Below are 57,671 nucleotides of genomic sequence, written 5' to 3'. Positions count from 1 at the left end.
GAAGCCGCGCTAGTGAACGTGCCGCCGTTGCCTTTTCTGATGATTGATGGTGAGGGCGACCCCAACACTTCAGCACAGTTCAACGCAGCGGTTGAGGCGCTCTATTCGCTGTCCTACACCCTGAAATTTGCCCTGAAAAAAGAGCCTGAACCGGTTGAATATAGCGTTGCACCGCTGCAAGGGCTGTGGTGGATGGATGATATGTCCCAATTCAACATGGAGAGTAAAGCGGGTTGGAAGTGGACATTAATGATTATGCAACCGCCGCAAGTTACACCTGCTGCATTGGAAAGAGCCAGTACCGAGGCTTTCAAGAAGAAGGGGCTGGATACAATCCGACAAGTACGGCTGGAAACTTATCATGAAGGCTTGGCGGCGCAAATCATGCACCTTGGTCCTTACGAAGCAGAGCCGCCCACCATCCAGAAATTGCACCAATATATCCACGCGCAGGGCTACCAATTGCGCGGCAAGCACCACGAAATCTACCTGAGCGACCCGCGCCGCACCGCCGCCGAAAAGATGAAAACCATTATTCGGCAGCCTGTAGGTAAGTAACGCCCCGAACACCAAAACAATGGGGGATAAAGAGGAGGCACACCCTTTTCCGACTTTGTAACCGCCCCTGCGCTCAAAGTACAAAGTTAGGCACCCTCAAATTAGCTAGATAAAAGCATTGCCGCTAACAAAGTACATACCTAAAACCCATGCGCTTAAAAACACGCTTGCCAATAAGCAATAAACTTGCAACCGCCTAAAAAACGTAGTGGGCAGCAGGTATATCACCAGCAGCAAACCTGTAGCGTTGCGAGCATGATCCACCAGATATATATAGCTGGCGGTTGGCAAGAACAGCAAAAACGCACCCTGACACAACAACAGCGGCATTAGCAAGTCGCCATAAACCGCGCTAAACCTGACCAATTTACGGTTCCAGAAGGGGCGCAACCGCCAACACAGCCACAGCAAGGGTACGGTAGTTGCCAGAATTATAGTGAACCGCTCTTCCAAAGGTGGATGGTAACTTTCCGCGCTCCATAGACCTGACAAGGGGAAAAGGTTGAAGGGATGCCCTGCACTCAAGCCATCTTGCCCTAACCACAGCCGCAAAAAACCTTGCCATAAGGCATAGGGTAGCAGCCAGCCAACCCCCAATTTCACCAGATTTGTCCATTCTCTCCGGTTCAGATAGTATAGCAACCAACCCGCGCCGAACAGCAAACCCAATTCTTTAGTCAGGCTCGCTAAAAGCAGCAACACCGCGATGCGCCACACCGCGCCGGGGCGCGTCAGGAAAAGTCCTAATGCCAGCGTTATAAGAAGAAAGCATAACGGTTCGCTCAAATCATAGAGGTAGGCACACAAGGTACCGGGCCAGAGGGCGTAACCTAACGCCCATATTGGGGCTGAACCCAGTCGCGCCAACATACGCGCCAACAGAAAAGTGGTTGCCACAATCGCCCCATAATTGACCAACAGCAGCATAAGCGGCACCAATTCAGCCTGTCCCAACGATAACAAGCGCACTACCAGCGGATAAAGCAAACGCGCCTCCCGATAGGATGGTCTATCTAGTTGGGTTGCCGGTTGCAAAGGGTTCAAAGCCAAATCATAAAAGAACTGCCCATCGTAGCCGATTTTCTCCAAATTGAAAGGTCGCGCACCGTTAGAATCCCAGTTAGAACCGGGGTGGATAAAGGCAAAAAGGCGGTCTGGAAGGGTTTGCAGTTGTGGGTTTAATGATGGGATGCGCCACAGCAACGCCAGTGTTATCGTCAAATATAGCCCCGCTACCAATAGCGCAACTTTACCGGGCTTGAGCCGGATTACATACTGTTGCAAAAACCCTCCTTCAAAAATTTAGACAAGGAGTAAAATCACCCTGTCCGCACAAATCATAGAATATCAACCGCTTTGAAGGGTTTATGGCTTTTTGCGGGAGCCATCGCCGGATGGTACGCTGTAAATAAACCCGTTGGCTAAAGCGGCAGCAGCCTTCACCGGACTGCGCTTGGGTCATTTTACCACCCTTCACCAACAGGTCAAGTGGGGTCTTGAAGCCGAAAATTCCCGCCCTTTGCGGAAAAATGTAATAACATCAGCAAGATAAGGCAGAATGCCCTACCCTGCCGATTATTAGAAAACTAACGCTCGACTACCAGATACACTGGCGCAGCACCGGCTTTATATTCATCGCCAACTCTCTTGAATACAATAAAACCTTCGGCAGGGTTATTGCGGTTTGCTCTTATGGAAAAGCCCTTCTTGAACTTGGTCTTGTAGCGCTCGTCTTCTTTTGCAAAAATGTCTTTGGTTTTCTCGATTTTCGCCCCCTCGATATAATAGGAGATTGCCGCTTCGCCGATAGCAAGAGTTGAACCAATGGCGTTGGCAGCGGTGGTCAGGCTAATCGGCAAGCCAAGCGGACCGGTGATTTTGGCAAACTGGTTAGTCACCATATTCATGGTATCGCTTATGCCATAAGGGCGCAAATAGCGTACAAAATCGGTGGCATCATTTTTGCCGGTTCCTGATTTACCGCCAATGCGTCCGACTAAATCAACCAAATTCACTTGAAAGTTATAGATGCTGGCGGCATCCGCGCCCGGAAGCGGGGCAAAACAAACTGCCGCTGCCACCAGCGAAGTCGTCCAAGTTATATTTTTAGCCAAGCTGATTTTCAGAGAGGGTATGGAGGAACCGGCAGCATAGCTTACTTTGGAGACTTCCGGCAATTTATCATAAACTGCCATAACCAATTCTTCGATATTATAGCGGTCATCTACTCGGTTATTCCAAGTGGTGCAAACCGGCACGTAAGTATTGGTAAGAAAGGAGATTGAGTCAAGAGAGATAGGTATCTCATTATCCGGGTCAGCCTTGTTTGCCACCAGTATAATAGGAAGCTCGATACCTAATTGCTTCAGATAGGCTTCTCGCAAGAGCAACAGAAAGGTAATATCATCTTGAGAAAAAGTGAAGTTTTCGGCAGGCTTTGCCACCAACAAAATATCAATCTTATTAGCAATAATCTCCTCGATTACTTGCTCGGTGCGTGAAAATTCACTCCAGCCCTCTGCGGTGGGTATATCTACAAATTTGATGGGCCAAGTATCTCTGGTGTACTCCAGCAAAACCGGAAGAGCATTCTCCTCATCCTTCAGTAGTACCCGCTCGTTCATTATTGCATTGATAATACCGGGCTTACCCGAACCTACCGCACCATAAAGCCCAATTCTTGGAGCTTTTACATTGCGGGACAGCACTGCCATAAAATCAGGCTTCACGAGCGGTTCAAGAAAAGCCCTGATGGGAGCCGGGAATCTTGAGATACCGGCACGAGTCGAAATCTCAACGGATGAGAGTATCGAGCCAATTTTATCCAAACCCATGTTAGCCATAACCTTCTCCTATAATCTAAAAGAACAAAGAATTAGCGCTAGAATTTCTATAACAACACTTTTTGATAACTAAAAGTTAATAGAAGCTCATTTTTAGGTATGTGTTTAATCTACAATTACACTTTCTGAATATATTAGTTTATTTTATTTCCAATTAATTTAATATATTATAGCATGTCACAAACTATAACATGCTGATTAATGCTACAAAAATACGTTGTTTTGAGGCTATATGATAGGGCTACAGCGGTCTTCAGAAAACGGGCTGGCGAGCTTACACCAGTATTATCCCAATAATAGTTTAGTTATATATGCCAAATTAGTTGATTTGATGATTTCTAACCATTTTTGATTAAAGCTGTGGGTTATCCCTGTCTCCATACTCAACCATCATTTTCGCGCGGTTGACGCTCAAAGGAGCAGCGCGTATAATCGAGTGTCGTTAGGAATTATGAGACATGAGATAATTTGAGCAGCATTACGCGCCAGCGTTGAGGTATTGCCCTTTGCCAACCAAAGCTTCGATGTAGTTTTCGCCCAAAATTTTTTGATGCATGTATCGCCGGAAAAGGTGGGATATGAAGCGTGGTAGCAAAGCGGTATTTATCTAACCGCTCATAAAAAAGATATAGCATAACATGTCGCGCCTTTGCCCATGCCAACACCCGGCAGTTTTATCTGCTCAGTAGATTGGCAAGCATGGGCTTTATCCAGAGCCGCGAATGGCTACTCAAACCCGTCTGAACTGTGCTAAACGGGGCGGATAATGTACTTGGAAAGATACCGCCCACGCAAAAAATGGGCTGGGTATCACTAACATTGCTTGAAAAATAAGGGATAAAATGGCAGATTATAACGAATTGAAAGCTCAATTGAACGACCTCAAAGAGCGGGTCGAGGAAATCGAGGTGCGTCTTTGACTTACCTAACAAACGTAAGGAAGTAACCAAACTCGAAAGCGAATCCACCGAAGCGGGCTTCTGGGATGAGCAGGCGAAAGCGCAAAGCACTATGCGCCGCCTCACTGGCTTGCAAGAAGAAACCACTTTCTGGAGTGAGTACAGGCAGCGTATTCTGGACGCGCTAGAATTGCTAGAATTGCTAGAACTGGAGGACGATGATATCTCGTTCGCCGAATTGCAAAAAGACCTAGCAGAGTTGCAGCGCGAAATGGGCGAGCGCGAGTTCGACTTGATGTTCAACGGACCATATGATGACCGCACGGCACTGCTCACCATTAGCGCACGCGAAGGCGGCACCGACAGTCAGGATTGGGCGGAAATGGTTTTACGTATGTACTCGCGCTGGGCTGAGAAAAAACGCTTCAAGGTGCAGTTGGTGGACTTATCACCCGGTGAGGAAGCAGGCATCAAAAGCGCAACGCTTGAAATAGACGGGCGCAACGCCTACGGTTTGGTGCGTTCAGAAGCAGGGCAGCATCGGTTGGTGCGCCTCAGCCCGTTTGATGGCAATCACCGCCGCCATACCAGTTTCGCGCTGGTGGAAGTGCTACCCGAAGTAGAGGACAACATCGAAATCGAGGTACGCGAGGAAGATATTCGAGTGGATACTTATCGGGCAACCGGCGCGGGCGGTCAGCACATCAACAAGACCGATAGCGCAGTACGGATGACTCACCTAACAAGCGGTATCGTAGTAACTTGCCAGAACGAACGCTCACAACTACAGAATCGCGAAATGGCAATGAAGATGTTGAAGGCGCGGTTGTTGGAGCGCGAAATTGAGCGGCGCGAGGAAGAACAGGCACGTTTGAAAGGCGAACATCGCCCAACCGGATGGGGTAGCCAGATTCGCAGCTATGTGTTACACCCTTATAACATGGTAAAAGACCACCGCACAGGCTTTGAAACAAGCGATACCACCGCCGTATTAGATGGCGAAATTGACGGCTTTATGGAAGCGTACCTGCGCTGGAATATCGGGCGGGGCGAAAGCAGCACAAACATAGCAGACGACGATGAATAATCAAGGCAAATTTAATTACTCCGGCTTACATACAGAACCGGAAGGCTTAAGCGCGGAAGAAATCGGGGCGGGCGGCACAATCTGGTTGGCACGACACGGTGAGGTTTATAATCCCAGCGCAATCTTCTACGGGCGTATGCCACGTTTCGGGTTGAGCGCAACCGGGCGCAAGGAAGCCGCTATCACAGGGAAGTTCTTGTGTGGGCAACCTATTGAGGCGGCGTACTCCTCGCCATTGTTGCGAGCGCGACAGACTATCGCGATTATGGCAAAATGTTACCCGCACCTGCAATTACGTCAGAGCAAATTGCTGCTGGAAGTGCGTACCCAATATCAGGGTCGCTTGCAGAGCGAATTGGGCGATTATAATTTCTATGAACCGATTGCCTCGCCCGATGACGAGGATTTGAACGATGTGCTGGCGCGGGTGCTAACCTTTTTTAAACGTACCTTGAAAGAATATCACGGTAAGCAGGTGCTGGCGGTCTCGCATGGCGACCCGGTGGTGGTGACTCACGCTCATTTTGTGGGGCTGCCCATCAAGTTGGCAAGTATTCGCCAGCCCAATTTGTACCCGCAACATGCATCTATTACCCGCTACGATTTCCCGCCGGAGGGTTACACCGAAGACATCTCGCGGGTGCGAGTCAGCTATTACCACCCACCCGATGAATTTGGGAAGTCTTGAGTTAAGACAAGGGACTTGAGCAAAAAAGCACATGAAATTATCTGACATGCAAAAGAGGATTGACTAAATGGCTGTGAAAGCTATCTGCCGCTTTAACTGCGGAACTTGCGAAACTGAACTGGAACAGGATGGCGTTATTTACTTCGATGCGCTTGATACAGAGCTAACCGCGAAATTGTTGGTGCATGAAATCAACCGCGAAACTTGCCCCAACTGCATGGCGGATAATATTTTGCCGCTGCCGTTGGTTTTCCATGACGGGAAAAGACAATTGTTGGTGGCATATGTGCCGGGAGTGGCGCAGATGTCGCAAGAAGATATTGCCGATGCCTTACGCCTGCCCTACGAAACCGCCATTACCGACATTGCCAAGCGCATGGGCATTGAGTTTCCCGAACCGGACGCTGCCGCCTCCCCGCCCAGTGAGGAAGAACCCTATACCCGCTTTTCCGCGCTCACTCAGGAGCAAGCCGCCGAACTGTTGCCGGAATATCTCTTGCGCCCTACCGTTGTCAGCAGCCTTGATGTGGTAATCGCAATGGTTCAAGCGGTGCAAGAAGGCATGGGTACGCAGGAAATTCTGGAAGATATGGCGCGTCTGCAACTTATCAACGCCCTAATCGAAACCCGCGACGACCCCATCACCCGCCGCAAAGTGCTGCGCCTTAATGAGCCTTATCTCGATGAGGAACTTTTGGAAGTCATTGATACCCTGAGCGAGCAAATGGTAGAGGAAGGCAATACTGAACTCGGCGAAAAGTTACAGCTAGTTCGCTACGAAATTTTGCGCTACAAAAATGTGCAAGAGACGAAGGCAAAAAAGGCAAAGTCTAAAGAGAAGGCGGAATAAGCCCTGAACTAAAACGAGGGATTTGACCCCTCGTTTGAACCTATATGTCCTTTGTCCAAACGTATTTTCCCTGCTCAAGAGTATGCCGCAAAGGTTTTACTCATTTTCTTCAAAGGCAATGCCCTCGTGCAGACGGACAAGACTTATCTCAATTTCCTTAGCAAAAACCAACCTTAACTTATTCCTCAAATTCTACCCGCTCATATAGCTGACTTAGGGGTATTTCCAGACCTAAAGCTTCCAACCGTAGCACGTCTTCTAAATCTTCCAAAGACTCTTCCAGAATCCAGCGGTTTTCATCCCCGATCCGCTGGCAACTCTGCACCCAAATACTCTCAGAATCAAGCATGATATAGGCTTTTAGGCTGGTAATCCGCTGGTAATGCTCTAATTTGAAGCTGGTATCATAGTTGCGAGTTGAGGGACTGAGTACCTCAAACAGAATAAGTGGGTTGGCAACCGTGAAACGATCTCCACGATAAAATTGCAGTTGACCACAAATCACACTGGCATCCGGGTAGGTGATAAAATCTCTGCTTTTTTTCTGCCCACTTCGCACTTTTAGCTCAGCCTTATTTTCCACCCCAATTTTAAGGTCGCTGGTTAATACTCGGCAATCTTTACCTCGTAAAAGTGTACCCAGTTCTAGGATGATATTAGCTTGAATCTGACTATGCTCCGGGCTACCGCCAGCCATCGAATAAATCTGCCCATCGAAATATTCGTTTTTAATTTTGGCTCTTTGCTCCTGCCAGAGATATTCTTCTACTTGGTAGAAAGGTTTGTTGGGCTGAAACATGCTCCCGCCTCCAATATTCACTAGCATATGACCTGAGAAAACTTCGCGTTATTGTAGCATATTGAGCAGAATTCCCACCCACCTGACCCGTTTTAGAATGAGACATCTCTTCTAAAAGACTCATGCTTAGCATACGTGCCGTAAGCTCCTTAGCTTTACGTTATCGTTGGTTTATTAACATTTATTTTACTGGGGTCTAGTTCTTCTAACATAGGTTTCTATTATACCTTCCTTTGTTCCTTCCTCGTAAGCCCTCTTTTTGAGACGATACGAAAATGTGAACCGTACGCACTCAAAGAATTTCCCGTTCCTTGAGCGCGTCCACTTTTCCGCGTTAGTTCACGCGCTTGTTCTTGTTGCCCCACTCTTTCTCTCGTAGCACAAACTTCTGTACTTTTCCGGTGGAAGTCTTGGGCAATTCGCCGAACTCAACTGAGGAGGGCGCTTTGAAGCTGGCAAGATTCTGCTTGCAGAAGGCAATAATCTCTTGCTCGGTGGCGCTCTGTCCCGGCTTGAGTGTTACGAAGGCTTTCGGGCGCTCGCCCCACTTCTCATCGGGAATTGCCACTACCGCCACTTCCAGTACCGCCGGATGTCTGGCGATAGTCTGCTCTACCTCAATGGTCGAAATATTCTCGCCGCCGGAGATGATAATGTCTTTCTTGCGGTCGCGCAGTTCGATATAATCGTCCGGGTGGCGTACCCCAATATCGCCGGAGTGGAACCAACCGCCTTTGAAAGCTTCGGTAGTAGCTTCGGGCTGCTCGAAATAGCCCTTCATCACTCCGTTGCCACGCATCACCACTTCGCCCATCACATCGGCGTTTGCCGGCACATCGCCCATCTCGCCATCCACAATACGCACGTTATCATAGGTCAGATAACTAAGCCCCTGCCTTGCCATTTTCTGCGCCTGTTCTTCTGCCGAAAGCACGCTCCATTCGGGATGCCACTCGCAAATGGTGAACGGTCCGTAAGTTTCGGTCAAGCCATAGACATGGATAGGGCGGAAGTTAAGAGCTTTCAATTGTCCCAAAATGGTGGGCGAAGGCGGCGCTCCCGCTACCGTTACGGTAATTTGGCGATCCATCGGCTTTGCTTTCGGGTGATTGACCAAGCTGATTTGAACGGTAGGTGCGCCATTGTAATGGGTCACGCCCTCTTTCTCGAACAAATCCCAGATGAGATCGGGGTCAACTTTCCGCAAGCAAACATGTGTGCCGGAAACAGACGTAACCGCCCAAGTGAAGCACCATCCGTTGCAGTGGAACATAGGCAACGTCCACAGATAAACCGAGTTAAAGTTCATGCCGATTTCGATGACTTCACCTAGCGCATTCAGGAAGGCGCCGCGATAGGTGTACATCACCCCTTTTGGTCGTCCGGTTGTGCCGGAAGTATAATTGATGGAGATGGTTTCTTCTTCGTCCTCAAGCCAGCTTACGGTCGGTTCTGCGGAGGAAGCGGCGAGAAAATCCTCGTAAGCATCGCCCGGTTCGCCCGTATCTTCCACCACCACTACCTGTACGCCCTCTAAATACTCGTCCATTACCAACCCGCGCAACTCGCGATCCACAAACAGATATTTTGCGCCGGAGTGCTGCAAGATATAACCGATTTCGGGTGCGCTCAAACGGGTGTTAATCGCTACCAGAATGCCACCCGCTGCCGGCACTCCAAAATGTGCATCCAGCAGGGCAGGAATGTTGGGACAGAGAAAGGCAACCCGGTCGTGCTTTTGCAAGCCAGCAGCACGCAAACCGTTAGCCAATCGGTAAACTCTTTCTTCAAATTGTTTGTAGGTATAGCGACGTTGCCCGTGAACCACCGCAATTTTATCGGGGAAAACAAGCGCACTACGACGCACGAATTGGAGCGGGTTAAGCTCGGTACGATAAACTTTCTGACTAGCCACATCATCCTCCTGAACACGTTAAAATATATATCTGGAAAAAGGCACGTAAAGCAATCGTGAAAATTGTAGCACTTTGGTGAATGGGTATCAAGGCAAATTCTTACCAATTGCACAACGTTGTTGGCAATAAATATTTAATCAAAGGCATTGGGAATATCAATAAGTCGGTATCCACTCCGGTCAAAAGTGACAAAGTTCATAGTTCAATTTGAGAAATAGCCTATAATAAAAAGGCACGGTTGTATCGTAATGTGTGATGGGAGATTAAAGCACCCCTATTATTTTGCGTTAGAATCGGATAATATAAACTGGTATCTTTAATCAGAGAACTTATATTTTAACTGACGCTATTGGTAGCAGTTTGTTCGGAACATTAAAGGAAAGGAAAAGCCATGTCTCAGTTCCCTCCCGGTCCTCCGCCACCGCAACCGCCTAACGGTCAACCACCCTATGGGCAACCGCCTCAATATGGGCAGCCCCAGCCTCCCTATGCGCCGCCACCTCAATACGGACAGCAACCACCCCAATATGGGCAGCCCCAGCCTCCCCAATACGCGCCGCCACCTCAATACGGACAGCAACCCCCGCAACAATACGGACAACCTCCCTATGGAGGTGGGCAGGGTTATTATGCGCCTCCGGGCGGGCAGCCAAACATCAGCGAGCCTTACAATAGCGGCTTGCAACCCAACATTGCCTGTTTGCTGGCGTACCTCTTTTCTTTGGTTGGTGGTATCGTAATCCTCGCCATTGAGAAGCAAAACCGCTTCGTGCGCTTCAACGCGATGCAAGCTTTTATCATGGGTGTAACCCTTTTTGCGTGGAACATTGCCAGCGCTATACTGGGCTTTATACCGGTTATCGGAACGATTATTTCTATCGCTGGTATCTTTGTAGGTTTGGGCTACTTCGCACTGATTATCTATATGATTATCCAGTCGATGTCCGGCAAGTATGTTAAATTGCCGATTATCGGCGACCTTGCCGAGAAGAATTACCCCACCTTCTTGAAGCAATAATAACGCAATACGCTTGGCACGCTCTGTATAGGGGCGTGCTTTTTTTATTTGAAAAGGACACCACATGCTACATGCCTAAAAACGTTTCTTGCAGCAACCCTTGATTGACACTATTTAAGGACTGGTACTATATGCTATAATTTTTATACAAACAAATATATTTTAGCTATTACTCCCCTTAAAGAGTTAACGTTTATGTCTAACATGCACCAACCATTCGACCAAGAATCACCTCTACAGCACTCTAGCCCTACTAACGGAATGATATTACCTACCCTGTTGGATAATTTGCAAACTGCTGTCATAGCGCTTGATTCCGGTTGGCAATTTCGCTATCTCAATCAATCTGTGGCGAATCTGCTGATATGTAACGCCGCCGAATTAATGGGGGGAAATTTCTGGAGTACGTTTCCAGCGTTTGGCAATACCCAATTTGAGCAGCATTTTCGGCGAGCTATGGAAGAACAGACCTCCGCCCACTTTGTGGAATACTACCCGCCGTTGCAAAGCTATCTGGATGTGCAAATTTATCCTGCTGAGGGTTCGCTGTTAGTTTTTCTCCAGAAAGATGCGAGCAAAGAGATTGATATACCCAAAAGCCCACAACCCACAGGATTGTTGCAAGAATCGGAGCAAATCTACCACACTTTCTTTGAGAACAGCATGGACGGCTTAATGCTAACTGCGCCGGATGGCGGCATTCTGGACGCTAACCCTGCTGCTTGCCGAATTCTGGGATTTAGTAGAGAGGAATTAATAGCGGGGGGTCGAGGTGGCATAGTGGACACATCCGATCCACGCTTGTCAGAATATCTGGAACAGCGCATCCTAAAAGGCTTTGCCGTGGGCGTTCTGACTTTTATCCGCAAGGATGGAGTCAAAATTGAAGTCGGCCTAGCTTCCAGAATTTTCACCAACGCTAATGGAGAAGCGCGAACCAGCATCATCTTCCGCGATATAACCGAACATGAACTGTTGGAGGCTTCCTTGCGGGAGAGCGAGGCAAAATTCTCCAAAATATTCCAATCCAGCCCGGTTGCCGCCTTTATTTCCACCATCGCAGAAGGTCGTATTCTTGATGTTAATACCACTACTCTAGGGCTTTTCGGATACACCAGAACAGAAATGGTCGGTCATACCTCTGTTGAACTTGATATTTGGGTTACCCCCGAATCTAGACAGTATATTGCAGAACGTCTTCGTAAAGATGGTCATCTTAATGGGTTTGAAGTTTCTTTCAAGCGGCGGGACGGAGAAGTAATTCACACTCTAGCATCCTATGAGTTACTAGAGCTTAACGGGAAAACCCTTGTGCTATCCCAACTTCAGGATATTACCGAGCGCCTACGGTCTGCGCAATCATTGGAGAGGTCTAACCTACGCACAGTGAATATTCTCGAAAGCATTAGTGACGCTTTCTACGCGCTGGACTCCGAGGAGCGGTTCACCTATGTAAATAGTAAAACCGAACAATTGTGGCAAAAGCGGCGAGAGGATTTGCTAGGCAAACGTATCTGGGACATATTCCCGCAGATGGTTGGTTTGGCTCCGTATCAGCATTTGCGCCAAGTTCTTACCGAGCAGATTCCGGTTAAATTTGAGACTTTTTCTGTTTTACTCCAGCAGTGGGTCGAGGTCAGCGTTTATCCGGCGGCAGGCGGGGTTTCGGTTTATTTCCGGGATGTAACCGAGCGCAAATTGGCGGAGAGGGCTTTGCAGGAGAGCGAGGCAAAATTCTCCAAAATATTCCAGTCTAGCCCGATAGCGACTATTCTTTCCACTATCGCAGAAGGTCTTATCCTCGATGTTAATAATAATACCGCAGAGCTTTTTGGTTATAGCAAAGAGGAGATAATCGGGCGCACTTCAGCCGAACTGGGTATGTGGGCTGATTATGAAGCTAGAAAGCAGCTTCAAGAGCTTCTTCTTAAAGAGGGCAGCGTTCATGCACTTGAAACGTCTCTAAAGCGCCGAGATGGGCAAATAATTCAGACGCTGATTTCCATTGATTTGGTGGAACTAGGCGGGGAAACGGTGATGCTATCCATGCTTCAGGATATTACCGCGCTTAAAAAAGCCATTCAAACGCAGGCGCAGCTGGCTGCTATCGTGGAATATTCCGAGGATGCCATTATCAGTAAAACGCTAGAGGGGGTAATTCTGAGTTGGAATGAGGGCGCAACCAGAATGTATGGCTATACCGCTGAGGAAATAATTGGGCGTTCTATCAATCTGTTGGTTCTTCCAAATCGTAAAGATGAAATGCCTCCCCTATTGGATACTATTCGACGAGGAGAGCATATTAATCGGTATGAGACGCTGCGCCTGTGCAAAGACGGCACTGAGATTGAAGTTTCGCTAAGCATTTCACCGCTGAAGGATGCTGCCGGAAATATCATTGGTGCCTCTGCAATTTCTCACGATATAACCGAGCGCAAACAGGCTGAAGAAGCATTACACCGAAGCGAGGCGCGTTTCCAAGCTTTTATGGACAATAGCCCTATGCTTGCTTGGATAGCGGATGTTGAAGGGGAGTTTCGCTATGTAAACAAATCTTTCGCTCGCATGACCGGGCATGAAAAGGAACGGGTTATAGGTAAAACCGTCCTCGAATTATTCCCTGAAGAAATGGCGGAACAGTACCGCTTAGACAACCTAAAAGTTTTTGAAACCGATAAACCGTTTGAAACACAAGAGCTTTATATACGGGGGGATGGCTCTACCGGCTACGCGCTGACTACTAAATTCCCACTCCGCGATTCATCCAACCCGCCTTTGATAGGCGGTGTGGTGATAGATATTACAGAGCGGGTACAAGCGGATGAAGCACTAGCGGATGAAAAAGAGCGGCTTTCCGTGACCCTGCGCTCTATCGGTGATGGCGTAATCACCACTGATTTGAAGGGCAATATTACGCTCATCAATCGGGTAGCGGAGGAGTTGACGGGTTGGAGCCACACTGATGCAATCGGGCTTCCGCTGGATACGGTGTTCAGCCTTTTGAATGAAGAAACCCGCCAACATCGTGAAAGCCCCGTCCGGGAAACCCTAAATAGCGGTCGGATAATTATGTTGGAAAACCACACCTTGCTGGTAGCTCGTGATGGGGTTGAGCGTGTCATTATGGATAGCTGCGCCCCTATTCGAGACCAAAAGAGCAATATTATTGGGGCAGTGTTGGTCTTTCGGGATGTTACCGCGCAGTTAAAGTTGGAACAAGAAGCGCAGAAATCGGCAAAACTAGAATCGCTAGGCGTGTTCGCGGGGGGCTTGGCACATGATTTTAACAACTTGCTGGCGGGGATAACCGGCTACCTCGACCTCAGTAAATATTACCTTGAAAATAGCGAGTTGCCCCATTCTACCGAACTGGAAGACTTTATTAATCAGGCTCAAGCTGCTACCCTCCGCGCTCGCGGACTGACAGTACAGCTTTTGACCTTTGCTAAAGGGGGTCGCCCGGTTAAGACAACCATTGCGCTTCCTCCGATAATTGAAGAAGCCACCCGTTTTATGTTACACGGTACGAGCGTAAAGCCGGTATTTGAACTGCCAGAGGATTTGTACACGGTAGATGCAGATGCCGGACAATTAGGGCAGGTCGTTCATAATTTGGTATTGAATGCTGTTCAGGCAATGCCGCACGGGGGCATACTTACCATCTCAGCCAAGAACTTGCAGTTAGCGGAAGGCACGTTGCCGGGTGTGACGGCGGGTAGGTATGTACAGGTCATCTTGCGAGATGAGGGAGGGGGCATCAGCTCTGAAAATCTTTCCAAGATATTTGACCCCTATTTTACCACCAAGAAATCGGGTAATGGGCTGGGGCTGTCGGTTTGCCATTCCATCATCCGACAACATAGCGGACATATGGAGGTAGAAAGCGTGGTAGGAAAGGGTACGACCTTTACCATTTATCTGCCTGTTTCCAACCAACAATCGGAACTGTCTATAAATCAGGTTGCATCGGTTTCGAGTTACGCTCCCACAACTACAACTGCTTACATGAGAATATTAGTGATGGATGACGAACATTTGCTGAGAACTTTGGTAAAGCAATATTTGCAGAGGTTAGGGCATAAGGTAGAGGTAGCCGAAGAAGGGGAGGAAGCCTGCCAGCTTTATCGTGCCGCTCTCGAAACGAAACATCCCTTCGATGTAGTGCTACTCGACCTGACTATTCCGGGTGGATTAGGCGGCAAACAGACTATGGTAAAGCTGTTAGAGCTTGACCCACAGGTTCAGGCGGTGGTTTGTAGCGGTTACTCCAATGACCCCATAATGTCTGATTATCAGCAATATGGTTTCAAGGCGGTACTACCAAAGCCGTACCATATGAGTGATTTACAAAAGCTTCTGGTTAAATTGGCGATGGAAAAATCTCGCGACGATTCTGATAACGCGAACTGAGGCTCAAGGAAGGGCGGCACAAAACGCTCCTGTTCTTGTGTGATTATTTTCTTTATCCTTTCAATAATTCTGGGAGAACCCGCAAAATTGGGGTTACTTTAGGTTCAATTGTGAAGATTTTCACTGCGCTTGCCCCTATTTATTGAGAGAATACCAATTACTCCTCATCCGAATAGGACAGGCTGTTAGAGTTTTTCAGCAAGTAGTGATATTTGCCGTCCGGATTGGTATAAGCCGAATAATTAATTCCAGCATTATTTTGAGCGCGTCCCGTGGGTCGCGATGAAACCGGCTTGTCGGTAGAGCGTAACATTTTGACCAGAAAAGCGGGACGGTCGCGTACTCTTTCGGCGTTGTCAACGTAATCCATCCAGCTTTCCACTGTTTTAAGGCTGGCATGTTGGCTGATTTCACGAGCGACTTCTAGCGAAACCCCATAATCAACCAACAATTGCTCCACCACCGCCTGTTTGTGGTGGTTGTTTTGATTCAGTTTATTTGTGTTGTCTTTCTCTGTACGAGGTCTAAAGTTTTGACTCCGGGGGTCTAAATTTTGTGCCTTGAGGTCTAAATCATAGGCTTCAGGGTCTAAAACTTGTACCTTGGGGTCTAAAGTTTTTACCCCTACTGGTTTGCGGTTATGCTTGATTTTTCGCTCTTCCAACTCGATACATTCATCTGTATCAATTGGTTGGGCGGGTTCTACCATACGTAAGCAGTAATATTTTTTGATGCGGGCGAGGTCGCGGGTGTCCACCTCTTCCAAAATAAAGCCGTCTTCGATGGCTTGTTTCAAGCCGTTGCGTACCGATTGTTCGCTTAGGCGTGTGCCTAAATCCATGCGCGAACCATCGATGCGTTTGCGCCCGAATATAAACTCGTCAATGGTGATGCGGCGTTTGATGCCGAATTCTTGGAAACCCCAAGTGTGCCTGAGAATATATTCCACTACTTTGAGTTCGGCGAGGCTGTTGATGCGGGCGGTGATGTCCGTCCAGTTGTTGGGCATTCGGAAATAGTTGCTTTCCGGGCGTGAAAACCCCGCAAACTCGAACTTATCGGACGAATAATCGCCCTTATCAGGTTGTTCTGTTATTGAACGTTTGCCCATATAACCTCGCCAGAACCTATCTTTCAGCTAAATCTACCAATTTTTCGGGTAAAAAAGACATATCTTAATAAACTACCGGAGGTAGGAAGATGAAACAGGCTTGACATGCGACATGGTCAGGGTATAATAGAGGCATGCCCACATCGGGTAAAACTCAAGCCAGCCGCATCGGGTAATTCCCCCGGCTATAAGCTAAACTTTGAAAAAGGACAACCTCTCGCCGCCAAGCAAACGAGGTTGTTTTTATTTTGGTTTCAGTCGCCGCTTTCCAACCGCTCTAAATCCTGTCGCAATAGCGTTATCAGTTCTTCGCGGCTTAACGGCTTTTCTTTTCCATTGTCTCCCCACCGACGGATGATTTCAAGGTCCGCCAGTTGTATTAAGGGCTTCGGTTCGTTCTCTGCTTCCTCGCTCAGACCTGGCAGGATGGGTTGTTCGGTTTGTTTGGAATGTTCTTTCATTACAAGCTTTGAATCGCGAACGCCTAACTCTCCACCGCCGCGCCGTTGCGCCTTAACGCCTCGATAGCTTTTAAGCAATTTTATGGCTTCACTGCTGGAAGGCTTGCGTCCTAACTGTGTTTCCAGAGTGCGAATTGCTTCTGCCGCTTCGCGCTGACGTTCTCTCGGAATGCGTGAAAGCTCTCGCACCACTCCCACGCCATAGCTGAGTTCTCCACCCGGCTCAACATTGTGAATAAAATCACCAAGCGTAGCCTGAGCTACAAGTTGTGAATTATCTAACAAACCGCCAGCGATTTGATGCAATAAAATCCGGCGTGCTTCTGGGTCAAGATTCTCGGCAATAGAGATGCGTTCGGCTACATAGACCCTGCCAGCCTCGCCGCTTTTGCCTAACCGTTGCGCGATTTCCGCCTGAGTCATATTAAACTCCGAGGCGAGTATGTAATAACTTTCGCCTTCTTCCCACGGAGCAAGCGCACGCCGTTGCACATTTTCCGTGATAGCGTTGAGCAGTGAACCTTGAGGGTCGGTTTCGCTCAAAATCAGCGCAGGTACTAGCTTTTTGCCAAGCTCACGCGCAGCGGTAAGGCGACGTTGTCCGGCAATAAGGGTATAACGAGTATCTGCGTTTGGTGCGGTGGGCTTTTCTCGCATCACCAATAATGGCTGGAGTATCCCTTGCGCTTCGATACTGGCTTTCAATTCTTCTAACGCCACGCGGTCAAGGGTTTTGCGAGGTTGGCGTGGGTTCGGGTCTATCAGGTCAGAGCGAATCCAAGTGAGCCGCCCGGTGGGAGCTTCGTCCGCGCCTACGTCTTGCTGCCACAATTCGCGCCTTGTCCCGGCAGTATTGGAATTGTTGTTGCGTTTCGCTGTCATCACCACCATTAAATTAATCTAAGCCTGCCAGTTTTACCGCCTGTATAATAGTATGTTCGCTGATTTTGCTTTCATCCTTTTGCGCTCCTAGCACCAGCGCGTGGAAACCGATTTTGCAAATGTTACGCGGTATTCCATCGCTATAGCGCACGAAAGCATCTAACGCGCCTTCATCGAAAATGACGTTTACGTTGCCACCCACTACCTGAAGCCGGAAATTTACCAAATCCATAACTTCGGATGCACCTAGCTTATTGAGGTAGCTGTGAGTTATCACGCGCTGCCATAGATTGCCGCGCCGTTTGATTATGTCAATCAACTCGGTTTGACCGAACAGTACAACCTGCAACAATTTTTCTTCGCCTCGCTCGAAATTGCCGAGATGGCGTAGGTATTCCAGTGCTTCCTTGCGTAAACTTTGCGCTTCATCTATTAGTAGTACAATGTTGTTAAGCTTTAGCTGAGTTTCTTCCAGAATGAAAGCCTGTAATTGATCTTGCATACGGCTCACTTGATTGCTGACCGGGTCTAGCCCAAATTCGCGGACAATGGTGGAGAAAACCTGACTCGGTGTGCCGCTAGGATTACCTACGTATGCAACCTTATAACCTTCGGTTATAGCAATGCGGTCGTACAGAAACTTGGCGGTGGTGCTTTTGCCTGCGCCAACTTCTCCATATACCGCTGCGAGACCCTGCCGTTCTCTCAGTACCACCGAGACAGCGTTAATTGCTTGCAGGTATTGCCCCTTCTGCATAAAGAAGCGGAGGCTGGTGCCAGTAATGGGGAAGGGGTTTTCAGTCAAGCCCCAATGGAAAAATTCTTTCCCCACCCGGTCGAGTGGCTCCATACGTTGGGTTAGTGAAAACCTGCTAAGCTGGGTCATTTCTGATTAAAACCTTTTTTGATACAATAAACGTTATGCTGTTGCTATATGTCGCTTTCATGATGATTATAACCTACCGAGTCAAAAAATTGGTCACTATTCTCATGACAAGTGAAAAATTTATGCCATAATTTCCCGCTCATGTGTAACTTTGCTGCTAATTGTTCCTTTATCTTGAAAAACACATGTAAATTCCGGGAACATTTATATTGACAGGTCAAGGCAAGAGTTCTAAAATATATAGAGTGAATGGCTATCCTTTCTACTGATTACTCAATTAGTGAACAACATTTGGTCGCGTCCCGTGGGTCGCGATGTGCATAACAAATCCGTTAGGTAATTCCTATATCTGGTAAAGGACAAAACAGTGCCAGCACGCGAAGCAATGAACAGATGTATAGCCAGCGCGAACCAAAAGGGTGGAGTGGGAAAAACCACTACCTTGGTTAACCTCGCGGCTGAAATGGCGAGTCGTGATTTCAGGGTGCTGATTATAGATACTGACCCGCAGGAAGCTAGCGCTAGTTTGCGCTTGTTAGGTTCTAGGAAATACAACCGCACATTGGTGGATGTGTTGCAGGACGAGGCACGCCCGGAGGATACTATTATTCCGGTTACGAAAAACCTCGACCTGTTGCCCAGCGACGCACGCCTGTCGGTATGGGAATTGAATGCGCTAAACGAAATGGGGCGTGAGTTCCTCTTCCGCCGCGCCCTAGCCGATTTCGTAAAAACTTACGATTATACCTTCATAGATTGTCCACCCACCCTTGGCTTGATTGTTACAAATTCTCTAATGTTGGCGCGAGAAATTATCGTGCCTGTCAGCCCCCAAGAATTGAGCGTGGTGGGTCTAACCCAATTCTCAAATACGGTACAGGCAATTCGCGCTACCCTAAACCACGAAAATCTGCATGTGTTGGGCTATTTGCTCAATAACGTACCTGCACGCGGCAACGTTTATACTGCTGTAAAGAATGCCGTTCGCAAACAACTTGGCACATTGGTTTTCAAAACCGAAATACCGAGTAGCAGTGTTATTCCACAAGCGGAACTGATGCACCAACCGCTTCTGGAGCATGACCCGCGCCACAAAATAACTGAGCTATATGCCGCTTTGGCGGAGGAGGTGATTGCTCGTGGCAAGCGCTAAAAAACCCCGCTTTAATGTCGATAGCTTGACTACTATTATGTCAGGTGTGGCTGCTGAGGAGAGTTTGCCCGATGTGCGGACTCTCGACCTTGAATTCCTATTTATAGGAGACCAACCGCGGCAGTTGCTTGGGCTAGTAGATGAATTTGAGAATGAGCAGGCGCGGGCGGATTGGTTTCTTCCGGTTCATCAATTTTTCAACCATCTTAAAGCTAACGCGCAGCAGGATGAAAAATCTGTAGCAGCTTCAAGCCTTGTTGACCTTGAGAATATGGCGCAGAGTATCCGTGAGCATGGGGTGTTGCAGCCTATCTTGGTGCGTTATCAAGAAAGTGAAGATCGCTATATTATCACCGATGGGCATCGCCGTGCGCTTGCCTCCGTGCTTGCCGGAAATACCCGAATTGAAGCGAAAATCAAACGCGCTTGGACTTCTCACGATATTCTCTCCGAGCAATTAATTGCCAATCTGCAACGCAAAGATTTGACCGCGCTTGAATTGGCGCGTGCGATTTCACAGCTAAGAGAGCTATATGCCAGCCAACTAAAGGAAACCGAGCCAAACATTCACCCCAACCAACTTGCCGCGAGAGTGTGGGATAGGCTAGAAGCGAGTCTTGGTATTGGGCGTAGGCAGTTGCAACGCTTGATGCAGGTTAACGAATTTTTCAAGTCGCTAGACCCAGAACTGTCAGACCTTGCCTCCGGCTTGAAGGAAAGGCAATTTCGCCCACTCTTTCGCCTACCCGCTGAGGTGCAACCATTGGCTCTTACGCTGGTTGCGCTCAATAAAGAGAGGTCTTTGCAAGATATTGAACATTTGGTTGAGCGTTGCTTGAGCGGCGCTGACATCATGAAAATAGCTAGAGAAATCGGTTGGTTGTTACCCGTCTCTCCAACTCCAACGCATCCTCCCAAACCTTCAAACACCGACCTCACGCTTGAGGTAGAGGATGATGAGGAGGTAGAGTTGAAAGCGGCGAATGTCAAGAATGTACTGTCTGCCCTGAAGCGTATGCCTCGCCAACCTGAAGCTCTATTGCGTCGCCTTGAAGAAGAACTTGCCGTTGCTCCTGAGAACGAAAGAAAGAAAAAGCTCTATCGTATTGAGGAAATCGAGCAAGAAGCCTTTAAGCTCAGTCGTAGGCTTGCCGACATCCGCAAAAAATATATTAATCCCCTCTAATAAAATGACCGCGACCCACGGGACGCGGTCAAATCTTTATATCAGTTTCACGTGTAACAGACGCTACTTAAGCGCGAACTCTGCGACAAGTTCGGGCTTGTCGTTGGATGCGTAAAACACCAGCGTGCGTGGTAGGCTTTTTGCAGTATCGCTTACCAGATAATACAAAATCCCGCTGACTTTATCTTTGCCCGCGCCTTTGGTGGCGGTTTCAAACTGGAACGGGTCGAAGCGATCTTTGGCTTCCAATGTGTATGGTCCTGTGGTATAAACTTGCCCGTTGCTATCCCGCAAGTAAAACGGGTAGTTTTTTACAAAATCGCTCACATCACTGCTTCCAGTATTTTCCAGCGTAATCTTGACCGACTCATAATGATAGCCTGTGGGTATTATGCTGGGCTTTGCGCTAATGGACGGTTGGTACTGGTTTACAATCAGGGCGAAATTGCCTAGTAGATAGCGCTGGTTAAATGCTACACTCGTAAGCGGAGTAGGGGACGGGAGCGCGATAGGCATAGGGGTTGCGGTTAGTGCAATAGCAGTTGGGAGGGCAATTCGGGTGGAGGTTGCTTCGGGTGTGGGCGTACTCAAGGCAATCATTACCGTTTCGGTGGCTGCCAGCACCGGAGTGAAGGTAGGTGGTAACGGTGTATTGGCGGTAGTCGGTAATAGCGTAGTGGTTGGCTTTGGCAGCGCGGTATTGGTCGGTTTTATGGTTGGGGTGGGTGTTGCAGACGGTAAGAATAAATTTACCTCAAGCGAATTGCCCTCGTCCGGCAAGCCCTGTGGGGTATAGACCACTCGGCGTAGGCTAGTGCCATCCTCCATCTCAAAGGTCAGCCAGAAAAGGCGGCTCTCACCGGGCAACAGTCGTTTTAAATCTAGCGCCGGAACACGCCCATTCTGAACCGGAGTAAGAAAGCGGTTACGGCTATCAATACCTTGATAAAGCTCAAGATTGGTTCCTAACGGTTGGTTATAAGTATTCTCCAGCAACAACCAAACCCCTTCAAAATGCTTACCGGGTGAGGGTGTGCCAGCGCCTTCCAACGAAAAATTGGTGGAACGGTTGTCGTAGCTGGAGAAAGTGAGATTGACCCCGGTGAGTTGTCCGCGCTCATTTTGTACCAACTTGAGGTTAAGGAAGGGCGATACGGTGGGGACGGGAGTAGGCGGAATAGTGGTGCGAGCTTCGGTAGTTTCGGCGGAGGCAAGGTCAGTGGTATGTATAGCAGTTGTCGTTTCAACATTAGAAGTTATATCGGTACGTATCGCGCCAACTGACCCCGGTTTTCCGATGTTAGACATATAGAGGATTACCGCTGTTATTATCAGAACAAGCAACAACGCCCCTAACAGAGCCGTAAAACCCGGTTTACGTTGTCGAGGCTGGAGTTTTTCATCAAGGTAAGGTTGGGTCAGAAGTTTTCGCATATCCTCTGATTCTTGCACTCCGAATGATAAATCGCTATCGGAGGCAAGCCGGATCGCCCGCTTTTTTGATTTGCTATCATCCACTCCTAACTCGCTGAAAAGTGAATCAACTGGGTCGGCAGGTTTGCTTTCTAGCTGCATTTTCAGGGCTTCAATGCCCCGTAACGCTTGCGGGTTAGCCGGATTGATTTCCAAAACTCGTTGGAGGGCTTGATAAGCTTGGCGTGGCGGCAATGTGGCAGCTAAATAAAGCCAGCCTTCTTCACCGGATGGGTTTGCCTGTACTGCCCCGGTGAACAAACGCCGCGCTTCACCGATACGCCCAGATTCAAGCGATTTTCTACCGCTTTCAAGCCACTCTTTATAGTCGTTCATTACAACATAACTCTATCATCTGCTAAAAGCGCCCTCCGGTCTGAAAGTTACTTGATATATCAAGATTCTAGCATAGCAGTTATAGCCCTGCAAGAGTAAATTAATTGAGGGGTGTGGCGAAGAGAAGAAGGGTTATTTATCGAGGTCAACTTCTTCCATTCCGGCTACATTCATGTCGCTGGATTTGTCAGGAACTTTAGCATCATTAATCATGTTTTGAGTAAGATTAGAGGCATTTGGAATTTCAAGACGTTTGTCGGTTTGAGCAGCAAGCCGCGCTGCCCGATAGCGATAAGTTTGTTTGCTTAAATCTACGTTGGGGTCAAATAGACAAACCCGATCTTTGCCGGTATCTTTCGCTCGATACATCGCCGCATCGGCATATTCAAACAATAATTCGGCGCTTTGGGCATTGGTAGGAAAACTGGCAATTCCGATACTCATTGTTACCATTGCATTCGCTCCGATGATAAACTCATCCGCTTCGAGCGGCAATTTTATTTCACGCGCTGAGACTCTGAGCCTTTCTGACATTATTCTAGCTTCCTCGGAATCGGTATCTGCCAGAAGGATGCACATTTCATCTCCGCCGTAGCGAAAAGGCGTATCACCTGCCCGGCAGTTATGGCGAATTAGCTGACCCATTTTTGAAAGTAGCACGTCGCCTTTGGTATGACCGAATACATCGTTGAACCATTTCAAACGGTCGAGGTCAATCATGATTAGGCTGAGAGGGCGATGCTGCCGTTCGGCACGCCGCATCTCTTTGTCAATTCGTTCCCAGAACTCCAGTTTATTATATAATCCGGTTAAAGAGTCGGTACGTGCCAGTTGCTTAATGTTCTCCAAAATAGAGGCACGTTCCACAACAACTCCAACTTGATTACATATTCCGCTTGCAAGGAAATAATCTGTTTCTGAAAAATTAGCGGAGTTTAAACAGCCTAGATGCAAAACCCCATAAATAATATCTTGCGCTTTGATAACCTGACAGATAGATGATTTAAAGTCTCCGACATGTTGAACTACCGGACAAACCGTATCATTAATATTATCCTGCTCATAAGGTTGGAAAGAGTTACATAATTCAAAAGGAATACCAGAAAGGCTTGTGCGGTCAATGCTAAGATTTCCCCGATGTTCGCTGGGGTCAAGCACATGCACGCCAGATGACTCCTCTCGTTCAAAGTAGCTGACCAACCTCAGAACACCTGATATAGGGTCTAGCGTGTGGATAGCGCCGATGTCAAATTTTATATAATTGACTGTTTCCAGGAGTGTCCGCCGATAAATATCTTCGATGTTGCTTAGTTCACTGATAGCATCAATAATGCCTTGTAGGCTTTCCAAATGCTTAATCTGGTTTAATATCCGGTCATTTTCTGCCGGAAGCGCATGGCTAAAACCTTTATCTTCCGTAACATTCAAGCCAATATCTACCAGCTTAAGCAAAGCTGATAATTGCGTGGCTAACGTTATCGCTCCTTCTTTATCCACTTCATCGAAACCTCCGGCTTTGCTATTTATCGCTACCAACACGCCTTTGAGTTCGCCTTGAAATATTAGTGGAACTACCATTTCGGATAATACTGGTGGCATATTCTGACGGGAAGAAACCACTTGCCTGTTGATAAAAGCGCGTACTATCATAGAATTGCTATTGTCTATGCTGATACTGCTTTCAAAGCTTGCTACCTCTAGCTTATTACTCGAAATTAGCTCAGGGAAAAGCGGTACAAGTGTTTTCTCATCGGCAGAAATATTAAAAATCATTGCATTTTCAACATTTAGCGCTTTAGCGATAATTTTGATGGCAACTTTAACTATGCTGCTTCTTTCTTCGAAGCGTGGGAATAAATCTGCAAGCTGTTGGGTTGCTTGAAGAAATTTGTGATAACGGTTGTCCGCTCCTTTTTCCTTTCCCTTTCCCTGCATAATACCTTTGATAGCCTTGTTATTAACAAATGAAGCGGCTATCCCAATAATTGGAGTAATTTAGTCCTATTCCTAGCGCTATATATAGAGTCAGTTGTTTATGCCAGATGAGAATATAGCGAGGTTATTTTGGCAGAAACAATGCCTTGCTTTGCCATGTATAATACATCAATTATTAATAAATATAAACATTGTAGAAAGAAAAATTGGCTCGTCTCAAAAATTGCTTGCTGAGTATTATCACTATAAATAAACTGCCAATAGGTTATTCGTTATGAATACATTTGAGCCTAATATTTTAATGAATTGTAACATTGATTTTAATAAAAAAGCCGGATTTATATTGTCCGGCTTTCACAAAATATTCTAATTACTATAGCTTGACTAAGCAGCGCGTTCGGTTGCGTTCGGGATAAAAATAGGTGTTTCTGCCGGTAATTGCGTAGCGGTTGCTTTTTTAAAGGGCCAACCCGGCAAAAAGAGCGAAAGCGTTACAGCAACTAGACCTACCCAGAAAGTAGCCTGATACGCATTTTCCAATCCCTGCAAGAAATTCTGACGATACGCTTCCAGAGCTATTGGGTCGGGTCTTGTACCGGGTGCGAAATTCGGACGAGCGCCGGTAGTCAGAGTCAGTATTGTAGCCAATATCGCTACCCCTAGCGACTGAAAGATTAGACGGCTGCTATTGACCAAAGAACTGGCGCGGGGCAACGCACGAGGCGCAATGTCTCGCAAGGCAACTTGTTGAGTGATTTGTACTACCATTCCTAGAGCTGCGCCACGCAACGCCAGCAGGAAACCGATATACAATAGGCTTGTGTCCATCGCAAGGTTGCTCAATTGCCACGTATTGATTAGCAATAGTCCGAAGCCGATGACTGCCAGCGGACGCGCTCCGATTTTGTCGCTGAAACGTCCGGCGAAAGGTACTATGACCCCAGCGGTCAACGCCAGTGGCAACAGCAGTAAGCCCGTTTCCAGCGCTGTCAAGCCACGTATGTTTTGTAGGTAAAGAGGCAAAAGGAATTCTGCGCCGAAAAGCGCAATAACCGAAACCCAACCAACCACGTTACCAACAATGAAAATTGGTTTGCGGAACAAGCGCAAATCTACTAGACCATCGTTTCGCCGCAACTCTATGACAACGAAGGCTACCAATGATAAACTGCCGATGATTAGCGAAGAAAGTACCGTAGTCGAACCCCAGCCATCTTTTTCGGCGGTTGAGAAACCATATAGCAATAAACCGAAGGCAAAGCCAGATGTGACGATACCACCCCAATCGAAGCGTTGCTTGCCCTCGCCCTTGCGCTCTTTAAGTAAGCGGCTGCCCATGTAAACCCCAAGCACACCGATAGGGATATTGATTAGGAAGATAAAACGCCAATCAAGATATTCTACAAACAACCCACTGATGATTGGACCTAGCGCAGGAGCCATTACCAGTGATATGCCAAATACGCCGAAAGCCGCGCCCCGCTCTTCTGCCGGGAAAGCGCCGAACAGCATTGCCGTGCCAAGCGGAATGACCGAACCGCCGCCGATGCCCTGTAACACCCGCGCTGCAATCAAAATTGGCAGGCTTGGCGCTATGGCGCAGAGAAGCGAGCCAAGCGTAAAGGCTGCAAGGCTGGCAAGGTAAATTTTCTTAATGCCGAAGCGATCCGCAAGAAAGCCGGAAAGAGGTGTGATGATGCCTAACGCCAGCGTATAGGCGCTGATGATCCACTGTACATCTGAAATGCTACCGGTATTAAAGGCTGTCTGTAATTTTGGAAGCGCTACATTTACTACCGTAGCATCCATAATTACCATAAAACTACCAAATATTACAGAAATAGCAACTTGCCACTTATAAGCTATATTTTTCATAGAATTATATCTCTTTTAACCTTTATAACTATTTTCCAAAATGGCGATGGGCTTATCACGCCATAACTCATACAATATCTCTACAGCACTTCTAAAATCCTTATACCAATATTGTACAAAAGCTATATATCTTATACAACCCTCTTAACTATATAATCACAGACTTTACCGATTAAAAACACCATTGAAAATATTTACGATAAATTATGATAAGAAGACGTTCTTATAAACCAAAAATAGGCTAGAAAACCGCAATAATAATTAATGTGAAGTTATAAAATGTAAATTTAACAATCTTTTAATGTTATTTATAACGGTTATGTATTAAAATATTTACATCTAGGATACGACTCATAGCTCGTAAAGAAATCGGAGAAATATTGGGTATGGCTTCAATACTTATAGTGGATAAGGATTTCAGCCGCTATCATGCAGTTAAGCTTACTCTTGCGGAGACTGTTCCTGAAGCAGCTATTCTATACGCCCCTAGCGGCAGCTTTGCGCTTAAATTGTTGCATGAATTAACGCTGGATATGATAGCGCTGGATTTAGCTCTACCGGACATTAGCGGGTTGGAACTTTGCGGGAAGATTAAAAATAGCGCGAAGTTTCAGCAAATCAAAATAGTAGCATATGCTAACGACAGGGCTTATGCGATGGTAGGCGCTGTTTTCAAAGCTGGCGCAGATTATTATCTGCCCAGAGATGGTAGCGATAACCAAAAGCTTGCTGCACTGATAGCAAATGTTTGGCGATTACAACCCGATTACGCTTGTTCTACCCGCCGTCCTTCTACAGACCACATTCTGCTCGTTTCATAAATAAAATCTTATTTGTGGTATTCTTTTGGCTTACTCTTCCTGTTCTGGGGTGAGGGTTTTTTCATGCTATAATGCACCAATGAGCCAAAAAATAGACCTGATAATTCACAATGCCAATATTTACACTTTTGATTCTGTGCAACCTCACGCCGAAGCGTTAGCTATTGCAGATGGACGCATAATTGCTGCCGGAAGCGTCTCGGATATTCGCTCCCTAGATGGCGCAAATGCTGCCCGTGAAACGCTGAATTTAAAGGGCGCTACCCTTATACCCGGTTTGAACGACTCCCATACTCACTTTGCTTGGTGGTCACTTATTATGCAGGAATTAAAACTGGCAGGGATTAACAGCCTAAACAAAGCGCTGGAACTGGTCGCCGAACGTGCGGAAGTTACTCCGGTGGGCGCGTGGTTGCAGGGGCAAGGCTGGGATAAAAACCTATGGGGCGATGAGTTTCCCAATCGTATGCTGCTTGACCGGGTTGCGCCACTCCATCCCATTGCTTTAATGAGTAAGGATGCCCATCTGCTGTGGGTAAATACCATCGCTCTGCAACTTGCCGGGATTACTCGCGATACTCCCGAAGTGGAAGGCGGTGAGATTACTCGCGATGCTCAGGGTGAGCCAACCGGCATTCTAAAAGAAAATGCTATGCGTCTAGTACACCGCGTCATTCCAGAACCTACTATAGAACAGGCAGAGGCAGCAATTGAGATGGCTTTGCCGGAAGCGCACCGCACTGGGCTAACCGCTGTCCATTCAATAGAAGATGCCACCGGATTTGCCGCTTTTCAGAATTTGCGGGCGCAGGGCAAATTGAGTTTGCGTACCGCCGTTTTGCTAGGCAATTGGGCGATTCCACACCTTCAAGCGTTGGGTTTGCGGCAGGGCTTTGGCGATGAAATGCTCTGGCTGGCGCAGATTAAGTTTTTCCTCGATGGTACGCTTGGTTCGCAAACTGCTGCCATGTTTGAGCCATTCGACAATAGCCCCGACCACCGCCATGATAATTGCGGGATGTTTCGGATGGATTCGGAAGCTTTCGAGAGACAGGCGCGGCAGGCAATCAGGAGCGGTTTTGGAATTGCCGTCCATGTTATTGGAGATCGCGCCGCGCACCTAGGTTTGGATGTGATTGAAAAAATGCAGCGTGAGGAAAATTCGGGTAGGTTGCGAAACAGGCTGGAGCATGTACAAATAGTTACCCCTCAAGACCTGTTGCGTTTTGCTGCCAGTCGCATAATCGCTTCATGCCAACCTACCCACGCCACCACAGATCGCGATGCTGCTGAGCGTTACTGGGGTTATGAACGCGCCGCCCGCAGTTACCAGTACCGCACTCTCTTGCATAGCGGCGTGCCGATTGCGCTTGGCTCGGATGTGCCGGTGGAATCAATTGACCCTCGCAAGGGAATCTTTGCGGCTGTTTCGCGCCGTCGCGAGGGGGAAAACCGCCCTGCCTTTTTCGCCCAAGAATGTCTTACTGTTGGCGAAGCAATCAAGGGCTTTACCTACGGCGCAGCCTATGCGGCGGGCGATGAACAGCGGCGTGGGCGTATTGCTCCGGGCATGCTGGCGGATTTGACTGCACTGGCTCAGGATATATTTGTTACGCCGGAAGACGAAATACCGCAAACTCCCGTAGTTGCTACTTTGGTTGGCGGTAGTCCGGTTTATCTCTCCCTATAGTCTCCTCTAGGTTATTGCAAAAATCGGTTAGAAGGCTTGCCCGGCGTGAACGTCTTTGGAAACCTTAGTCGTAAGGTCACCTAGCATCGCGGCAATATCCTTGATCGAATCTTTAGTTTCCTGGAATGATGATTTTATAGCTTTATCTTTAGCAGTAGCCTTGATACCTACCATGCAATGTTCGCGCAACGCCCCCTTATGCCAATCCGCTAATGAAACCGGAATTTCATTGCCCTTGTCGTCCGGCAACATAACGTGAGTCGGGAAACGGTTGAAGATTTCGTCGTTCGAGTATTTTGGCGCCCCTGTCTTGATAATTTCCGTGATATTATCATGAGAGCGCCTAGCAGTTTCAGCCGAATACCGCACTCCGGTCGCGCTGTCCTTACTAAGCATCGCATCATCCCCGTAAATCTTACCGATTTCATCCCCGACTCCGGTTTTAACCTTTACCCCGTTATTACAGTAGTAATCATGTAACACGTTCGTACCGGCTTGCAAAAGCGTGTTGTTCAGGAAGGTATGATAATTGTTGTAGGTTACAGAAGCAGCCATTCTCTTATACATATCCCCTGCTTTTTGCTTGGGCATGGGCTTCTCACTGTGGTATGCCTTCAGGAATGCATCGAATTTCTTCCTGTCTGGTATGTAATCCTCGCGAAGCAAGAAGGTTACTTTCTTCATCTCTTCATCAGAAGCCGGTGCCTGTTCTTTACCGGGAGTGATACCCGTCCAATTTATTCTTGCTACCGAGTCTTTCACCAGCGCCCTTAAAGCTCCTATTACGAAATCTTCGTTAAAACCGCTTTCCTTAACGGCATTTTTAACCGTCATTTGGCGGGTGTTGAATCGCTTGGCAGCGCGTTCCTGCCACCAGATGATAAATTCAAAATATTGTGAGCCGGGCTGCATTGATCCGGGAATTTGGAGACCCAGTGCATCGAAACGGTTTTTCCAGTCGCCTTCCAAATTTTCTACCGACTGTGCGTCTTTAGCTTTGGGGTTATTCAGCAAGGACATATCATAACGATTGCCGCCTTCGGTTCCGATGCCTTCTTGGTTATAAGCGATTGCCTGAATCTGCCGCCACTTCTCGTCAGCCGTACGGTCGCTTTTAAAAGGCTTACTATCCAGCCACTTCACGAACTCTTTCATTATCTCGGTCTTGTTAATCAAGTGTCCGGCAGCATAGGAATCTTGCAGGAAGTGATCTCCAAAGCCGTTGTTCATCAAAGCTTCGTTTTGAAACTCTGCGCCTTTCTTTTTCTTATCTGCTATATCTTCGCTTATCATGTCAAGCTGACCCTTCGTGTCTTTCTGACCGGTCATACCGGCACGTAGGGTTTGGGCATCTTGGCGAGATTGCCAAGAATCCCTAGCCAATTGTCTGGCTTTGTTGTGGTATTCAGCCCAACTATGCCAACTTTCCGGCGCAAAATGGCAGGCATTACGGGCGAGGCTGGCGGTATAGGCGTTTTCTTCTTTGTCTGTTTCTTTGCCGGTAAAGCCTATCGGACCTAACTTCAGTTTGCCCATCAAGCGCAATTGTCCGACCATCGTGCCGCCACGTGGGCCCGTATCACCGATGGCATCGTCAAATCCTGTCCACTTTCTACCAAAAGAATGTTCTCCGGTAACTTTCTCGTATAACTCCATATAGCGGAAAAGAGCTTGCTGCCGAATACCCTGCATAATCTCGTAGCGGTTTTTCGGGTCGGCGTTCTTCATTTCTTCTATGTTACCGTAGATGTCGGCGAGGGTATTCATTTCACCATAAGTAACAACCAGAGGCGCAGAGCCATCCTTGCTAGGAATGGTTACGAATTCCAATTGCCACTGGTCTTTTTTAACTTGGGTTTCTACTTCTTTCTGAGCGGCTGCCATTAACTGGTCGGCTTCTTTCTCGTTTTTGGCGCCCTTCTTTATCTCTGCCTCGTCTAAGCTTTCTGTACCCTCTTTAATCCGGCGCTGGTTGTCCATATTAATCAGACGCTGACGGAATTCTTCAGGAGTTTCATCCAGCACTTTTTTCCCGCCAATGCCAAGGAAGCCCCCTTCATTTTTGGTTTTGATCGGGTTATCCCTGAAATAGCGGATTCTTTCAATTTCTTGCATCAGGGTATGCAATACATCGTCTTTTTTGATGGTTTTTCCGGTGTAAGGCGGTTTGGTTATCTGCAAAGCGCCCCCAAGTTCGTTTACGGCTGTTCCCTTTTTATTAAGGTTATTTGCCATAGCGATTATTTCAAGGTCTTCAGGGCGGACATCACCTAGCATTTTATGTTCAAAAGAGGAGTGACGCTGGATTACAGTTTGGTTTTCCTGACGTTGTACGGATGCATGGTTGCAAGCTGAAGTACAAACATGGTGCGTACTTCGATTAATATTAGCGCCGGGGATACGGTTCTGTGGCGCTTGTTGTGCTAAAAGTCGCAAAACCGCCTTGTTCCCAATAGCTCTTTGCAAAGGCAGGATATTGTGGTTATCTACGTGGGGGAAACTATTCCGACTCCCAAAATTCAAATATACCTCTTTGGTATCGAGCATGCTTTCTTCTGGCGCTTCGAGAGAGGTTATGCCTACCTCGCTACCTTTTTTGTTCGCTACCGTATTGGGTATTTTTCCGGCTAATTTCCGACTTTTTGGAGCCATTTCTAGTTCTCCTTCAAATCAATTTTTTTTGAAACTGATTTTAATTGTGCTGCGAGGTAGATTAAGGGTTAGTCGCGTTGAAAGATGCGGCGGCTACTCCTTGGATTGGCGGAATACTTCAGCAGGGCTGGCATCAGTGTATAGAGCCTGCATTACGCTTTGCAGGTATTCATCCATCAACATTACATTGAAAAAAACCAGTTTTCGCAATAGTTCGGTACTGGGATTGGTATTATCGAACAAAAGACAAGTTCGGAAATGGAATGTGCCGTCTTCATAATCCAAAGCAAAATTGCCGAAAACCAGATTACAGTTTATCCGATTGATTAATTCGGTAACAGCTCCAAATTTATTTTCTGGCACAACCACCGGGCTGACCGAATAGAAAAATACTTGCTTCTGCTCTTCTCGTACTTTGGCATAGCAAACCCATTGACCGCTAGTTCCTTGATACCATAAGCGAAGGGTTGGTTCATCTTCCTTGGGAATGAATGACCACTCTTCCGTATTAAAAAAGTTCACCAGTGCTTGATAGATCGGAGTCTGGAACAATATTTAGACTCTCCATTCCCTATGCTAATTAGGGTTTATTCTTGAGAATATACGGTCGGGATAATTAATTAGTGTTTTAATCGGTATTAAAATGTTACATCAGTTTGTATATTTAAGCAAGCAGGAAATAATATAATAAAGGCTATTATTAAGAATGGAATCACTTTCAAATAAGAATTTCATAGGGTTTTGGTAACGGCATTCGCGTTGCGCTTTCGTAGGGATGATAAACCCCTGCCGATTTTTGGCTACCGATTTGACAAGCGTTAGCCGTATCGTTAGAATTGTGTTAGATGTGCCGTTTGTGCTTACATTTTTGTTGAGGCGACCTTCTATAATGCAGGTTCGCAAGTTTGTTTGTCTTTTTGCAGGAATAAATGACAGGTTTTGAAAGTTTCTTTAGTAGTGCCGGTCCCTATCTCTGGATTTTAACACTTCTGTTGTTGGCAGGGTTAGGCTTTATGCTGTGGCGTGTGAATAAACACGCTAATCAGATGTACCGCTTGCTGGATAATTTTGTACGCGATACGCGGGGCGGTGAAAGCGGTCTTGAGGAATTGATAAATCGCATCAAACGCATTGAGCGTGATGCTTCTATGCTTGATGTGATTCAAACTGCTATGCGCGAACTGGAACTTCGCCAGAACCGCAGTTACCAATCGGTTGGTCTTGTGCGGTTTAACCCCTTTACCGATATGGGCGGTGATCAGAGTTTTGCGCTTGCAATTATTGATAGCTTTGGCAACGGCTTTGTGATGAGCAGTTTACATGGGCGCACCGCTACTCGCATTTACGCTAAAACCGTTAAGCGTGGTCAGGCGGTAGGTACTATCAGCTCCGAAGAGCAAGCATCAATAGACCAGGCTATGCGTAACCAGCAACTTACCCCTGATTTCCCGCCTACCTCAAAAGCGATGCTTTCCGCTCCTGAAGATAACTGATTTCTTCTGGTACTTATTTCTCCTACTTATAACGGTACTTTCCGGTGATTGGTATTGTGCTAGATGCCTACTCATTTCATAATAAAAGGGAGTTATTTTTTCCTATTATTATTTCTGTAATTATCATCACCGGAGTTTAGAAACATGTCCCCTCAAGACCTTGAGCAATTTAACGATGCAATTTCGCTCGCGCAAGTTGGTCGTAAAACGGAAGCCTTCAGTTTGTTAACCACTCTTTTGGAGCGAAACCCAAACGATGCCAATATTATGTTGTGGATGGCTTTCACTTCCACCAACTTTACACTTTCACAGAGCATGCTTGACAGGGTTGCACAGGTAGAACCCTCTAATCCTAACCTAGCAGGTGCGCGTAGTTGGTTGGACTCGCTTGTATCTGCCTCGGTTGCCACAAATACCGCAGAGGAGGTGGCGCAAGCCGCGCCCGTTGCTCCCTCGCCAGAAGCGCAACCGAAGACTGCTGCTGCTGCTACCCCGGCAATTTCGGCTTCGACTGAGCAACCTGCTAAAAAGCAGAAACTAAATCTTCTTTTCAGCACCGCTTTTATCTTTATAGTGGTGGTGGTGATAGGAATAGCGCTTGTTATCCTTTTCACCTTCTTTATAGGAGATCGCCTTGCCGCACAGGGTTTGCCGGTTTATAGCAACGCTACCCGCCTTGATTTAAAATCCAACGACCGTGATGTTTTAGATGGCAGCATCAAGGTTTTGACCAGCATGACCAATGGAGCTATTAACAATGTTCAGGTTGAGGTGTACCGAGTCAAACGTTCCGAACTTAACGCCGCTCTGAAGTATTACGACACCGAACTGAAAAAGAATGGCTGGTCTTCTACTACAGCTAACCGCGCAATTAACACTAACGGATATGCTTACTCCAAAGACAATAACAAAATGTTTACCGTTTCCTCCGGCACTGCCGTTCCAACTAGTCCCGAAAATTACAACATCAAGCCGGATGACGCGGTTCTGACCGTTATGTATATGGAAGTGGATATGGGCAAAATAATGTCGTTGGGTAAATAGTGTCTTACCAGACAATTTAAACTACCACGAGATAAGCCGTATTTTGCATATTGACAGTACCGGCTTTATCCCCTATATTCTATTTATGTGAAGTAGGCGGGGCTATTCACTTGCTATTGTGGGAGTAAATTGTGTCGGAGACTTCAAAAAATAAAGTACCAGAAAATCAAACCGCATCACTCAGCCGTAATAAGCCTTCCAATGGGCGTGCCATCGAACTGGTACGCGCTAATCCGCCTGCACCGCGCCCGGAAGTGATGATTGGGGAAGAAGAAGTACGGCGAGGTTCGCGACGTGTCCCGTTGACCCCTACTTCCACACCACCTCATACCCATCGCCGCGATTGGTTTTCCATTTCGATTGCCACTTCCCCCGATAAACCGCCTTTGCGCCTACGTCTTGGCAGAATAACAGGCACCCTATTTCTGTTAATTCTTCTGACCATACTGTTAGGTGCGGCTTTTGGCATTTTCTCTATAGTATCCGGCACAATTACAACCAGCGGTGACAGCCTTGCGTGGCAAAATAGCGCATCGGTGCGTGAGCAGCAACGCCAGCGCGTAATTGATTTGCAGGAACGCCGCATGAATGATTTGCAGGAAGAAAATCAAAAACGGCTGATTGAAATTGGTCAGCTTGAAGGACAGCTTCAGGATTTGGGCGATAGCATTAATAGCCTCAAAACGGTGGCGCGTCAATTGCAAGACTTGTTGGGTTTGTCGAGCAGTAGCCAGATACCTTTAGTGCCTTCTACAGTTCGCCCGCAAGGCAGCGATAGTTTCCAATATATTCCTCCCATTCGGGTTAATGGCGGCTATCTTGACCCTGCACAGGGACAGCAATACCTTGACCAGTTTAACGGCTTGTTGGGCAAACTCGATTCGTTCAGTCAGCTTCTGCAAAATCGCAAGCAAAGCCTGACCGATTACACCCTCACTTTGAATAATTACAGGCAAGACCTGTCACAGCAACGCGCCAACCTTAATTCGGCTTCCGCCAGTTTGGCGCAGTTAAGTAAGTTGGGCGATACCGATGCTGCCCCTGATGTATTGCCTTGGTATGGGCAACTTACCAGCCTCTACGGTTGGCGCATGAGTCCTTTCCGCTCCGGTGTCAGAGAATTTCACTATGGGCTAGATATTAACGCCAGCGAAGGCACTCCGGTTCAGGTGACTAAATCAGGCATTGTAACCTACATAGGCTACGACCCCGGATATGGCAATATGGTCGAAGTAACCCATGCGGGTGGCTGGCTTACCAGATACGCGCATAATTCCAAAATACTGGTGCAGTTGGGGCAAACCGTGCGGCGGGGCGATATTCTTGCCTTGTCGGGCAATACTGGTGCCAGCACCGGTCCTCACATCCATTACGAAGTTCATCACAATGGTATGCCGGTTGATCCGGCTACCCTTGTGCCAACCTTGATTCGCCGCTAGATTAAAAAATTTGCAGTTATAGAACCATTTCTGTTATTATGCTGTCAAGCGATTTTTTCGCGAACCTTTTTTCGTTAGTGAAGGAGTCAATTTAACACAATGGCTAGGATGTTTGGTGGTAATCAATCGCGCAATGGGAATGAGCTTACCGTTCCGCAAGGTAGCAATATCAAGCCGGATGAGCATATCGAAACCTCGATTGGTTCCACTGCCAGTCTCAAAGGTGAGCTAAAAGCCGAAGGTTCAATACGTATTGACGGGTTTTTCGAGGGGCATATCGAAACTGCCGCAAATGTTATTATCGGTCCCACTGGTAAAATAATGGGTGATATTAAAGCCCGCAATGTGCTAGTAGCTGGTCGCATAAAAGGTAATATCGAGGCGTTGGAGCGCGTGGAAGTGCTTAACGTGGGCGGTGTGCTGGGTGATATTGATTGCCCAAAGGTTTTTTTGGAAGAAGGCGCGATATTCAAGGGGCAAGTGCGTATGCCTCAAATACCCGATGAGGAAGAAGCGCGGTTCTTGCTGGAAAGCCCTAACGAGTAACTACAATTCAAAAATTATGATTATATGGCGGCTAACAGCCGTCTTTTTGTTTATTTGATTCGGGCAAAAAAAATGCGACATCCCTGAAAGGATGCCGCAATAAGCGATGAAAACAGAAGGGTTGGCAGGGTAAATTCATCCAAAAGTTATTAAAGGTTGGGAGTCTCCCAAATGGTTTTGTACAACCCACTTTGCCCTTTAATAAGGGTTGCCCATTGATTGCGCTCTATTTCTTTTAGTTTATTGAAAGCTTCCTGACAAATCTGTTTCGAATCAAAAGGCTGTAAACCTGAAAGTTGTAGCCTTTTTTCGAGCCTACTCATAATTTCATTTTCTTGTAAAGAACGGATAGATTTTGTCCAAGGAATACCAGCAATACTACGCACTCGACCTAGATTAGGGCGCAATTTCTCAAGTATGCCCATACGCTCTTCCATCGAGTTTACTTGGTTCATAACCCGAACCAGAGGTTTGTAACTCAATCCCGCCCGTGTATCTACTACTAAAGCTTTAGACAGATTTGGGAAGAAGATAGTCATTACTTCTGCTTCATCTATAGTAGAAAGAACTTGGGATATAAATTCATCCCGCTCCACTGTTTTACTTCCTTCCGTCCCTGCTATGTTGAAATTTATGGCTGGGCTTAAAATTCTTGTATAAGAAATGTCAAAGTCCAATTTAAACTTTGTACTATTCTATGATAGCATAAAAAAAAGTAACTTAAATTTCGGAAAAGAGAATTATTTGGATATGCTGTGTTAAGGCGTGGGATGGGTGTTTCGGTGAGGGCGTTGTTTGTTTGGAAGTTGCATTACCACGCCCGTGGGGGTTGGCTGACAATTAAGACACAGGTAAGTGCCGCGCTGCCCCACAAAAATATAGCTGATTGGCTGCTCACAGTTGGGGCAAGCTTCCCCTTCCCGCGCATGCACGAATAATAAATCCTGATTGCGTCCGCGCTGCCCTTCCCCGTCAAGGTAATCGCTGAGGGTTGTACCCCGATTTTCCACCGCTTTTGCCAACACTTCGCGAATAGCGTGGTAAAGCCGCTGGCGGTCTTCGGCGGTTAGGCTTTCGGCGCGGCGTTGCGGGTGAAGGCGGCTGACCCATAATGCCTCGTTTACGTAGATATTGCCAAGCCCTACCAGCACGCTTTGGTTTAACAGCAGCGGTTTCAGCATGCCTTTGCGTTTAACCAGCAAGCTCTCGAATAGTTCTTCGGTAAAACTATCCGTTAGTGGCTCAGGACCTAGATGGGCAAGGTATTGGCTTAATTCTTCATCGCTGGTAAATAAATAAATCCTACCGAATTTACGCAAATCGGCAAAGCGCAATTCTGTACTATCCTCGAAGGCGATGATAAAGCGAGTGTAGCGATCGGTAGGGTCATTACTTGCTCGGTAGAATAGATTTCCGGTCATCTTGCGGTGAAAGACCAGATGCTTTGAATTGGTAAGAGCTACCAGCACATACTTGGCGCGGCGGCTCACCTCAATAATCTTCTCGCCTGCTATAAGTTGGCTCAGCTCTGCCACCGGATGAGTTTGCACCATCCGCTCCCAATCTGCGAAAGTTACCCCGCGAATGATTTTGCCGGGCAGTACCCGCTGTAAATCGCGTACAGTTGTTTCTACTTCGGGTAGTTCGGGCATAGCTTAATCCTTGACCTCGTTTCGCCAGTAATTTAGCAAATCCTCGATACTTTGTTCCAAAGGAATTTGCGGCTGCCAGCCTGTCGCTTCCCTAAAACGGCTAGAGTCTCCGCGTACTTCCGGGACATCGCTAGGACGCATACGGGCAGGGTCATTTTCCACTTTTATCGGGCAATTGGCATGCTCCAACAGCATCTGTAACACATGGCTTATTTTCCAATCTTTCCCGCTACAGATATTGTATGGCTTACCCGGTTCGCACTTGCTACTATGCAACGCCATCCAATAGCCCCTGACCATGTCGCGCACATCAGTATAATCCCGACTACTGTCCAAATTTCCTACCCGCAAGGGGGCTACCGCCTGACCATGACGATGGGCGCGTTCCAATAGCGCGATTTGGTGGGCAAAAGTGGCGGTTGCCAGTTCCGGGTTCTGGCGAGGACCAAGCTGATTAAAGGCGCGGGTATTAAATATACGCAAGCCGAAACTGCGCCAGTATTGGTAGCCTAGCATCTCCTGTGTAATTTTACTAACCGCATAAGGGCTTCCCGGTCTGAATGGCTGATTTTCCTGCACGGGCAATTCTTCGGGTAAAATAAAGCCGTATTGGTCGCCCGAACCTGTATTCAGGATTGCTGGATTGTAGCCGCTCTGTTGTTTGAGTCGCTTGGCTATCTCGAACAAGTTAAGGGTGGAGGTCAGGTTATTTTGCAGGGTTTCGGCGGGGTTGGCAAAACTAGGCGCAATATGGCTTCGTGCTGCCAAATGAAAAATATAATCCGGGCGTAGTTCCGTAACGAGTTTCGACAACGCTTCCATCTCGGACATATCCAGCGCATACAGCTTGAGTCGTTCGTTGCCGTCAAGATGCGCCAAATTCGGTTGCGCCTGCGTGTTTGGGTCTGAAATTACGATTCCATGAATGGTGTAATTGCCCGGTTGCCCTAGTATCAGGTCTGCCAGATGGCTACCGACAAATCCGGCGATGCCTGTAATAATTATATTTTGTGACATTTGCCTTTGATTAAATGCCTTGCCTTGTTAAACGAGTATTTATTTTAGCTTACCCGTTCGATAAGCATAAACTGACTTTGAAGTTATTGTTATAATATTAGCTTAGCTCATGGCTGTCAATTTAATTATTTGCTGACACAGCTTTTAAAATTAAAATATGAAAAAAGACCCTTCCGATATTAGCAAGGGTCTTTTTATTATTTATCAGATTTTAATTCTCATGACCGTTGTCGCTATCATTCTCCGGTTCATCGGGATTAACCTCACCGTCCAATAACTGGAGTCCGTTGCCATTGCCGCTTTTCAATTCATTCATGTTCTCATCCTGACGGAAGCGGGTTCTTTCTTCGGTAACTACCGCGACCGAAGCGATAGAATCTCCTGCTTTGCCTAAGCTCATTACGGTAACACCTTGTGCAGCGCGACCCTGCCGAGATATTTCGCGTACCGGAATGCGTACTAGCATGCCGCTGGTAGTCATTAGCATCACATCATCGCTTTCGCTTACAACGCGGGTTGCTACGATTAGTCCGGTTTTGGGAGTCAGGCGCATAGCGATAACACCCTGACCGTAGCGCCCATGCACCGGAAATTCATCCATCGGAGTGCGTTTGCCAAAGCCAAGTGCGGTGATAATTAGCAAATCGGCTTCCAAATCAACCAAATCCATCCCCACCACGTAATCGCCTTCGTTTACCAACTTGATTGCGTTTACGCCCATTGCATCGCGTCCGATAGGACGTACTTCTTCTTCCTTAAACCGGATAGCTTTACCTTCGGCGGTAGTCAATATAACCTCGCCCAACCCATTGCTAATCCAAACGAAACCAAGCTCGTCTTTTTCCTCTAGGCGAATCGCGATAAGACCGTTGCTCCGCACGCTTGAGAACTCTCTCAAGTTGGTGCGCTTAATTTTGCCCTGTCGCGTAGCCATAACAAGGTACTTGGCTTTCTCAAAATTGTTGATGGCGATAACCGAAGTTACCTGCTCATTCTGGTCTATCGCGATGAGGTTGATGAGCGGCAAGCCTTTAGCGGTGCGCCCGGCATCCGGCACTTCATGGACTTTAAGCTGGAAAACGCGCCCTTTATTGGTAAAGAAAAGTAGGCTATCCATCGTATTGCAGATGATGGTATGTTGCACCACATCCTGCTCACGGGTAGTCATGCCGTTAACGCCCTTGCCTCCTCGCCGTTGGGTTTTGTAGGTATCGTGTGGCAAGCGTTTGACATAGCCTTTGTTGGTAATCGAAACTAGAACCACCTCGTCCGGTATTAAGTCTTCCACCGAGAGGTCGCCAACGGCATCCTCGATAATAAGGGTGCGGCGCACGTCTCCATATTTTTCCTTGAGAAATTGCAGGTCTTTTTTAATTATCTCCAGAATTTTCTGGGGATGGTCGAGGAGGTCTTGCAAACTGGCAATGGTCTTTTGCAGTTCATTGAATTCGTCCTCAATTCTCTGTCGTTCCAACGCTGCCAACCTACCGAGTTGCATATCCAAAATTGCTTGTGCTTGCTCCGGGCTTAACTGAAAAGTTTCAATCAGTCCGGTTTTGGCGGCATCGCGGTTTTTGGATTCGCGGATGGTCTGGATTACCTTATCAATATTGGCAATCGCTTTCAGCAAACCTTCGAGGATATGGGCGCGTTGTTGCGCTTTGTTCAGGTCATAGCGGGTGCGCCGGGTAATTACTTCCTGCCGCCACTCGATGTAGGATTGCAGGATACGTCTTAACGGCAGCACTCTTGGAACCATCCCGTTTTCAACCAACGCCAGCATATTGATGCTAAAACTGGTTTGAAGCTGAGTATATTTGAAAAGCTGATTCATTATTTTCTGAGGCTGTGCATCGCGCTTTAGGTCAACTACTAGGCGAATACCGTTGCGATCGCTCTCATCGTTCATGTCCGAGATGCCGTCAATTTTGCCGTCTTTGACTAATTCCGCGATACGCTCTTGGAGGGTGCGTTTGTTGCACATATAGGGCAGTTCGGTCACAATTATGCTGAAACGCCCTTTATTTTCTTCTACGTGGGCTTTGGCGCGAATAATCATTCTGCCGCGTCCGGTGGCGTAGGCTTCCCGGATTCCAGCTTTTCCGAGTATGATGCCGCCCGTGGGGAAATCGGGTCCCACTAATCGTTCTGAGAGTTCTTCGGTGTTAGCTTCCGGGTTATCAACTAGGTAAATTATTGCATCGGCAAGCTCGTTTAGGTTGTGCGGTGGGATATTGGTTGCCATACCAACGGCGATACCCTGCACTCCGTTTAGCAGCAAGTTGGGCAGTTTGGCGGGCAGCACTTTCGGTTCAAGTTCTAGACCGTCATAGTTTGGCTGAAACTCGACCGTATCTTTATCAATATCCTGCAATAGCTCATCGGCAATACCTGCCATGCGGGCTTCGGTATAGCGCATTGCGGCGGGCGGGTCACCATCCACCGAACCAAAGTTACCCTGACCATCAATGAGCATGTAGCGCATGCTGAAGTCCTGCCCGAAGCGCACCAGCGTTTCGTACACCGCGTCTTGTCCGTGTGGATGGTATTTACCTAACACATCACCGACAATACGGGCGCATTTCTTGTAAGGTGTAGTGGAACGAATCCCGTTTTCGTTCATTGAGTGCAAGATGCGCCGATGCACCGGCTTAAGCCCATCGCGCACATCCGGCAGGGCGCGTTGTACGATTACGCTCATGGCATAATCAAGATAGGCGGTACGCATCTCATCTTCGATGTTTATCGGGCGAACGTTTCCAATTTCCATTCGGGGGTTATCTCCATATTGCCTTGAGAACTACTATTGTCAACCTATCTATTATAGGCCTTTTGAGGCTAGAAGTCAATTTTTTAGAACATGTGACGATGTTAAAATACCCTATTGCAAAGCCATAAATACAAATAATATTAGGCGATTTAGTTCTAATCATATTGAAGTTAGCTTTAAAATCGGGGAATTGATTTGAATAAGCTATCTTCAGGGATATTGCCATTGAGTTGAACCTAACCTATAATTGTTTTAGAAATTACTTATTCGCGTTTTTGTGAATAACTTACTTTTATTGTTCTAAGTGTTGGTATTTATATTTAGCGATTGAGAGGAAGACCCTAAATGAGCAATCCACAGAATCCTAACCCTTGGGAAAATCCTAACCAACCACCTCCGGGCAATCAACCACCTCCGGGTTATGGAGCTCCCCCTCCGGGTTACGGCGCTCCCCCTCCGGGTTACGGTGCTCCTCCTCCGGGCTACGGTGCGCCTCCGCCACCTCCGGGTTATTATCCCGGTGCGCCTCTGTACAACGGGCCTGTTTCCGACAAGGAATGGATGACCGCTTTAATCCTGAGTATATTCTTAGGTGGTCTTGGCGTTGACCGCTTCTATCTGGGTTACACTGGCTTAGGTATTGCGAAGTTGGTAACTCTTGGTGGTTGTGGTATCTGGTCAATAATAGATATTATTCTGATTGCTACTAAGAAGCTGCCCGATGTCAACGGTTTGCCGCTACGGGTAAACTAACTAACTCTATCATTGATAGTTTTAGTCGAACTTTCACTCAAAACAGTAGAAATGAGTCTAAAATAAAAGACAAGGGGTTTATACCCCTTGTTTAAATCCCCTGAACCGATAAATCTAAAATAATATGCAGTTTGGCTTTTTTCAAAAACTTGAGCGATTGATAGAAAAAGAGAAAGTAAAGCTGGCAGTGGCAACGGGTGTTGTCTCAGTTGGTTTACCTGTACTGTATTTTGCTGACCCTTCTAAATCGCATTTTTACCCCCGTTGCCCCTTCAACATGCTGACCGGATTATATTGCCCTGCTTGTGGTTCAACCCGCGCCGCCCATCAGTTACTACATTGCAATTTCAAATCAGCCCTAAAAATGAATGCCCTGCTGGTATTAAGTTCTCCTGTCCTGACTCTGCTGACTTACCGTTATCTCCACCAGTCCCTCGAAAAAGGCAGTCTCGAACGCGACTTAAAACTTGACCCGCTTTGGCAGAAAGCATTAATCGCTACCGCCTTCGGGTTTGCCTTCTTGAGAAACCTGCCCTTCGCTCCTTTCACGCGACTTTCTCCGGGGTCTTGATACCTTGCCCTAACAGTTGTACACTAGAATCAAAGGTGGAACGACCAATTGTAGAAGGGAGGCATCACTATGACAGTGACCCGAATGGTTATCACCATTTCCCATGAAGAAGGTAGCGGTGGAAGGGCGATTGCCCAAGAGTTAGCAAAAACCTTAAAGCTTTCGTATGTGGACAGCCACGCTATTAAAACTGCTGCCACACATCTCCAAATCCCCGAAGAAGATTTAGCCGAGTTCGATGAAAAAATCTTGCCTCGTATGAAAGAGTTGCGGCAACTTATCGTTAAACCTGATATATCGCTCAGTAAAGCTCTAGCGCCAGATCGAGATGTATTCGGACTGGTTAAAGAAGAAAAGCCTATTCTCGAAAACCTTGCAAGGGTTGAAGAAGATAAGCGAATGAAAATTCTGAGCGGCTATCATGTACTGGTAGAGCGGCTGATAAAAGAAGCCGCTACTGCGGGGCATGTGGTTATTATGGGGAGGGGGGCAAACTTTATACTCAAAGGCTGGCAAGGTGTGACCAACATTCACCTTCATGCGCCTTTGCAGGATAGAATCGAGCGCATCGCCTTCTTGCACCACATTGATAAAGATATTGCCGCTCAGGAGATTGCTCGTGAAGATGGAATGCGCTCTCAGTACATACGCCAGTATTTTGAGGCTGATTGGCTCGACCCAGATAATTATCACCTCGTGATTAACACTGTTGGGTTGTCTCTTTCTTCGGTGGCGGCAATCATTGAGCATTATGTTAAAGAGTCACAACAAGCTCAGGCAAATGATCCGCTAGTAGTTCATCGCACCTACGACCGCCTCAAGGCTCAGGAAAGCTACAGCCTGAAAGAAGCAGCCGCGGTGCTGTTAACCGACTCCGACCTGATACAGCAAGCGGTGTATCGCGGCGAACTCAAGGCTACGGTTATGAACCATAACGTGACTCGTATCAGCCGTGAGGCGTTGGCAGAATGGGCGATGCGTTATCGCGCAAGCTGACGGCTTCTTTGTAGCTGTATCCCCAATCCTGACCCGGTGTGACACCTATAACCGGGTCGGGCTTTACTTTTATTACGCCAGCTACAAATTTTGAAGGATAGGCGAAAAGACGGTTGTACTCTGGCTGCCTCGTTTGCATAATAAAGCAAAATAAATTTTATACCCATATTAAAAAATGAGGAGGTCTCTTGCGTGACCGATACGACAATTAAACAAGCCCCTTTCGCCTCATCCTTGCTGGCGCATCGCGCCTCGCAGCTAAAAGTTGGTGCGCCTCCGGTAGCTGCCCGTGATATTATCGCCTTTACCTTTGGTTTGCCTGCTGAGGAAAGCTTTCCTGCTAAGGAGATTGCTGAAGCTACCAACTGGGTAATGCAAAATCAGGCGGCTTCTGCGCTCCAATACAACAGTCCTGAGCCTCTCAGCGAATTTCTGATTGACTATATTCGCAAAGAACAAGGGATAGAATTATCTACCCATAATTTACTGGTAACTGCCGGGTCTGGACAAGCGCTCAGTCTGGTGTGTCGCTTGATGATAGACAAAGGCGATTATATAGTGGTGGAAGCCCCCACCTTTCTTGGCGCAGTCAGTACCTTCCGCAAAGCTGAAGCGGAAATCGCCGAAGTGTCACTGGACGAGAACGGCATGGATATTGACGCGCTGGATAAAACCCTTACCGACTTACACGCACAGGGCAAAACCGTTAAATTTATCTACACCATCCCAACCTTCCAGAATCCAACCGGCGTTACCATGAGCCTCGAACGGCGTAAGCATTTGCTTGAAGTAGCGGAACGGCATCAGGTATTGGTATTGGAAGATGATGCCTATCACGGCTTGTTGTTCGAGGGCGAAACGCCCCCTTGGTTGTGGGCGTTGGATGATAAGGGTATCGTGCTGCATTGCGGAACTTTCTCCAAGACTCTTGCGGCGGGCATGCGCTTGGGTTGGCTTGGCGGTTCTGCCAATCTGGTAAATCTCGCTGCTGGTTTGAAGGATGAAGGCGGTACAAACCCCTTTGCCGGATATATCGCCGCCAAATTTGCCGAGAACGGGCGATTGCAACGCCACACCAACGAGCTTTCCGACCTCTATCGCCGCAAACGCGACCGTATGTTGGCAGGGCTAGAACGTTATATGCCCGATGGCGCACACTGGAACAAACCTCATGGCGGTTTCTTTATCTGGGTAGAATTGCCAGAAGGGATAGATACTGTTAAAATGTTGAGCAATGCTGTAAAAGCAGGGGTAAATTATTTACCGGGAACGGCTTGCTTTGCCAGCGGCAAGGGTATTAACACTCTCCGCTTGGCTTTTAGCTTTGTGAAACTCGACCAGATTGAGCAAGGAATGCGTATTCTGGGCGAGGTTATCAGGGAACAGATGGAATCGGACGCTTAGCCGTCACTTTTCAAATTAGGAAATATCTAGGACACGTCCCATTCGGGCAATCATTACCCGGCGGGGCGTTTATAAAAACAAATTTCGGCGCAAATTTCATTAAGATAACATTACATTAAAATCGGTTACATTAAAGGGAGTAAGTAGTATGTCTGCAAATGTGGGCGTTTTCGTGGACGTATCCAATCTATTTTATAGCGCCAAAAGCGCCGGCGTGGAAGTAAATTATTGCCGCTTGCTGGAATTTGCCAGCAGAGGGCGCACCCTTATTCGCTCAATCGCCTACACCGGAATTGACCCTGAAAACAACAGCCAACGCAAGTTCATAGATTTTCTCGCTTCCAACGGCTATAAAGTAGTCTGCAAAGACATCCATAAGTACGATACCGGGCGTATCAAAGCTAATCTCGATATTGAGATAGCGGTGGATATGATGCTCATGGCTCAAAATCTCGATATTGTGGTGCTAGTCAGCGGGGATGGCGATTTTGCGCGTCTGGTCAAAGCTATACAGGATAAAGGGATTCGCTTCGAGGTTATCAGTTTCGGTATCAGCACTTCAAATGAAATAATCACTTTGGTAGATCGCTTTACCGAAATTTCTAGCATCCCGGATATTTTCAGAAACGGCGGTTGCGGCGGTAGTGTAATGGCTGCCCATCCCGGCGCGGTGCTTGGCTCTAACGATTACCGAAACTAGATGCTTAAAGAAGCCCAATTACAAAACCTTTATCTGGTAGATTCGACACAGCGCCACCTTTGGGATGAATTTGTGGCGACTCATCCTGCCGGGCATTTGCTGCAATGCTATGCTTGGGGCGAGTTCAAGAAATTGCACCAATGGCAACCTCTACGGGTGGCTATCACCGAACAGGGTAGCGAGCGTATTCTGGCAGGGGCGCAAATTTTGTTTCGCCAAATGGCTGGACTCTCGGTTGCCTACATTCCTAGAGGTCCTGTGGTGGATTGGTCGGACAAGCGCCTTGTGAATGTGCTGCTGGAATTGTTGCGAAAAGCCGCTCGCCGCCGTCGTGCTATTTACCTCAAAATCGAACCTAATCTTTTTGATAATGTTACGCTGGATAAATACCTTACTACCGAATTAAGCTTTCGCCCTTCTTCTGAATCGGTGCAACCTGCTGCTACTATTCGCCTTGACCTCTTGCAAACACCCGCCCAATTGCTAGAGCGCATGAAGCCCAAGACTCGCTACAATATTCGTTTGGCAGAGCGCAGGGGCGTAACTTGTCGCCTCGCCGACCTCTCCAACCCTGCCGACTTTGAGGCTTTCTATCGGTTGATGGAAGCTACCGGGCAGCGCGATAGCTTCGGCATTCACTCCGCCAATTATTACCGTGATGCGTGGCGCATTTTCCAAGAAGCCTCACCGGAGGGCGGGAAGGGCGCTTTGTGGCTGGCGGAGTTTGGGGGCGAAATCGTTGCTGGAGTTATGGTATTCGTTTTCGGAGCAGAATCGGCATATTTCTACGGAGCAAGCAGTAACGAGCATCGCCGTGAAATGCCAACCTACTTATTGCAATGGAGAGCCATCCAATGGGCGCAGCAACAAGGCGCACTCTGGTACGATTTCTGGGGTATCCCCGAAAATATCGGTGAAGACAGCGATGAGCGCGAAGAACTTGAGCAAAAGAATGTGCGCGATGGGTTGTGGGGCGTGTATCGCTTCAAGCTCGGCTTCGGAGGCGAGGTAGTGCGCTATCCCGGCGCATATGACTTGGTTTACAATCGCCCTATGTATCTAATCTGGCAACGCATGCGCCGTTATCGCGGCGGCATCGGCGGGTAATCGCTTAGGGATATTTCAGCGCATGCGCCGCTTACTACCTCTCAAAACTAGAACCTATGTTATAATATAAGCGGGTTTCAAGCTCACCTCAAAAGAAATACACTCAAAATAAGGCGTATAATTTAAATGACTAGTAGCGCAGATTGGCAAAATAAAATCTTTCAGGGAGACTCTTTAAATCTGCTTCCTACTCTCCCCGATAACAGCATTGATTTGATTGTCACTTCCCCTCCTTATGCCGACCAACGTAGCAATACCTATGGTGGCATACATCCTGATAACTATGTTGATTGGTTTCTGCCCATTGCTGCACAATTAAAGCGTGTCTTGAAGCCTGAAGGTTCATTTATCCTGAATATCAAAGAGCGGGTAGTTGATGGCGAACGTCACACCTATGTTCTGGAACTGATAATCGCGCTTCGCAAGCAAGGTTGGCTCTGGACTGAAGAATATATGTGGCACAAAAAGAACAGTTATCCGGGCAAATGGCCAAATCGCTTTCGGGATGGGTGGGAACGCTGTTTGCATTTCACAAAATCGAAGCACTTTAAAATGTATCAGGATGCTGTTCGAGTACCGATGGGAGATTGGGCGCAAAGTCGTTTGAAAAAGCTCAGTGAAACCGACAAAATACGCGATAATTCTAAGGTTGGAAGCGGGTTTGGCAAGAATATTTCTAAATGGGTTGACCGTGAGATGGCTTATCCTGACAATGTTTTACATTTAGCTACTGAATGCGGAAACAAGAGCCATAGCGCAGTCTTTCCGCTTGAATTGCCAAGTTGGTTTATTAAGCTGTTTACACAACCGGGAGATGTGGTGTTAGACCCCTTTCTTGGCTCAGGTACTTCTGCGATTGCTGCTGTACAACTTTGTCGTTCTTATGTAGGCATGGAAGTAAAAAGCGAATATGTTGAAATTGCTAACCAACGTTTGAAAAGTACCAAGTTTCCTGTACCTACTATCCAACCGACTCTGTTCTTCTTAGACGAGGATAACTTAGCCGATGAGTCGGATGGTGAAAAAGAACAAAAGTTGTTTGGTTAATTACTAATATGACAGGTTCAATTACTTATGATGAAATCGCTGCATTTGTTGAAAACAACATCAGCATTTTCCACGACAAACAATTAGAAGACCTGAAAAAATTATCGTTGGTTGCGGTTCTCGGCAGGAAGAACCCTTATTTGTTTAGAGCTAAAAACTTGAATGTTGCTGGTGATTTGGTCAAATATGTTTTGGATGCTTTTCTTATCTCTCAAGAAGAAACCAACTTTGGGGAATTTCTGGAACGGCTCGCAATTTTCATAAACAGCAAAGTTTATGGAGGCTGGAAATCTACCAATACGGGTATGGATTTGGAATTTGATAAGGATGGTGTTCATTACATAGTCTCTATCAAATCTAGCTCAAATTGGGGTAACAGCGACCAACAGAATCGAATGTATCTCAATTTTGAACATCTTATCAAAGTTCTAACCGAGAAAACACCGGGCTTGCTTGTCATACCGGTCAATGGTTGTTGCTATGGTAAAGACCAAAAACCAAAGAAAAACGCCAAAATCAAGATTAACAAAGAAGTTGTTAGTGAGTTGGTATTTTATAAACTTTGTGGGCAACGCTTCTGGAAGTTCATTTCCGGCAACCCGGCTTTGTATATTGATATTGTTGAGCCACTTGGACACCAAGCTAAAGAAAAAAACGAAAAATTTTTGGAAGAGTATGCCAAGATTATCAACCTTTTCACCTTACAATTTGGCAAAGAATTTTGTGACCCTACAACTGGCGCTATTCGTTGGGTTGATGTAGTAAAACTTTCATCGGCTGCAAGCGGGAACGGAAATCAGGATTTATTCTAGAGAGAATTTATCGCGAATATCTCGGCATAGAACCACCAGCAGATATGGGAAGCAAACTCTAAATGAAACTAATCGTAATCGGGGGTGGTTGTTACGGCATCTACCATAGTGCGCAGCTTTACAAGGCTATTCTCAATGGCAAGCTACCCGCCGATACTCGGCTTATAATTGTAGATCGCAATGCCCACCCGCCCGCGTTGGAAAAGTTTGGAAACGCGCCTCAATTTGAGTTTGTGCAGAGCGATTGGCAGGAATATTTGCAAAAATTCTTTGCCGAAACCCAAAATTACAATTTTGCAACCCACGCCGACTCGGTTCAAATAGTACCTGCCCCCTTCGCGCCGCATTTACTGTTCGATTGGCTGCAATTTGCCGCTACTAAACGCTTGCTGGAACTCGGTCATAGTGGAATTGTCATAGAGCGCATTGGTTTTGAAGAGCGTACCATGCTTCCCTATGAATATTTCGACCCCCAAAAGGGAAATCGCTATATCAGCCGCGCTGGTTGGAAATGCCCTACCGCTTGTATCGAGCCGCGCAAATGTCCCGCCCTTAAGGATGTGCGCGATTGGGATTTGGAAGAAGATGTACGTCGAGTGGCGAACGGAAAATTGCCTGTACCTTCTTTCACCGCTGCCCAACGCCTGAGCACCGCAAATAAACCCAATAGCCAGTCGCAAAGCTTGCCTGTTTCTGATAACTTTGCTTCCAACCCGTCCCCTTTTGAGGCAGTAGTGACCTTCACCTGCCACCACTTTTCGCATGGCATCGGCACAACTCCTGCTCGCCAGTTGTTTGATGCGCGAGAGCGTGCGGTAGCATTGGCTCTTTCCCTTACTACCGAGCATCCGGTTGCCCGGCTTGCTGTTGGCACTATTTCACGTTGTCACGGGGTATTGGCTGCTCTGAAAATTAGCCTTCCTACCTAATCGAGAACCTTCCCCAAAGTATAGACATACCGAGTGGTTATTGTTTTTTATTATGAATAAAACAAAAAGCCCAATTAATTTTATTATAAATCGATAAAATACCCGCTTCTTTTGACCCTCTGAGGAGTTTTGATATATACAAAGAAAGCTTACAGCTCATAATCGATTCCGGATTTTCAATTATAACCGAATTAGAACCTGATAATTAGCAACAGCGCTTTTGTTGACTGCCTTGAGTAGGAACGACTTTCTAGATAGCTAGTTTACAATTAGAGAACAGGCTATTTCTAATTACTTCACAATAGGAGGCATTATTTGTCATTTCTAGCCCAGCCTATTAGCACAATCCCGGAATTGACTGATCAGGTTACTAAGTTAGCTTTTCCTGAAGGCAATCTTTATATTCGAATTCGCAATGAACTTGGCTGTATTTACTCAGAACAGGACTTTGCTAATTTGTTTCCACCTCCGAGGCGACACGTTTTTGCGTCTTGGCGGTTGGTTTTGATTACGATAATGCAATTTATTGAAAATCTGACCGATCGCCAAACTGCTGAGATGGTGCGTGGAAGAATTGACTGGAAATACGTTTTAGGGCTGGAACTTACCGACAGCGGTTTCGATTCTCATGTTCTGTCCGAATTTCGCACTCGCTTACTCGAAGGTAATCCTGAAAAACGTTTATTTGAACTGGTATTGGAGCGACTCAAGCAGTGCAGGTTGTTAATAAGCCGGGATAAACAGCACACTGACTCTGCCTATGTACTGACAACGCTACGCTCTCTCAATCGAACCGAAAGGGTTGTTGAAATGTTGCGTGCCGCTATTCATGCTCTTGCTGTAATCGCCCCTGCTTGGCTGCGTCAGCACTTGACTCTCGAATGGTTCGAGCGTTACTTTCCTCAGATTGAAGAATACCATGTTCCCAAAACCGAAGAAGCCCGCAAAATCTACATCGAAACGGTAGGAACCGATGGTATCAAGCTACTTCAAGCGATTTATGCTGAAACTGCCCTAGCAGGAGAAACGCTACGAGCGCTTGAAGCGATAGAAACTTTAAAACAGGCTTGGGTGCAACATTTTTACTTTGAAGAGGGTCAGTTATGCTGGCGCGAAGTCTTAAATATTCTGCCAACGCCCTCGCGCCCTGACCTAACTTGTGCTAGTGAATCGCACTCCCTTGAGAAACGGGTTGCCAAAAAGCTAGGTTATGAGAGGCATGTCTTAGAGGTAGGTAATCCGCAGCAAATACGCTTACTTACTCATCAATTAAGTAAAAATCCCACAAAGTTTTGCACACTTCAATTTAAGTGACTATAAGATACTTTCCGCCATGTTTGGAATTCTAGTTAGCTTAACATTTGTGTTTCTGAAACTTCTGAAACATCATAATATTCAATTTAGTGGTGCAAAAATCATATGGCAGAATTTATCCCATCAGAAATAAAATCGGCGTGAGCAAATAAATTGCAGATATACAAATTTGTAATCAAAAATCGAGGTATTTAAAGTAGAAAATTAATACAAGGGTGTTATTTTATATACATGTAAAATATCCTTAGCTCTTACAATTGCGGCAAGTGTAAGTGTAAAGTTGGAATTCCCCGCAATATTTGCGGTGTAGGTCGTCTGCTCATAATATGCTTCCCTTCACTCGGGCTGCATTAGACTGCTTGACTGAGGTACTATGCTTAAAGATAGCGAAGTGACGGACTGGTGCCAGGAATTAATTGAAAAAGGGCGATTTCACCAAGAGTATCATCAATTGCGGCAAATCGCTTCCGACCACTATGTTGATATTACTCGTGTGTATGATACGCATGTGAGTTTTAGCTTTTTCACCAAATCCTCTATTCCTCGAAAAGCGGTTATTCTAGTAGATGCTCTATATCCTGATACGCCTCCTCAACTTTTTATGCAAGACGGCGAAAATCTCAAGCAAATTAATACTCGAAAGCTCAAGAAATGGCGTTCCTACTATTATTTGAGCGAGCTTGTACAGGGTATTATTACATCTAAGAGGCGTAAGATTCTTACGATAGCCGCAGGTTTAATTTGGGCTGCGGCGTTGGCGCTGGCTGCCTTGATAATACTTATGTCACCGATGTTACAATCGCCTACCAAGCTTGTTTTGGACTCTACTACTTCATCTGTTACCAAGACTCTAGATAATCGCAGCCAAGCTCTGCTAGACCATATTGTTTATTTAGAAACGGCAATCAAAAATCACCCCTTGGATCTGGCAATGAGCCTTGCGCTTATTAGCAGTAAACTAGCGCAAGCTCAAGTTGAGAGAGAAAAAATGATTGCCCAACAGAATCTAGAAAGTAATAACCCTACCATAACTGCTGGGGTGGCTACTACTACGCCTCTGCTGGCTCAGGTAGTAACTACTACTCCGGTGAAAGCTCCTACGACAGTTGCCAATACATTACAACGGGGATAATGTTTATACTCAGCAATATGTCAAAGTAGCGAAGACTCCTGCGCTTTAGGCAGGTAATTTGGTATTCAGCGCTGCCTTCTCTTTTATTTTCGCCGAATGCGCCCTGCTTATTTATATGACTTACTTGCGCCAAGCCATATAATCGGTGAACCACCGCCGCACCTGTCCATTCCGTTCTATTCCAACTGCTTCCTGAAAATAGCCGTTAGACGCTGCCAACCACACCGCTACCGCATGTGCCGCACCCGGTATGTCATACGCTGCGCCCGAACACTGCTCGATAAAGTAGCGCACCTCTTGTTCAAAGCGCACTCCGTCAATTATATCGTCTTGTGTGGGCGAAGGTACTGGGATTGGTCCGAGCCAACTCCAGATTGGTCCCCGCCATAACTGATAAAGCTGTTGCTGTTCTTCGGTAAGGACAGGAGTCATAGCGCCGGGTGTCCAACCGCTTTCGGTGATAACGGCGGGCAACGCGCCTGACACAATCGCTTGTTTCAGCCAATCGGGGAAATGCACAATAGCGCGATCCTCCCATGCGTGTCCCGGTCGCCAGTAATTATGCCAGCTAAAGCCACGAAAGCGTTCAATTGCCGGGCGTAGCTTCTCATACTTGTTTCCGGCAGGCTTTCCATTGTCGTAAAAATAGAAGCCGCCAAAATAATCGGGATGCCCATCCTGCCCCAACGGCGGGAAGTATAGTTGTACATCCCGAAACGGCTCAGCATCCGGCTCTTTCAAGCGTTGTTCCCAAGCATTGTACAGTTGCAAGTAAAAGCGAGTGATGGCATCGTATTTTGTGGGGTCATCGTTGCTTTGCCACGGTAGCACGTTTTGGTAATATGTGCCATTGCTCCATTCGAGGTTAGGCTCGTTGCCCGGAATCATGCGGGTAAAATGTGTACCTAGCCGCGCCTGTTGCCCCTTAAGCACATTTATTATATCTTCTACTGCATCTTCAGGCTCTCCGCTGATAGTATTCCTTTCGCCGCCGAATGGCTCGGTCAGACCGCCGGGAAAACGTTGCGGATACATACGAAGGTAAATTTCGCTGCCTTGCTTTTGAAATGCCAGTAAATCTCGCTCCATGCTTACTCCGGCGCTATTCCCGGCGGCTTCGAGGTCTGCGCTAAGCGCCAGTGCCATACCGGGTGGGCGATTCAGTCCGTTTATATCACGGAAAGATTGGAAAGCGCTACGGTCTGTATCTGTCCAGCGAAAACCTACCGGCGCATGGATGCCACGTTGCGGGTTGAGTCGCGCACGGGGAATAGCCGAATTGAAGCTTTCAATACTTATAATGAGGGATTTCAAGGGAGGGCGTTGAGGTTCGTTCGATTCGCTCAGTAATAGAAATATCTCTAACGCCAATATCGGAACTAGCAGCAAAGGGAGAAATTTCAGGTATCGCCGCAAGTCTATACCTTCGCGCGTCTGTGTCCGTAAATTGCCACCAGCGCTACGCAAGAGCCGAAGAGGAAGAACACCGGCACAATGCCGTTGCCATTGCCCAGAACCGCGCCAAAAATATCGCCCAACGCGCCAGCAAAGAGAATCGGTATAATTGAGACGGCATTGGCAAAGGTAAAATAAGCCGCGAACACGCGCCCAACCAGTTCTTTAGGAGAGCGTTCCTGTAGAATCGTTAGCGCGGGTATATTCAATAGACCGATGGTGAAGCCAAAAGGTATTGATAATGATACCAGCAGCAGAACAAGCCCCGGACCACCGAGCGGTACACCCGGTGCAGTTATCAACACCCACAGGTCGGCAATAGGCTTTACAAAGCCGACCCCTGCCAGAATGATGCCCAGAGCGCCACAGGCATATTTTAGCGCATTCAGACGATTAGTAGGGGTTACAACACGGTTAACCAGCACAACCGCGATGCCAAGCCCGATTGCAAGTGGGGCAAGTACAAAAATTATGCTGTTGCTCGATTGCTTTAGACCCTTCTCTCCTACAAAGGGGATACCGATTGCGGTCATGGTAAACAGGGCGGTTTGTACGGTAGATAGGTAAACTATCGCCAACCATATCTGGGTATCTTTGCGGATGAATTGCCACGCCTCGTACACCCCATGAAATATATCCTTGACGGTCTGCCAGATGGTTTTATCACCCGGTCGCCTGTGGACTTGCTCGTTTTTTGGCAACGCCCATACCAGCCATATGCAAATGAAATACAGAGTTCCTATTACTAGAAAAACCTTGTCGGGACCGATTAAATCGGGCAGGAGTGGTCCTAGCAGCGAAGTACCAAGAAAGAGCGTGGCGAAAAGGGTTATCTGGAAAAGCGAATTGGCTTTGGTAAGCTGGTTATGCTTGACCAATAGCGGAATCGCGGCTGCCTCAGCCGGATTAAAAAACTGGCTGATGGTCGAAAAGATAATGGTTATCAAATAAATGATAGGTAACGCCAACCCCAAAGGCAGGGTGGTCATGAAAAAGAGCCATGGAACCAGCAACGCGCGAGTGATGTTCGTAGCAAGCAGAGTAGTGCGCTTGCGGAACCAGTCCACGAATACTCCGGCAATTGCGCTGAAGAAAACACCCGGTAGCAAGAAACAGGCGGTAACAATAGAAGTTTGGGTGGGCGAGTCTTTGGTGAGTTTACCTACGTACACTATCAGGGAAATATTCAGGGTGTGTTGTGCGGTCTGGGAGAGGGCTTGTGCAATCCACAGGTACATAAAGTAGCGATTTCGCCAGACCGAGATATTGTCTGCCCCCTCCGGTTCAAGCTTACGCGCCTCCTCTTTCGAGGCTTCAACTTCAGAGTAATCGTAAGCTAAAGCGAATTCTTTATCAACCTCATTTATATGATTTTTTTCCGCATGTCCCGCCGGATTGTGTTCATCTTTGCGTGGACTAATCGCCATCTTACCTCAGTATCAGACCTGACGGTTTATAAATGCCTTGAAACGTCGCTCAAATTCGCTGCGCGGTAACAACACCTTGCGGTCACAGCCAAGACAGCGCATACCGATATCCGCGCCTACTCGTACCACCCTCCAGTCGTAACTACCGCAAGGGTGTGGTTTCCGTAGGCGTATCTCATGCCCTACTTCTACCTCACGCGCAGGGTTTGGCTTGGAAGGCTTGGGAGAAACCGAGTCCGATTGGTCAGACATTGCTATAAACCGTTAAAATATTAAGAAAGCTGAATCCTTAAAATAGCTACTAGAACCCTAATAGCAAGAAAACCCCATTATGAGATTAGTTACTATATCTGGCGCATTATAGCATAGATATTTGGTAAGTGATAAATTCAAGAGCCTATGAGCCTGTGTCGAACGGAACGAGCAGGTTTATTTTTTATCTAGAATTTGCCTTATCTTTTCGCTTAAGCTTTGGATGTTATAGGGTTTTTCGAGAAAGTTAATTTCGATGTCATGCGGTTGCTCTTTAAAGATGGTGGTTTGAGTGTAACCTGACGTATAAAGCACCTTAATATTTGGTCTGTCTTTTAGCAAAAGCTGGCTGAATTCCCACCCGTTCATTTCTGGCATTAACATATCGGTTATTAACAGTTGAATCGGCGCTTTGTAATCTTTTGCTATTACTAATGCTTCTTGCGGATTTGAAGCCTCCAGCACATTATAGCCCTTTTTGCACAAAATCCGATTAGCCAGTTTTCTAATGGTATTATCATCTTCTACCAGTAGTATTGTTTCAGCCCCTTTTGTATTAGTAATGACTGCGGTTTTTTCTTGGGTTAAGACAACGATTTTCTCATTTGAAACTGGCAGATATATTCTAAAAGTAGTGCCTTGCCCAAGGCTTGTTTCTAGTGTAATATGCCCTCCATTCTGTTTAACAATGCTATACACTGTAGATAAACCCAGCCCAGTACCTTGCCCCTTGTCTTTGGTAGTAAAGAAAGGCTCAAAAATTTTTGATTTTATTTCATTGCTAATACCTTGTCCGGTGTCGCTTACTGCCAGCATAACGTAAGAACCGGGAATAACTTCAGCATGTGTTTGGCAATACTTTTCATCTAATTCCACCTGAGCGGTTTCGAGAGTCACGCTTCCACCGTTTGGCATAGCATCGCGGGAATTTACTACCAGATTCATAATTATCTGTTCAATTTGGTTTGAGTCGGCTAATACCGTTCCAAGGTTATCTTCAAGTTTAGCGTTGAGTTTGATGTTCTCGCCAATCAGACGGAGAAGCATTTTTTCGATTTCCGCTACCTCCTTGCTCAAATCCAGTGGTCGAGGTTCAATAATCTTATGACGGCTTAGAGTCAGCAATTGTCGGGTCAGACTGGTGGCGGATTCTGCTACTTTACGAATCCCTTCTACTTCAGACCTGACCGCGTTGTTCGGATGTAGTTCCTCAAGCGCCAAATCAGTATGACCTATTATGGCGGTCAGCAGGTTGTTAAAATCGTGCGCTACTCCACCGGCTAAACGACCTATAGCTTCCATTTTTTGCGCTTGCCGAAATTGCTCTTCCACTTGATGCAACGCTTCTTCCGCTTGCTTGCGGTTTGTAATATCCACTATTACTCCTATAAAGTAAGCCGGATTTCCTGCCGAATCTCGCACCAGTGCCGGATTCAGGCTCACCCAGATTATCGAGCCGTCTTTTTTGATGTACCGTTTCTCAAGATAGTTTTGCTGAAACTCGCCGATTCGCAGTTTTCTTAACATTTCACGATTGATTTTGTCATCGTCAGGGTGCGTAATGTCGTAGGTGGTAAGTTGGAGAAATTCTTCTTCAGTATAGCCAAGCATTTCACATATTTGCGGGTTTGCTTTCAGGTAATGTCCATCTAGACTCAGCAGAATAATGCCGACTGCCGCCTGTTCGAAAATAGCTCGAAAACGTTCTTCACTGCTGAATAACTGCTCTAAAACGATGGCACGTTGTTTTTCCAGTAGGAAATTATCCAGCGCAAAAGAAATATCATGTGCCATTTCTTCCAGTAAATTGATTATTTCCGGGTCAAAATAATATGGCTCACTTGAATAAAGGGTTATTAACCCGGCTACATGCCCTTGCTCTAGAAACGGAAAAGCGGCGGAGGAAGCAAACCCATTTTTTTTTGCGGAATTTCGCCAAGGCAAAGTAATTGGGTCAGCAAAAAAATCGTTGCACACATAACGTTGGTTCTCCCGAAAGGCAGTACCAGAAGGACCTTTTCCTTCCGGTACATCAGCGCTAGTTGATATTTTGGCGCCTTTAAGGTAATCTTGCCCTTCTCCGTAACAGGCTACATTGGCGAATAGGTTAGTAACAGGGTTAGGAATGCCAATCCATGCCATTCTCAGACCCCCGTAATCCACTGCAACCCGGCAGATTTCTTGGAATAATTGGTCGCGGTCTTTTATTCTTACAATGGCATGGTTGGTGTAACTTAAAGCGCTATACAGGGTGGTTAATCTCAAGACACGCTTTTCTGTGT

At 47.0% G+C, this 57,671-nt stretch carries 47 protein-coding genes (2 of these 47 running past the window's edge); 25 read left to right on the top strand and 22 right to left on the bottom strand.

Annotation, left to right across the window (positions count from 1 at the left end; translation table 11 throughout):
* On the top strand, positions 1-558 hold the 3' portion of the coding sequence (locus WCK19_RS03645) for a GyrI-like domain-containing protein (protein ID WP_342396001.1). It extends 57 nt beyond the left edge of the window; only the last 558 of its 615 coding nucleotides appear in the window; the start codon falls outside the window, past its left edge; the stop codon is at positions 556-558.
* Positions 559-663: 105 nt separating this feature from the next.
* Here the strand turns inward: WCK19_RS03645 and WCK19_RS03640 are convergent, their stop codons facing one another.
* From WCK19_RS03640 to WCK19_RS03630, 3 genes are all read right to left on the bottom strand, one after another.
* Complete coding sequence (locus tag WCK19_RS03640) at positions 664-1,842, bottom strand: hypothetical protein (RefSeq protein ID WP_342396000.1); 1,179 nt, start codon at positions 1,840-1,842, stop codon at positions 664-666.
* 10 nt (positions 1,843-1,852) lie between these two features.
* Complete coding sequence (locus WCK19_RS03635; protein WP_342395999.1) at positions 1,853-2,020, bottom strand: hypothetical protein; 168 nt, start codon at positions 2,018-2,020, stop codon at positions 1,853-1,855.
* Between the two features lie 124 nt (positions 2,021-2,144).
* Entirely contained in the window at positions 2,145-3,401 is a 1,257-nt protein-coding gene (locus tag WCK19_RS03630) for a hypothetical protein (RefSeq protein ID WP_342395998.1), read from the bottom strand.
* An 842-nt stretch (positions 3,402-4,243) separates the two neighbouring features.
* Between WCK19_RS03630 and prfB the strand changes: the two genes are divergently transcribed.
* The 3 genes from prfB to WCK19_RS03615 all read left to right on the top strand — a co-directional run bounded on the left by prfB (position 4,244) and on the right by WCK19_RS03615 (position 6,925).
* Positions 4,244-5,387, top strand: a protein-coding gene (gene prfB, locus WCK19_RS03625) for a peptide chain release factor 2 (RefSeq protein ID WP_342395997.1) whose coding sequence is annotated in 2 segments (ribosomal slippage) — positions 4,244-4,318 and positions 4,320-5,387 — 1,143 coding nt in all. Because the reading frame shifts where the segments join, the coding sequence is not laid out codon by codon here.
* Complete coding sequence (locus WCK19_RS03620; RefSeq protein WP_342395996.1) at positions 5,380-6,075, top strand: histidine phosphatase family protein; 696 nt, start codon at positions 5,380-5,382, stop codon at positions 6,073-6,075. The genes prfB and WCK19_RS03620 overlap by 8 nt, the downstream gene beginning before the upstream one ends.
* A gap of 67 nt (positions 6,076-6,142) precedes the next feature.
* Positions 6,143-6,925 carry a CpXC domain-containing protein gene (locus WCK19_RS03615; protein WP_342395995.1) on the top strand — a complete coding sequence of 261 codons (783 nt, stop codon included), beginning with the start codon at positions 6,143-6,145 and terminating at the stop codon, positions 6,923-6,925.
* 178 nt (positions 6,926-7,103) lie between these two features.
* Here the strand turns inward: WCK19_RS03615 and WCK19_RS03610 are convergent, their stop codons facing one another.
* Complete coding sequence (locus WCK19_RS03610) at positions 7,104-7,724, bottom strand: Uma2 family endonuclease (RefSeq protein WP_342395994.1); 621 nt, start codon at positions 7,722-7,724, stop codon at positions 7,104-7,106.
* A 334-nt stretch (positions 7,725-8,058) separates the two neighbouring features.
* Entirely contained in the window at positions 8,059-9,639 is a 1,581-nt protein-coding gene (locus WCK19_RS03605) for an acyl--CoA ligase family protein (protein ID WP_342395993.1), read from the bottom strand.
* 392 nt (positions 9,640-10,031) lie between these two features.
* On the opposite strand from WCK19_RS03605, the gene WCK19_RS03600 reads away from it, so the two are divergent.
* Together WCK19_RS03600 and WCK19_RS03595 are read left to right on the top strand one after the other, a co-directional pair.
* A complete protein-coding gene (locus tag WCK19_RS03600) occupies positions 10,032-10,658 on the top strand; it encodes a Tic20 family protein (RefSeq protein WP_342395992.1) in 627 nt (208 codons plus the stop codon).
* A 195-nt stretch (positions 10,659-10,853) separates the two neighbouring features.
* Positions 10,854-15,068 carry a PAS domain S-box protein gene (locus WCK19_RS03595; RefSeq protein ID WP_342395991.1) on the top strand — a complete coding sequence of 1,405 codons (4,215 nt, stop codon included), beginning with the start codon at positions 10,854-10,856 and terminating at the stop codon, positions 15,066-15,068.
* A gap of 157 nt (positions 15,069-15,225) precedes the next feature.
* Here the strand turns inward: WCK19_RS03595 and WCK19_RS03590 are convergent, their stop codons facing one another.
* The 3 genes from WCK19_RS03590 to WCK19_RS03580 form a co-directional block, all read right to left on the bottom strand.
* The gene (locus WCK19_RS03590; RefSeq protein ID WP_342395990.1) at positions 15,226-16,179 is read right to left on the bottom strand and encodes a hypothetical protein; all 954 of its coding nucleotides are present in this window, start codon (positions 16,177-16,179) and stop codon (positions 15,226-15,228) included.
* Positions 16,180-16,433: 254 nt separating this feature from the next.
* Positions 16,434-17,522 carry a ParB/RepB/Spo0J family partition protein gene (locus WCK19_RS03585; protein WP_342395989.1) on the bottom strand — a complete coding sequence of 363 codons (1,089 nt, stop codon included), beginning with the start codon at positions 17,520-17,522 and terminating at the stop codon, positions 16,434-16,436.
* A gap of 13 nt (positions 17,523-17,535) precedes the next feature.
* A complete protein-coding gene (locus WCK19_RS03580; RefSeq protein ID WP_342395988.1) occupies positions 17,536-18,408 on the bottom strand; it encodes an AAA family ATPase in 873 nt (290 codons plus the stop codon).
* Between the two features lie 367 nt (positions 18,409-18,775).
* Here WCK19_RS03580 and WCK19_RS03575 point away from each other — a divergent pair, with 367 nt between their 5' ends.
* Together WCK19_RS03575 and WCK19_RS03570 are read left to right on the top strand one after the other, a co-directional pair.
* Positions 18,776-19,561 (top strand): ParA family protein, encoded by a 786-nt coding sequence (locus WCK19_RS03575; protein WP_342395987.1) that lies wholly within the window; start codon positions 18,776-18,778, stop codon positions 19,559-19,561.
* On the top strand, positions 19,548-20,747 hold the full coding sequence (locus WCK19_RS03570) for a ParB/RepB/Spo0J family partition protein (RefSeq protein ID WP_342395986.1): 1,200 nt from the start codon (positions 19,548-19,550) through the stop codon (positions 20,745-20,747). Before WCK19_RS03575 ends, WCK19_RS03570 begins: the two co-directional genes overlap by 14 nt.
* Positions 20,748-20,810: 63 nt before the next feature.
* Here WCK19_RS03570 and WCK19_RS03565 read toward each other — a convergent pair whose 3' ends face one another.
* The 3 genes from WCK19_RS03565 to WCK19_RS03555 all read right to left on the bottom strand — a co-directional run bounded on the left by WCK19_RS03565 (position 20,811) and on the right by WCK19_RS03555 (position 26,366).
* Positions 20,811-22,556, bottom strand: coding sequence for a hypothetical protein (locus tag WCK19_RS03565; protein WP_342395985.1), 1,746 nt, complete (start codon positions 22,554-22,556; stop codon positions 20,811-20,813).
* Between the two features lie 132 nt (positions 22,557-22,688).
* On the bottom strand, positions 22,689-24,491 hold the full coding sequence (locus tag WCK19_RS03560) for a diguanylate cyclase (RefSeq protein ID WP_342395984.1): 1,803 nt from the start codon (positions 24,489-24,491) through the stop codon (positions 22,689-22,691).
* A gap of 384 nt (positions 24,492-24,875) precedes the next feature.
* Positions 24,876-26,366: a DHA2 family efflux MFS transporter permease subunit gene (locus tag WCK19_RS03555; RefSeq protein WP_342395983.1), complete on the bottom strand. Its 1,491-nt coding sequence runs from the start codon at positions 26,364-26,366 to the stop codon at positions 24,876-24,878.
* Between the two features lie 386 nt (positions 26,367-26,752).
* Between WCK19_RS03555 and WCK19_RS03550 the strand changes: the two genes are divergently transcribed.
* The gene (locus WCK19_RS03550) at positions 26,753-27,187 is read left to right on the top strand and encodes a response regulator (protein ID WP_342395982.1); all 435 of its coding nucleotides are present in this window, start codon (positions 26,753-26,755) and stop codon (positions 27,185-27,187) included.
* Positions 27,188-27,266: 79 nt separating this feature from the next.
* On the top strand, positions 27,267-28,877 hold the full coding sequence (locus tag WCK19_RS03545; protein WP_342395981.1) for an amidohydrolase: 1,611 nt from the start codon (positions 27,267-27,269) through the stop codon (positions 28,875-28,877).
* Positions 28,878-28,904: 27 nt separating this feature from the next.
* Here the strand turns inward: WCK19_RS03545 and WCK19_RS03540 are convergent, their stop codons facing one another.
* Together WCK19_RS03540 and WCK19_RS03535 are read right to left on the bottom strand one after the other, a co-directional pair.
* Positions 28,905-31,529 carry a hypothetical protein gene (locus tag WCK19_RS03540; protein WP_342395980.1) on the bottom strand — a complete coding sequence of 875 codons (2,625 nt, stop codon included), beginning with the start codon at positions 31,527-31,529 and terminating at the stop codon, positions 28,905-28,907.
* A 93-nt stretch (positions 31,530-31,622) separates the two neighbouring features.
* On the bottom strand, positions 31,623-32,081 hold the full coding sequence (locus WCK19_RS03535; protein WP_342395979.1) for a YbjN domain-containing protein: 459 nt from the start codon (positions 32,079-32,081) through the stop codon (positions 31,623-31,625).
* Between the two features lie 377 nt (positions 32,082-32,458).
* Here WCK19_RS03535 and WCK19_RS03530 point away from each other — a divergent pair, with 377 nt between their 5' ends.
* The 4 genes from WCK19_RS03530 to WCK19_RS03515 all read left to right on the top strand — a co-directional run bounded on the left by WCK19_RS03530 (position 32,459) and on the right by WCK19_RS03515 (position 36,051).
* Positions 32,459-33,022 carry a DUF4446 family protein gene (locus WCK19_RS03530; RefSeq protein ID WP_342395978.1) on the top strand — a complete coding sequence of 188 codons (564 nt, stop codon included), beginning with the start codon at positions 32,459-32,461 and terminating at the stop codon, positions 33,020-33,022.
* A gap of 144 nt (positions 33,023-33,166) precedes the next feature.
* The gene (locus WCK19_RS03525) at positions 33,167-34,066 is read left to right on the top strand and encodes a hypothetical protein (RefSeq protein ID WP_342395977.1); all 900 of its coding nucleotides are present in this window, start codon (positions 33,167-33,169) and stop codon (positions 34,064-34,066) included.
* Between the two features lie 131 nt (positions 34,067-34,197).
* On the top strand, positions 34,198-35,505 hold the full coding sequence (locus WCK19_RS03520; RefSeq protein ID WP_342395976.1) for a peptidoglycan DD-metalloendopeptidase family protein: 1,308 nt from the start codon (positions 34,198-34,200) through the stop codon (positions 35,503-35,505).
* 99 nt (positions 35,506-35,604) lie between these two features.
* Positions 35,605-36,051, top strand: a complete 447-nt coding sequence (locus WCK19_RS03515) for a polymer-forming cytoskeletal protein (protein WP_342395975.1) — start codon at positions 35,605-35,607, stop codon at positions 36,049-36,051.
* Positions 36,052-36,200: 149 nt separating this feature from the next.
* On the opposite strand, the gene WCK19_RS03510 is transcribed toward WCK19_RS03515, so the two are convergent.
* From WCK19_RS03510 to gyrA, 4 genes are all read right to left on the bottom strand, one after another.
* On the bottom strand, positions 36,201-36,647 hold the full coding sequence (locus WCK19_RS03510) for a hypothetical protein (protein ID WP_342395974.1): 447 nt from the start codon (positions 36,645-36,647) through the stop codon (positions 36,201-36,203).
* 162 nt (positions 36,648-36,809) lie between these two features.
* Positions 36,810-37,703: a bifunctional DNA-formamidopyrimidine glycosylase/DNA-(apurinic or apyrimidinic site) lyase gene (mutM, locus tag WCK19_RS03505; protein WP_342395973.1), complete on the bottom strand. Its 894-nt coding sequence runs from the start codon at positions 37,701-37,703 to the stop codon at positions 36,810-36,812.
* Between the two features lie 3 nt (positions 37,704-37,706).
* Positions 37,707-38,720 (bottom strand): GDP-mannose 4,6-dehydratase, encoded by a 1,014-nt coding sequence (locus WCK19_RS03500; RefSeq protein ID WP_342395972.1) that lies wholly within the window; start codon positions 38,718-38,720, stop codon positions 37,707-37,709.
* Between the two features lie 211 nt (positions 38,721-38,931).
* Complete coding sequence (gene gyrA, locus WCK19_RS03495) at positions 38,932-41,490, bottom strand: DNA gyrase subunit A (RefSeq protein WP_342395971.1); 2,559 nt, start codon at positions 41,488-41,490, stop codon at positions 38,932-38,934.
* A 345-nt stretch (positions 41,491-41,835) separates the two neighbouring features.
* Between gyrA and WCK19_RS03490 the strand changes: the two genes are divergently transcribed.
* The 3 genes from WCK19_RS03490 (at position 41,836) to WCK19_RS03480 (ending at position 43,810) form a co-directional block, all read left to right on the top strand.
* Positions 41,836-42,243, top strand: a complete 408-nt coding sequence (locus WCK19_RS03490; RefSeq protein ID WP_342395970.1) for a TM2 domain-containing protein — start codon at positions 41,836-41,838, stop codon at positions 42,241-42,243.
* 124 nt (positions 42,244-42,367) lie between these two features.
* The gene (locus tag WCK19_RS03485; RefSeq protein ID WP_342395969.1) at positions 42,368-42,814 is read left to right on the top strand and encodes a DUF2752 domain-containing protein; all 447 of its coding nucleotides are present in this window, start codon (positions 42,368-42,370) and stop codon (positions 42,812-42,814) included.
* Between the two features lie 69 nt (positions 42,815-42,883).
* Complete coding sequence (locus tag WCK19_RS03480) at positions 42,884-43,810, top strand: cytidylate kinase-like family protein (RefSeq protein ID WP_342395968.1); 927 nt, start codon at positions 42,884-42,886, stop codon at positions 43,808-43,810.
* Here the strand turns inward: WCK19_RS03480 and WCK19_RS03475 are convergent.
* Positions 43,761-43,949 (bottom strand): hypothetical protein, encoded by a 189-nt coding sequence (locus tag WCK19_RS03475; RefSeq protein WP_342395967.1) that lies wholly within the window; start codon positions 43,947-43,949, stop codon positions 43,761-43,763. The two genes, WCK19_RS03480 and WCK19_RS03475, sit on opposite strands and share 50 nt — an antisense overlap.
* Positions 43,950-44,002: 53 nt before the next feature.
* On the opposite strand from WCK19_RS03475, the gene WCK19_RS03470 reads away from it, so the two are divergent.
* The 8 genes from WCK19_RS03470 (at position 44,003) to WCK19_RS03435 (ending at position 52,255) form a co-directional block, all read left to right on the top strand.
* Positions 44,003-45,214, top strand: a complete 1,212-nt coding sequence (locus tag WCK19_RS03470; protein WP_342395966.1) for a PLP-dependent aminotransferase family protein — start codon at positions 44,003-44,005, stop codon at positions 45,212-45,214.
* A gap of 148 nt (positions 45,215-45,362) precedes the next feature.
* Entirely contained in the window at positions 45,363-45,914 is a 552-nt protein-coding gene (locus WCK19_RS03465; RefSeq protein ID WP_342395965.1) for an NYN domain-containing protein, read from the top strand.
* Positions 45,915-47,021: a peptidoglycan bridge formation glycyltransferase FemA/FemB family protein gene (locus WCK19_RS03460; protein ID WP_342395964.1), complete on the top strand. Its 1,107-nt coding sequence runs from the start codon at positions 45,915-45,917 to the stop codon at positions 47,019-47,021.
* 126 nt (positions 47,022-47,147) lie between these two features.
* The gene (locus WCK19_RS03455) at positions 47,148-48,068 is read left to right on the top strand and encodes a site-specific DNA-methyltransferase (protein ID WP_342395963.1); all 921 of its coding nucleotides are present in this window, start codon (positions 47,148-47,150) and stop codon (positions 48,066-48,068) included.
* Between the two features lie 8 nt (positions 48,069-48,076).
* The gene (locus tag WCK19_RS03450; RefSeq protein ID WP_342395962.1) at positions 48,077-48,880 is read left to right on the top strand and encodes a PmeII family type II restriction endonuclease; all 804 of its coding nucleotides are present in this window, start codon (positions 48,077-48,079) and stop codon (positions 48,878-48,880) included.
* Between the two features lie 62 nt (positions 48,881-48,942).
* Entirely contained in the window at positions 48,943-49,809 is an 867-nt protein-coding gene (locus WCK19_RS03445) for a hypothetical protein (protein WP_342395961.1), read from the top strand.
* Positions 49,810-50,124: 315 nt separating this feature from the next.
* Positions 50,125-51,123, top strand: coding sequence for a transposase (locus WCK19_RS03440; RefSeq protein WP_342395960.1), 999 nt, complete (start codon positions 50,125-50,127; stop codon positions 51,121-51,123).
* A 373-nt stretch (positions 51,124-51,496) separates the two neighbouring features.
* The gene (locus WCK19_RS03435) at positions 51,497-52,255 is read left to right on the top strand and encodes a hypothetical protein (RefSeq protein ID WP_342395959.1); all 759 of its coding nucleotides are present in this window, start codon (positions 51,497-51,499) and stop codon (positions 52,253-52,255) included.
* A gap of 120 nt (positions 52,256-52,375) precedes the next feature.
* On the opposite strand, the gene WCK19_RS03430 is transcribed toward WCK19_RS03435, so the two are convergent.
* The 4 genes from WCK19_RS03430 to WCK19_RS03415 form a co-directional block, all read right to left on the bottom strand.
* A complete protein-coding gene (locus tag WCK19_RS03430) occupies positions 52,376-53,671 on the bottom strand; it encodes a hypothetical protein (RefSeq protein ID WP_342395958.1) in 1,296 nt (431 codons plus the stop codon).
* A gap of 2 nt (positions 53,672-53,673) precedes the next feature.
* Positions 53,674-55,137, bottom strand: a complete 1,464-nt coding sequence (locus WCK19_RS03425) for an MFS transporter (RefSeq protein WP_342395957.1) — start codon at positions 55,135-55,137, stop codon at positions 53,674-53,676.
* Between the two features lie 12 nt (positions 55,138-55,149).
* On the bottom strand, positions 55,150-55,389 hold the full coding sequence (locus WCK19_RS03420) for a DUF951 domain-containing protein (protein WP_342395956.1): 240 nt from the start codon (positions 55,387-55,389) through the stop codon (positions 55,150-55,152).
* A gap of 177 nt (positions 55,390-55,566) precedes the next feature.
* On the bottom strand, positions 55,567-57,671 hold the 3' portion of the coding sequence (locus WCK19_RS03415) for a PAS domain S-box protein (RefSeq protein WP_342395955.1). 136 nt of this gene lie beyond the right edge of the window; the window shows 2,105 of its 2,241 coding nt (coding positions 137-2,241); its start codon lies beyond the right edge, outside the window; it ends in the stop codon at positions 55,567-55,569.

It is taken from the genome of Candidatus Chlorohelix sp. (assembly GCF_037138995.1).
Taxonomy (GTDB): domain Bacteria; phylum Chloroflexota; class Chloroflexia; order Chloroheliales; family Chloroheliaceae; genus Chlorohelix.
This window is presented reverse-complemented; position numbering and strand designations above follow the sequence as displayed.

Coding starts and splice junctions, on each gene's coding strand:
- WCK19_RS03635 (WP_342395999.1), bottom strand. CDS start 2,020: ATGACCCAAGCGCAGTCCGGTGAAGGCTGCTGCCGCTTTAGCCAACGG.
- WCK19_RS03630 (WP_342395998.1), bottom strand. CDS start 3,401: ATGGCTAACATGGGTTTGGATAAAATTGGCTCGATACTCTCATCCGTT.
- WCK19_RS03620 (WP_342395996.1), top strand. CDS start 5,380: ATGAATAATCAAGGCAAATTTAATTACTCCGGCTTACATACAGAACCG.
- WCK19_RS03615 (WP_342395995.1), top strand. CDS start 6,143: ATGGCTGTGAAAGCTATCTGCCGCTTTAACTGCGGAACTTGCGAAACT.
- WCK19_RS03610 (WP_342395994.1), bottom strand. CDS start 7,724: ATGTTTCAGCCCAACAAACCTTTCTACCAAGTAGAAGAATATCTCTGG.
- WCK19_RS03600 (WP_342395992.1), top strand. CDS start 10,032: ATGTCTCAGTTCCCTCCCGGTCCTCCGCCACCGCAACCGCCTAACGGT.
- WCK19_RS03595 (WP_342395991.1), top strand. CDS start 10,854: ATGTCTAACATGCACCAACCATTCGACCAAGAATCACCTCTACAGCAC.
- WCK19_RS03590 (WP_342395990.1), bottom strand. CDS start 16,179: ATGGGCAAACGTTCAATAACAGAACAACCTGATAAGGGCGATTATTCG.
- WCK19_RS03585 (WP_342395989.1), bottom strand. CDS start 17,522: ATGACAGCGAAACGCAACAACAATTCCAATACTGCCGGGACAAGGCGC.
- WCK19_RS03580 (WP_342395988.1), bottom strand. CDS start 18,408: ATGACCCAGCTTAGCAGGTTTTCACTAACCCAACGTATGGAGCCACTC.
- WCK19_RS03565 (WP_342395985.1), bottom strand. CDS start 22,556: ATGAACGACTATAAAGAGTGGCTTGAAAGCGGTAGAAAATCGCTTGAA.
- WCK19_RS03560 (WP_342395984.1), bottom strand. CDS start 24,491: ATGCAGGGAAAGGGAAAGGAAAAAGGAGCGGACAACCGTTATCACAAA.
- WCK19_RS03555 (WP_342395983.1), bottom strand. CDS start 26,366: ATGAAAAATATAGCTTATAAGTGGCAAGTTGCTATTTCTGTAATATTT.
- WCK19_RS03550 (WP_342395982.1), top strand. CDS start 26,753: ATGGCTTCAATACTTATAGTGGATAAGGATTTCAGCCGCTATCATGCA.
- WCK19_RS03545 (WP_342395981.1), top strand. CDS start 27,267: ATGAGCCAAAAAATAGACCTGATAATTCACAATGCCAATATTTACACT.
- WCK19_RS03540 (WP_342395980.1), bottom strand. CDS start 31,529: ATGGCTCCAAAAAGTCGGAAATTAGCCGGAAAAATACCCAATACGGTA.
- WCK19_RS03530 (WP_342395978.1), top strand. CDS start 32,459: ATGACAGGTTTTGAAAGTTTCTTTAGTAGTGCCGGTCCCTATCTCTGG.
- WCK19_RS03525 (WP_342395977.1), top strand. CDS start 33,167: ATGTCCCCTCAAGACCTTGAGCAATTTAACGATGCAATTTCGCTCGCG.
- WCK19_RS03515 (WP_342395975.1), top strand. CDS start 35,605: ATGGCTAGGATGTTTGGTGGTAATCAATCGCGCAATGGGAATGAGCTT.
- mutM (WP_342395973.1), bottom strand. CDS start 37,703: ATGCCCGAACTACCCGAAGTAGAAACAACTGTACGCGATTTACAGCGG.
- WCK19_RS03500 (WP_342395972.1), bottom strand. CDS start 38,720: ATGTCACAAAATATAATTATTACAGGCATCGCCGGATTTGTCGGTAGC.
- gyrA (WP_342395971.1), bottom strand. CDS start 41,490: ATGGAAATTGGAAACGTTCGCCCGATAAACATCGAAGATGAGATGCGT.
- WCK19_RS03490 (WP_342395970.1), top strand. CDS start 41,836: ATGAGCAATCCACAGAATCCTAACCCTTGGGAAAATCCTAACCAACCA.
- WCK19_RS03485 (WP_342395969.1), top strand. CDS start 42,368: ATGCAGTTTGGCTTTTTTCAAAAACTTGAGCGATTGATAGAAAAAGAG.
- WCK19_RS03480 (WP_342395968.1), top strand. CDS start 42,884: ATGACAGTGACCCGAATGGTTATCACCATTTCCCATGAAGAAGGTAGC.
- WCK19_RS03475 (WP_342395967.1), bottom strand. CDS start 43,949: ATGCAAACGAGGCAGCCAGAGTACAACCGTCTTTTCGCCTATCCTTCA.
- WCK19_RS03465 (WP_342395965.1), top strand. CDS start 45,363: ATGTCTGCAAATGTGGGCGTTTTCGTGGACGTATCCAATCTATTTTAT.
- WCK19_RS03460 (WP_342395964.1), top strand. CDS start 45,915: ATGCTTAAAGAAGCCCAATTACAAAACCTTTATCTGGTAGATTCGACA.
- WCK19_RS03455 (WP_342395963.1), top strand. CDS start 47,148: ATGACTAGTAGCGCAGATTGGCAAAATAAAATCTTTCAGGGAGACTCT.
- WCK19_RS03450 (WP_342395962.1), top strand. CDS start 48,077: ATGACAGGTTCAATTACTTATGATGAAATCGCTGCATTTGTTGAAAAC.
- WCK19_RS03445 (WP_342395961.1), top strand. CDS start 48,943: ATGAAACTAATCGTAATCGGGGGTGGTTGTTACGGCATCTACCATAGT.
- WCK19_RS03435 (WP_342395959.1), top strand. CDS start 51,497: ATGCTTAAAGATAGCGAAGTGACGGACTGGTGCCAGGAATTAATTGAA.
- WCK19_RS03425 (WP_342395957.1), bottom strand. CDS start 55,137: ATGGCGATTAGTCCACGCAAAGATGAACACAATCCGGCGGGACATGCG.
- WCK19_RS03420 (WP_342395956.1), bottom strand. CDS start 55,389: ATGTCTGACCAATCGGACTCGGTTTCTCCCAAGCCTTCCAAGCCAAAC.